Raw genomic sequence first — 56,654 nt, forward strand, 5'->3', positions numbered from 1 at the left:
CTATAAAAAGCCGGAACTGCAACCGCTGGTGATGGCCGATGTCATCCACCAGATCGTGCAAGGCAACAAGTCGCTGGTCGGCGTGATGATCGAATCGAATATCGTGGGCGGCAACCAGAAGATTCCGGCCGATCTGAGCCAGCTGGTGTACGGCTGCTCGGTGACCGATGGCTGCATCGACTGGGCAACCACGGAAACCATGTTGCGCGATGCGCACAAGCAGTTGTTGCAGCGTCCGTAAGCATTGAATTGCCGGCTTGCGCGGCCGGGCGCCGCTGCGCAACGACGGCTCATCGGCCTGCGGCGCGCCATGCGTCGCAGGCCGTTGGTTTTTCAGCCGAACGCCATCACGCGCGTGGCGACGCCAAAGGAGCCGGCCAGCGCCGCTTCCGCCTTGCTGGCTGGCGCGCTCAGTTCGGCCAGGTCGAGATAGACCTTGAAATCCTCGATCTTGACGGAATAGCGGCGGGCGTTGCTCTGGCGCGGCTCCACGTTGGCCGTTTCCAGCACCGCGAACACGCTTTCCTCATCGGTGCGGAACAACGCCACGCCCGGCAGCTCCTGCCACGCCAGGCCGCGCGGCACGATGCGTGCGCCGTCCAGCGGCACGTCCTTGAGTTTGCACACCTGTTTCCATTGTCCCGACATCTTCGCCTCCCGCAGTCAATCCGTGCTTTTACTAAGCAAAACCGGTGCCACAGGAAAATACTGCAAAACGCCGCGCAATCCTGACCAAATGGCAAAATTTCTCCCTGCGCCGGTGCGGTCGCGGGCCCGGGTGGTGCAGCCGGCGGTGCAACGGACCAAGGTCGGGCAACGCACTTTCCTTTACAATGGCGGACTTCCCCTTACCTTTGCAGCCCTTCCATGATTGTTCTCGGTGTTGAATCCTCCTGTGACGAAACCGGCCTGGCGCTCTACGATACCGAGCACGGCCTGCTGTCGCATGCCCTGTATTCGCAGGTGGCCATGCACGAGGAATACGGCGGCGTGGTGCCCGAACTGGCATCGCGCGACCATATCCGCCGCGCCATTCCGCTGCTGACGCAAACCCTGGAAGGCGCCGGCAAATCGCTGGCCGATATCGACGCCATCGCCTACACCCAGGGTCCTGGCCTGGCCGGTGCGCTGCTGGTGGGCTCGTCGGTGGCGTGCAGCCTGGGCCTGGCGCTGGATCGCCCGGTGCTGGGCGTGCACCACCTGGAAGGCCACCTGCTCTCGCCCTTGCTGGCGTCGCAGCCGCCGGAGTTTCCGTTCATTGCGCTGCTGGTATCGGGTGGCCATACGCAGCTGATGCGCGTCGATGGCGTGGGCCAGTACACGCTGCTGGGCGAAACCCTCGACGATGCCGCCGGCGAAGCGTTCGACAAGTCGGCCAAGCTGCTGGGCCTCGGCTATCCGGGCGGCCCGGCCATTTCGCGGCTGGCGGAATTCGGCGACCCGGCCGCCTACAAGCTGCCACGTCCGATGCTGCACACCAAGGATTTCAATTTCAGCTTTTCCGGCCTGAAAACGGCGGTGCTGACGGTGGTGAAAAACCACGAAGAGAAGGTAGTCGCCAATATCTGCGAGCAGGACAAGGCGAATATCGCGCGCGGCTTTGTCGATGCAATCGTGGAAGTACTGACCGCCAAGTGCATCTCGGCACTCAAGCACACGGGCTTGAAACGGCTGGTGATTGCCGGCGGCGTGGGCGCCAACGCGCAGTTGCGCGCGTCGCTGAACGCGGCGGCCGCCAAGAAGAAGTTCAAGGTGTATTACCCGGAACTGGAGTTTTGCACCGACAACGGCGCCATGATCGCTTTTGCAGGCGCCATGCGGTTGATGATCAACCCTGACGCCGCCCAGCGCGACTACAGCTTCAACGTGCGTCCGCGCTGGCCGCTGGACGACATCAAAACTGTTTAAAAGCGTTCGACTGGGCCTTCAGAGCGAGAAGCTGCAACGAAGCAATGAAGGCTTGCTCGGACGCTCAAGCGGAGGCGAACGCCATCGAAGCGAGTACCGCCAGGCCGACCAGGGGGATCAGGTAACGGACCTTGCCCTTGCCGAGTTGCACGCCACGGGCGGCAATGCGCTCACTGCGCAGGCGATGGTCATCGGCTGCGGACTCGTGCACGGCGTGCGATTTTGGTTTGTCTTCGATTACATTCATAACGTCCTCCCTGTTAAGTTCGATAATCTTCCTTTCTGAAGGGCACTGCAATTGTTGTGCCAAGAAGAATCAGGGGTTACTGCCCCCACCGCACCATTCTATGCAGAATTGTGGTTCAGATACCACACGTTATGACACATTAAGGTCCAAAGTGGTGCGCTCCGACCTATTTGGCAGCACCGTGCAGCAGGTCGGCGCGTGGATAACCCCAGCCCGGCACACCGGTGGGACACGGTTCTGGCGACGCGAGCGGCATGGTGGTGAAGTTGCCGCGCGGCGTCATGGCAAAGCGGTAGTCGGACAAGGCGCCACCTTCGCTGTCAAACGCCGGTGCGCGGCCAAAGCGCAGCCAGGCATTGACGCGGCAGTTATCGACGCTGAGCGTGCGCAACCGTCCCAGGTCGACCTGCTCCATGCCGAACTGGGCAACGCCGGGCGCCAGCGCCATCGAGGGGCCATGCTCGACCAGACCGGCCGAGCACGACAATGGCGCCACCCACTGCGGCGCCAGGCTGGCGATGCCGCGCCGCAGGCGATACGTGCCCGCCGCTTCGTTGCTCTCCACGCTCACGTAAGCCCAGCACAGCGGCTGCGATGGAAACGCCGTCATCACCACGTCCAGCACCTTCGACGCCGGATCGACCTGCTGCAAGGCCGCAGTGATCTGCGCCCTGCCCAGGTGCGAAGCCACGCCCTGCACCGCGATAAAGCCGATGCCGATCGCCAGGCCCAGCGCCACGCCGGCGCGGCTGTCGCGGCCCGAGCGCGTCTGCACGGCACCGCACAGCACCGCCACCTTGAGCAGGATCGCCAGCGCGATCCAGCCCAGGTAGCCCTTGACGGCAAACGCCACCAGCGCCGCCAGCAGGCCGGCCAGCCCCAGCCAGCGGGCCGCACGCCAGCGCATGATCAGCGCCATCGGCACCCCGATCGCCACCCAGAACAACGGCTCGATGATAAACACCATGTCGCCATACACCCAGCGGCCATCGAACGGATACCACGGGTGCACGCCATACGAATTGGTGAAATCCATCGCCAGGTGCAGCGCGAAACCGAGCGCGATGCTGGCCGCCAGGCCCCAGCGCGCGGTGGTACTGGCCTTGAGCAACGTTCGCGCCGACGGCCACAACAGCCAGATCAGCGCCGCCAGCAACAGCGCCTGCGGAATCGCCAGCAACGCCGTGTGGGTATGCCCGCGGTGATGCAGCAGGTAGCCCAGCGGTGGCGGCAGCAGGTTGTTGAGCACCAGGTCGAGGTCGGGGAAATTGCTGGCCAGGGCGCACGCCACCAGCAGCAGGCGGTGGCGCACCTGCTGAGCGCGGTCCTCGACCTCACGTGGCAGGCTGCGGTGTATCAATTCACCGGCGCCGAAGCCGATGATGCTGTGGGTAAGGTTATCCATGAATCCTTGGTAAGACTGCGCGAACGGATGATGCGGGGCTTATTGTTGGACTTCCACGCCGCGCCAGAAGGCGATGCGGTCCTGGATCTCTTTTGCCGCCTCGAACGGCGCCGGGTAGTACCAGGCGGCGTTCTCGCTGGTTTCACCGTCGGCAGACACGGTGTAGTAGTTGGCCAGGCCCTTCCACGGGCAGCGCGAGGTGTGGTTGCTCGGTTGCAGGTAGTCGGGATTGACCGCGTGGCGCGGGAAATAGACGTTGTTTTCGACGATCACGACTTCGTCGTCGGCCGCTTGCGCGATGACGACGCCGTTCAGGGTTGCGGTGGGCATGGCGATTCCTTTAGATTCAGAGACGCTCGGTTAGAGACGCTCGGTGGAGGGACCTTCGACGCGGTTGCGCCCGCCCCGCTTGGCACGGTACAGCGCGGCGTCGGCCTGGCGCAGCAAGCTTTCGGCGTCGGCCACATCGAGATGATCGAACGTGCCCACGCCCAGGCTGGCCGTTACCGCCAGCATGCGCGGACCGATTTCGTGCGTCTGTGCGGCAATGCGCAATCGCAGCGACTCGGCAAAATGCAGCGCGCCGTCGAGCGGCGTGTTGGGCAGCACCACGCACAGCTCCTCGCCGCCATAGCGCCCGGCAATGTCGATCACGCGCACGTGATCGCGCACCAGTTGGCCGATGGCAGCCAGTACCTGGTCGCCGGCCGCATGGCCGAATTCATCGTTGATGCGCTTGAAGTAGTCGAGATCGATCATTACCGCCGACACCGGCGCCCGGAAACGGCGGGCGCGCGCGGTCTCGAAGCGCAGCCGGTGCAGCAGCGAGCGGCGGTTGTGCAGGCCGGTCAGCTCGTCGGTGGTGGCCAGTTGTTCCAGTTCGCGCACGGTGGCGGCCAGGGTCTTTTCGCTGGCGCGCAGTTCGATCAGCGCCATCACCTGGCGCGCCAGCTTGCCCAGCATGGCGCGCTGTTCGCGGTCCAGGCAACCGGGCTTGGTATCGAGCACGCACAGCGCGCCGATGGCAAAGCCATCGGACGACATCAGCGCCACGCTGCTGTAGCGGCGCATGAACGGCGCGGTGACGGTGAGCGGCAGATGGGCGGTGCGCGCATCGAGCAGCAGGTCGGGAATTTCAAGGTCGGGCGCGCCCAGCACAGCCAGCGAGCAATAACTGTCGGTGCGTGGCAACTGGCCCAGTTGCATGCCGGTGCAGGCTTTTACCCACACGCGGTCGGCATCGACCAGCGAGACGAAGGCATACGGCACGTTGCACAGGCGCGCTGCCAGTTCGGTGAGGAAACTGAAGTCCTCGCAGGCCGGGGTATCGAGGATGTGATAGCGATGCAGCGCAGCCAGACGAAAATTATCCACCACCGGGCGGGCGGTGGCGGGCGGCGTGACATGTTCTGCGGACTGCATGGGGATCCTCGGGAACGGCATAGACGTTAAGTTTAAAGCAAAAGCCGTGCCCCGGGGTCCCTACGTATGGGCTTCAAGCCTTGGCGATAATTTCGCGCAGCGCCCGCTCGAACACGGCGGCAGGCTGGCCGCCCGAAATCAGGTACTGCTCGTTGATGATCACGGCCGGTACCGAGTTGATGCCGTGGCGCTGGAAAAACTGTTCGCGCTCGCGCACTTCCTCGGTGAACTGGTCGGATTGCAGCACGGCCAGCGCCCCCTCGCGGTCGAGGCCCACGCTGGCGGCCACGCGGGCCAGCACATCGTGCGAGCTCGGGTCTTCGCCGTCGGTAAAGTAGGCGCCCAGCAGCGCCAGCTTGAGTTCGGTCTGCTTGCCTTCCAGGCCGGCCCAATGCAGCAGGCGGTGAGCGTCGAAGGTGTTGTAGATGCGGCTGCGCTTGTCCATGGCGAAATCGAAGCCCACCTCGGCGCCGCGCGAGCGGATCATGGCGCGCGCCTGTTCCTGCTGCTCGGGGGACGAACCGTATTTTTCGCTCAGGTGCTCGCCGATGTCCTGGCCTTCCGGTCCCATCTTGGGATTGAGTTCGAACGGCTGGAAATGCAGGTCGATCTGCGCGGCCTCGCCGATGTTATCGACTGCCTGTTGCAGGGATTTCAGGCCGATGGCGCACCATGGGCAGGAGACGTCGGAAACGAAATCGATCTTGATGGAACTGGACATGGCGCGACCTTTTCAAAACGTGATTTATGACAGATGGGGCTTTCATTGACGGAATCAACCGCCATCACGCATTTATTTTGACGCTTATTTTCCCGCTTTGGCTGCTGTCTTGCTCTTGCTGCCGATACGGCTTTCCTTGCCAGCCATCAGGTTGCCGATATTTTTGCTGTGACGGAAGATCAGCAAGCCGCTCATGACAAACACGGCCAGCAGTTGCGGCTCCACGCCGAACAGCAAGCCATAGTAGAACGGCGCGAACAGGGCGGCCACCAGCGCCGCCAGCGACGAGTAGCGGAACGCGAACGCAATCACCAGCCAGGTCGCCAGCGTGGCCAGGCCCAGCCAGGGATCAAGGCCCAGCAGCACGCCCAGCGCGGTCGCCACGCCCTTGCCACCGACGAAACGGAAGAACACCGGCCACAGGTGGCCAAGAAATACCGCGATCGCCACCAGGGCAATGGTGGCGTCGCCCACCTGCAATTGCTGCTGGTAGCGGATTGCCAGCCACACGGCCAGCCAGCCCTTCGCGCCGTCGCCGATCAGGGTGACGATGGCAGCTGATTTATTGCCACTACGCAGCACATTGGTGGCGCCGGGGTTTTTCGACCCATAGGTGCGCGGGTCGGCGATACCGAACAATTTACTGGTGATCACCGCAAATGAGATCGAGCCGAGCAGGTAGGCGGCCACGGTCATCCAAACTGTATTCATTGTTTCCTCTAGTTAAGCTTCCCTCGGGGGATGCGGAATATACACCAGCGTATTTTATTCAGCCAGTGCGCAGTGCACGGGCTTGGCTTGCAGCAGTTCGGTCAGCACCTGGGGGGCGATGCCGACCAGGTAACCCCTCCTGCCACCATTGATATAAATTGTTTCCAGCGCAAGGATGCTATCCTCGACATACACGGGCATGGCCTTGCGGGTGCCGAACGGCGAGGTGCCGCCGATCTGGTAGCCGCTGTGGCGCGTGGCCACTTCGGGTTTGCACGGTTCGACCGACTTGCAGCCGATGGCGCGTGCCAGGTTCTTGGTCGATACCTTGCAGTCGCCATGCATGAGCACGATCATTGGCTTGGCGGCCTCGTCCTGCATGACCAGGGTCTTGACCACGTGGTGCTCATCGACGCCGAGCGCGCGCGACGATACGCTGGTGCCGCCGTGGTCTTCGTAGTCGTACGGATGTTCGGAAAACACCACCTTGTGCTTGCGCAGCAGCTGGGTGGCCGGGGTCTCTGAGATGTGCTCTTTTTTAGCCATGCGTGATACGCTGTTTTTGCGTCAGTTTGTGAACGAGTTCGACTGGGAGTTTCTTATTATGCCGCAGGAAATCCGCTTTGCCACTTTCAACGTTTGCAATCTTTCCCAGCCCGGGGCGAAATTGTACGACAATCTGGCGCCCCTCACGCCGGAAGAATACGCGGCCAAAGTGCTGTGGACGGCGCAGCAGCTCGACCAGCTCAACGCTGACGTGATCGGCTTGCAGGAGATTTTTTCGATGGCCGCGCTGCGCGACGTGCTCGCCCACAGCAGCCGCTACCGCGACGCCACGCTGTGCGGCTTCGACCCCGCGCCCGATCCCGTTACCGGCGAACCACGCCTCACGCCCCAAGTGGCGCTGATCTCGCGTTTGCCGCTGGCCGGCCCCGCCACCGCCTACATGGTGTTTCCGGACGGCGCCACCCTGCCCGACGGCCATCCCGATCTCGACCGCTTCGCCCGCGCGCCGCTGCACGCCCAGGTGGTGCTGCCCGACGAGCGCATCGTCGATGTGCTGGTAATCCATTTAAAATCCAAGCGGCCCGACTACCGCCATGGCGACAGCAGCGAAGGAATGGACAACTCCGCGCTGCTGTACGCCCAGGCCAACCTGCGCTCGCTGATCCGGCGCGGCACCGAAGCGGTTGCCCTGCGCGCGCTGCTGTCGGCCATGGACCGCGACGGCCGCCGTCCGCGCATCATCCTCGGCGACTTCAACGACACCATCGAGGCGGTCACCACCACCATCGTGATGGGTTCCGGCTGCGCCGGCGTGGCGGGCGAGGAGCTGAGCGGCCGCCTGTTCGACAGCAACCAGATCCAGCTGGGCCGCGACCGCCTGCGCCATGTCGGCTACACCCACATCCACGAGGGTCACTACACCACCATCGACCACGTGCTGGTGTCGGAAGAATTCAATCCCGCGTCCCCGAACGCGGTGGGCGAAGTGCTCGATGTGACCTACCTGAACGACCACCTGTTGCAGGACAAGCCGGAAGCGTCCGATCATGGGCAAGTGCTGGTGCGGATGCGCTTGTTCGACCGGAACGAGCGCCATTTAATCTGACCCATCGAGCAAACCATCGAGGCCGTCGATCTGCCCGTTCGCGCGTGCATACCGCCCCTGGTACTGGTCGCACCCATGGCGGCGCAAAAATTCGAATTGCGCAGCGCTCTCCACGCCCTCGGCCAGCACCGTCAGCCCCAGGCTGTGGGCGATGGCAATGATGGCCGTGACCACGGCCGCCTGCGCGACGTCGCCATCGGCGCCGCCGCTGACAAACGATAAATCGATCTTCAGCTTGCTCAGCGCATAGTCGCGCAACTGCCCTACCCGGCTGTACCCGGTACCAAAGTCGTCCAGCGCCAGCCGCACCCCGAGCGCGGCCAGGGCCGCCAGCGAGGCGCGGGCGTTGCCGTCGTGGTGCATGAGCACCGCTTCTGTCAGTTCCAGCTCCAGCAAGTGCGGCGGCAATTGCGCGGCCGACAACGTGGCAGCCACCTTGTGGGCCAGATTCTTTTGCATGAACTGCGTGCGCGACAGGTTGACTGCCACCACCAGCGGCTGGCCGGCATCGCGCCAGCGCGCCGCGTCCTGGCTGGCCCGCGCCAGCACCCAGTCGCCGATCGGCACCATCAGCCCGGCGCCCTCGGCCACATCGAGGAAATCCTTGGGCAGCAGCAGGCCGCGCGCCGGGTGGCGCCAGCGCAGCAGCGCCTCGGCCGCCAGCGGTTCGCCGCTGGCGAAATCGATTTGCGCCTCGTACGCCAGCATGAACTGGTCCTGCGCCAGAGCCTCACGCAGTTCGTCTTCGAGCGCGGCGCGCTGGTGGATCTGGCGGTTCATGTCTGGGCTGAAAAACTCGAAGCCGTCGCGGCCATTGGTTTTGGCGTGGTACATGGCCAGGTCGGCGTGTTGCAGCAGGGTGTCGATGTCGTCGCCGTCGGCGGGAAAAATGGCGATGCCGATCGAAGCACTGACGTGCAGCCGGTGCGCCTCGATGCGGAACTCGCGGGCCATGGCCTGGCGTATGGTGGCGGCCACGTGCGCGGCCTGGTCGATGGCGCCGATATCGGCCAGCACCACCACGAACTCGTCGCCGCCCTGGCGGCTCACGGTATCGACGCTGCGCACGCAGCGCACCAGGCGCGCCGCCGCCTCGCGCAGCAGCAGGTCGCCGACCTGGTGGCCCAGCGCGTCGTTGATGCCCTTGAAGCGGTCGAGGTCGATGAACAGCAGCGCCACCAGGCGGCCATTGCGGCGCGCTGCCGCCAGCGCCTGGCGCAGGCGGTCGCGCAGCAGCACGCGGCTGGGCAGGCCGGTCAGAAAATCGTGCTCGGCCAGGTGGCGGGCACGGGCGTCGAAGCGGCTGCGCGCGGCCACCCCGGCCATCAGCGCCAGGTAGATCGCCGCCTGCTCGTGATAGCGCGCGGTGGTCTCGCGCATGACTGCGCACAGCAGTTGCCGGCCATCATGGGCCACGCTGGTGAGCATGATATCGACCCAGAACTCGCGGCCGTCGCGGCCCACGCAGCGCCAGTCGAAGCGCAGGTTGCCCGCCTGGCGCGCGCGCCAGCCCAGCGCGGTAAGAATCGGCGCCGACGGCACCCCGCTTACCTGCTGCAGCGGTGAAAAATCGGCCAGCCGGTAGCCGAGCATGAGCGCGGGTGCGGCGCAGCCGAACATGCGCAGCGCGCCGGGATTGACATCGACAAAGCGTTCGCCATCGATCACGGCCAGCGCGTCGCTGGTGTGCTGGTACACCGCCAGGTGGGGCCACATGGGTAACCTTTCAAAAGGCGCCCTGCCGGGCCTACGCCATTCTTGCGCTACATCAAACGGCCGCGTTTGACCTCCCTCAATCGCGCTCGTATGCTTTTTATCGCGTTCGATGGCGTTCAGGCGCGGTTTTGTGCAGTTCAGCCATGGTTTTGCGCCACCTGTCGCATGGCGGTCGTTTGCGCCCTTGCAAATGACTACAGTGCCAGCATGCGAAACCCTCGCACCGGAAAAAAACAGAAGAACGCCATGACCATGACCGCCCCGCACCCGATTCCCCTCCACCCTGCCCGCGCCCCGGCCTATCTATGGCGCAAGCCGGTACTGGCAGCCGCCGTCGTGGCCGTGCTGGCCGGCGGCGCCTGGTTTGCCCTGCAGCGTGCGCCGGCGCCTGCCACGCCGGTCCCGGCCACCAAGGTGGCGGAAAAGCCGCCGGTACTGGAACTCGGCAGCGCCGACGTGGCCGCCATTTCCGCCAGATCACTGGCGCTCAGCTTGCCCTTGTCCGGCTCGCTGGCGCCCCTTTCATCGGCCACCATCAAGTCCAAGGTCTCCGGCGTGGTACAAACGACCACGGTGCAGGAAGGCATGGCGGTGGCTGCCGGCCAGGTGCTGGCGCGCATCGACCAGGCCGACCTGCGTGCGCGGCTGCAACAGCAGCAGGCGCAACTCGACGAAGCCCAGGCCCGGCTGTCCATGGCCACCAAGAACGAAGGCAACAGCGGCGCGCTGCTGGCGCAAAAATACATCTCGCAAAACGCCTACGACTCCACCCAGAACAGCGTGGAACTGGCGCGCGCTGCCGTCAAGTCGGCGCAGGCGATGGTCGATATCGCTCGCATCGCGCTCGAGGACGGCGTGATCAGGGCGCCGATTGCAGGCGTGGTCAGCAAGCGCCACGTGCAGGCCGGCGAAAAGCTGGCGCCCGACATGCCGGTGTTCAGCATCGTCAACCTGTCCGAACTGACGCTCGAGGCGCAGGTGCCGGCCTCGGAAATTCCGCGCGTGCGCGTGGGCCAGGACGTGCGCTTCCGCGTCGATGGCTACCAGCAGCGCGAATTCACCGGCAAGGTGGCGCGCATCAATCCGTCCACCGAGGCCGGCTCGCGCGCGCTGCTCGTGTATATCGCCGTGCGCAATGACGATGCGGCCTTGCGGGCCGGCATGTTCGCCAAGGGCGCCATTGTCACCGACCGCGCCGACGTGGCGCCCGTGGTGCCGCTGGCCGCGCTGCGCGACGATAACGGCCGCCAGGTCGTGTACCGCATCGATGACGGCAAGGTGGTGGCGCAGCCGGTCACGCTGGGCCTGCGCAACGACGACGAAGGCACGGCGCAGGTGGTGGCAGGGCTGCAAGATGGCGCGCGGGTCATCGTTTCAAAACTGCCTGCCCTGAAACCGGGTGCGCAGGTCAGCTTGCCTGCTGAAGCTGCCCCCACTGCTGCTGCGGCAACGGCAGCAGCGTCCCAGCCGAAGAAAGGCTGAGCCATGTGGATCACCAAAATCAGCATCGGCCACCCGGTGTTTGCCACCATGGTCATGGTGGCGTTGATGGTACTGGGCCTGTTCTCGTACCGCGAACTGGGCATGGAAGCGATGCCCAACGTCGAAATCCCCGGCGCCATGATCGAAGTGAACTACCCGGGCGCCTCGCCCGAGGCGGTCGAGAACGACATCACTCGCCCCATCGAAGAGTCGGTCAACACCGTCAGCGGCATCAAGACCTTGCGCGCCAACTCGTGGGAAGGCCGCGGCGCCGTGTACGTGGAATTCGAACTGTCCACCAATATGGACAAGGCCATGCAGGACATCCGCGACAAGGTGGCCATGGTGCGTCCGCGCTTCCCGCGCGAGGCGAAAGATCCGTTCATCGTCCGCTTCGAGGGTGAAAACAGCCGGCCGGTGGCGCAGATCGGCCTCACCGCCAGCGCCCACAGCCTGCGCGATCTGTCGACCATGGCCGACCAGATCATCGGCAAGCGCTTCCAGGGCGTGGCCGGCGTGGGCCAGGTGCGGCTCAACGGCATGGCCGCGCGCCAGATCCTGGTCAACCTGCGCCCGGCCGACATGACCGCGCAGGCGATCGGCGTCGATGAAGTGATCAATGCAATCACCGCCACCAACGCCAACCTGCCGGCCGGCTCGATCAGCCTGGGCGCCGACGAGCGCCTGGTGCGGGTGGAAGGCAAGATGAAGCAGGCGCGCGACTTCAACAAGATCATCGTGGCGCGCCGCGCCAACGGCCCCGTGTACCTGGAGCAGGTGGCCACCGTGGTCGATGGCGCCCAGGAAGAAATGTCGATCTCGCGCCTGAACGGCCAGCGCGCCGTGATCCTCGACATCACCAAGGTGCAGGACGCCAACGTGGTGGAAGTGGGCCAGCGCATTCAAAAAGTGGCGTTTGAGTTGCGCCAGACGCTCCCAAGCGACATCACCCTCACCATCCTCAACGACGAATCGGTGAAGGTGCAGGCCCAGCTCGACAACGTCAAGCGCACCATCGTCGAAGGCGCGGTGCTGACCATGGTGATCGTGTTCTTCTTCCTGCACTCGTGGCGCTCGACCATCATCACCGGGCTGACCTTGCCTATTTCCGTGCTGGCCAGCTTCATCGCCATGAAGTTCTTCGGCTTCACGCTCAATATGCTCACGCTGATGGCGCTGTCGCTGTGCATCGGCCTCTTGATCGACGACGCCATCGTGGTGCGCGAGAACATCGTGCGCCACCTCGGCATGGGCAAGAACCATCACAAGGCAGCGGCGGACGGCACCAACGAGATCGGCCTGGCCGTCATGGCCACCACGTTTGCCATCGTGGCCGTGTTCATCCCGGTGGCATTCATGCAGGGCATTATCGGCCGCTTCTTCCTGCAGTTCGGCATCACGGTGGCAGTGGCCGTGCTGGTGTCGCTGTTCGTCAGCTTTACGCTGGACCCGATGCTCTCGTCGGTGTGGTCCGACCCGGTCAAGGACCGCTTCAAATATGCGCCGTGGCTCGGCCGCCTGATGCACTGGCTCGAGGGCGGCGTCGATAAGCTGCACGTGGTGTATGGCAAGGTGCTGGCGGCCGCGCTGCGCTGGCGCAAGCTCACGCTGGTGTCCGCCGTAGCGCTGTTTGCCGGCAGCCTGCTGCTGGTGCCAATGATCGGCGGCGAGATGATGCCGGAGCAGGACAACGGCTGGGTCAACCTGCAGATGAAAACGCCGGTCGGCTCCAGCCTGCAATACACGGACAACAAGGTGCAGCAGGTGGAAGCGGCCCTGAAGGCGTTTCCGGAAATTGCCAGCGTGACCGCCGTGGTGGGCACGCAGGACGGCCGCAACACGGCGCAGATCGACATGAAGCTGCTCGACCGTGCGCACCACCAGCGGCCGTCGCAAAAGGAGATGGAACGCCGCATCCGCGAGCGGTTAAGTAAAATCGCCGGCATTACCATGTCGGTGGGCTGGAAGCCGATCTTCATCGCCATCCTCGGCACCGACGAGGCCAAGCTCGACAAGGTGGCCCACCAGTTGATGGACAAGATGCGCGCCATCCGTGGCGTGGTGGACCTCGAGTACAGCCAGGAAGGCGCCAACCCGTCCACCAACATCAAGATCAACAACGAGCTGGCCAGCGACCTCGGTTTGACCGTGCAGCAGATCGGCATGGCGCTGCGCCCGTTCGTCGCCGGCGACACCACCAGCCACTTCCTCGCTGCCGACGGCCAGAACTACGAAGTCAACGTGCAGTTGCCCAAATCGGGCCGGCAGACCGTGGCCGACCTGGCCGACCTGTCGCTGGCGTCGAGCAAATTAGGGCCCGACGGCGCACCGCTGATGGTGCCGCTGCGCCAGGTGGTGGACTTTGTGCCGGCGTTCAGCCCGCAGGTACTCAAGCGCCAGGCGCTGCAACGCCGCGTGGCGATTTACGCCAACACCCAGGGCCGACCCGGCGGCGACATCGACAGCGATATCAAGCAGGCCATCGACAGCATCGTATTGCCCGACGGCGTGCGCTTCGACGTCGGCGGCAATGCCCAGGAAATGCAGGAGAGCATGACCTCGGCCATGGTGGCGCTGGGGATCGCCGTGATCTTCATCTACCTGGTGCTGGCGTCGCAGTTCGGCAGTTTCCTGCAACCGGTGGCCATCATGATGTCGCTGCCGCTCTCGCTGATCGGCGTGCTGGTGGCGCTGCTGGTCACGGGCAGCACGCTCAACATCTTCTCGGTGATCGGCTTCATCATGCTGATGGGCCTGGTGACCAAGAACGCGATCTTGCTGGTGGACTTTACCAACCAGGCGCAACAGGAAGGCATGGGGCAGTTCGAGGCCATCATGCGCGCCGGCCAGGTAAGGCTGCGGCCGATCGTGATGACGACGCTGGCGATGGTGTTTGGCATGTTACCGATGGCAATCGGCATGGGGGAAGGCGGCGAAACGCAGGCGCCGATGGGACGCGCCGTGATCGGCGGGGTGATCACGTCCACCATCCTGACCCTGGTGGTGGTACCGGTGGCATACACCTACCTCGATAACCTGGGCAAGCGCTGCGTGCGGTACTTCAAGCGGCGCCAGCACGCGGATGCGCCGGCGCCCGCATTGCAGGCGGTGGAGTGAATTAAAACTATTCTTTGGGCGCCGGGTCGGCAGGCTCGGCGCCCGCTTCGTCTGCATCGCCGCCTTCGGCGCCTTCGCTACCCTCTTCCTGGCCCGAACTTTTCAGCTCGGCCTTGCGGCGCGCCTTCTCGTCAGCCTTCTTCTTCTTTTCCAGTTCTCGCTGACGTTTTTCGTACGAATAGTTTGTCTTTGCCATTTGCTACCTCTTCTAGTGAGTCATCTGACCACATTATGACGCACTTGAGCCAAACGCAAGTAATTCAGCCGCGAGGATGATGCGCCGCATGCAGCAACTTCAGTCGCTCACGGGCTACATGGGTGTAAATCTGTGTGGTGGAAATGTCTGAATGGCCGAGCAACAGCTGCACCACGCGCAGGTCGGCGCCGTGGTTGAGCAAGTGGGTGGCAAACGCATGGCGCAAGGTATGCGGCGACAGCGGCACGGTAATCCCGGCCTTGAGCGCGTGTTTTTTAATTAACACCCAGAACATCTGGCGCGTCATGGCGCCGCCGCGCCCGGTGACAAACAGCGCGTCATCGACCTGGCCGTTGAGGATGATGCCACGCGCGTCCTTCACATATCGCTCGATCCACACCCGCGCCTGCTGGCCGAACGGCACCAGCCGGGTCTTGGCGCCTTTGCCGGTAATGCGCAGCGCGCCGTCGTTCATGCTCAGTTCGAGCATTTTCAGCTCGACCAGCTCGGACACCCGCAAGCCGCTCGCATACATCAATTCCAGCATGGTGCGGTCGCGCAGGCCCAGCGGCGTGTTCAGGTCGGGGGCGCCCAGCAGCGCCTCCACTTGAATTTCGCTCAAGGTGTGGACGAAGCGCTGCGGCTGTTTGGCGGACGCGAGCTTGAGGCTGGGATCGTCCGTCAGGCGGCGCCGCTGCACCAGCATCTGGTAAAACCGCTTGATCACCGACAGCCGGCGGTTGGACGAGGTCGCCTTGCCGCTGTCGGCATGGCGCGCCGCCAGGTAGGCTTCGATATCGTGCCCGGCCACGGCCAGCAGGCTGGCCTCGCCCAGGTGGGGCCGCTGCGATTGCAGCCAGGTGGCAAACAGGCGCATGTCGCGCCGGTAGGCGTCGAGCGTGTTCTTCGACAGGCCATCCTCGAGCCACAGGCTGTCGCAGAACTCGTCGATCAGATCAGGGTTGTTTGTTGCCATGCGTATTCGCTCGATCCTTCGTGCGCCAGCAGCCAGCGCTTGATGCCCAGCAGGTAGCCGTTGGGGTCGTCGCTATTGGAAAAGCCGCCCAGGCCGCCGGCAGCGGTCACCCGGTGGCACGGAATTACCACCGGAAACCAGTTGGCGCCGCACGCCTGGCCCACCGCGCGCGGCGCGGAGCCGACGTGCCTGGCCAGCTCGCCATAGGTGCGCATGCTGCCGGCAGGAATCGAGCTGATGGCGTCCCACACCTTGCGCTGGAAGTCGGTGCCGGCCGGGCGCAGCGGCAGGTCGAAGACAAAAGACGGGTCGGCGCAGTACCGCTGCAATTGCTCGGCAGCCAGGCGGGCGGGCGCGTCGGTGGGCGCCTTTGCCTCGACATGGGGCGGCAAATAGCACAGCTCGGTAATCTGCCCCGCCACGGTGCGAATGCCCAGTTTGCCAAATGGCAGGGCCAGCACAGCCGAAAAATTTTCATACACTTGTGGTATTTTCGTCACAATTTTTCTATCCAAATGCACCAAAAAGGGTCGCGTTCTGTTGTGCCGATGCACCAATATGTTGCGCATTTACTACACGAAAGGGAGCGGCGGCTACCTCCCCGTGCGCGGTTTTTGTCGGCGCCACCCGGCATTGTACGGGGCCTGGGCAAAAAAAACGGACAAAAAAAAGCGCACCCTTAGGTGCGCTTTCAAATCCTGCTTCACGTTCCCGGCCATTTACCCGCCTTGTTTATCTGCCCGGGTAACTACCCTAACGCACGCTTGTGGCGGCTTGCAGAGGCTAAGCAACGGCATTCTGTAAAACGTGTGTCTCCTCAATCTATCGCCGGTTTTTGATCACCGATTCTATCTTCACTCCCCACTGACTATTCGGGGCTCTGGTTCAAGGTTCGCATTTACTTATGCGTTATCCCTGAGAGCGAAGCAATCATAACGTATCTTTATCTCCGCAATACAGTTTTTTTATGACAACCTTGAACCGATACTTTAAGAGTAAATTAAATTTTCTGAAGAGTGACTAATTTTATGGTATGCGTTTGATACAGCGCAAAAGTCCAAGTTTTTTGACTTGCGCGCAATAATCTGGCGCTCGGAGTTGCGATCACTTCGCCGCCTGCTTGTTCATCGACGCAATCAGGTCCTTGCCGATCCGGCTTTCCATGGCCCGCTGCACCGGCACCATGGCCGCGCGCCACTCGGCCTGTTCCTGGGGCGTGAGCGTGATCACCTGGGTCTTGCCGGTCTTGCGGATCGCTTCCAGGGCGGCGTCGTTGTCGCGCTGGGCGATGGCTTTCTCGTAGGCGGTCGCTTCCTGCATGGCATTGTCGAGCGCGCGGCGGATCTCGGTGGGCAGGCCGTCCCAGAACTTCTTGTTGACGATCACCGCGTAGCCCAGGTAACCGTGGTTGGACACGGTCACGTACTTCTGCATCTCGTGCATCTTCTGGGTATACATATTGGACGGCGTATTCTCGGTACCCTCCACCACGCCGCTCTGCAGCGCCTGGTACACGTCCGAAAATGCCAGCACCTGCGGGTTGGCGCCCAGCGCGCGCATCTGGGCGTCGAGCACTTTCGACGACTGTATGCGCATGCGCAAATCCTTGAAGTCCGCCGGTTTGCGCAGCGGCTTGTTGGCCGACATGACCTTGAAGCCGTTGTCCCAGAACGCCAGCCCGGTGATGCCCTTCGATTCGAGCTTTTTCAGCAGGCTGCGGCCGATCGGCCCTTCGGTCACGCTGTTGAGCATGGCCTTGGACGGGAAGATGTACGGCAAATCGAAGGCCTCGAACTCCTTCACGCCCAGCGGGCCGAACTTGGCCAGCGACGGCGCCAGCATTTGCACGGCGCCCAGCTGCAAGGCTTCCAGCTCTTCTTTATCCTTGTAGAGCTGGCTGTTCGGATACACTTCGACCTTGACCCGGCCCTTGGTAGCTTGCTCGGCCAGCAATTTGAAGCGTTCCGCCGCCTGCCCCTTGGGCGTGTCGCGCGCGACGACGTGGCTGAACTTGATGACGATCGGTGCCTGGGCGTAGGCATGTCCGCTCAACGCTGCGCTGAAAGCAACAGCGACAACGGCGGCGGCCAGGGCGAGGCGCAGTTTCATGGAGTCTCCGGAATTTAAAGATACACTTGTGCCGGTAGTTTGACCGATTCTCCCGGACAAAGCCAATATTTGCCATTTTATACAGACCGTCCACCACCGCATGAACCAGCCGCTTTCTTCCCCTTTTGCCGTGCCCCGTCCGCAACGGAGTACTGCGCTGCGCTGGTTGCTGCCGATCCTGCTGGTGCTGTTCTTCCTGGCGATCCTGATCTGGCTGCCATGGCAGGCGCGCCAGATGGAGAGCAACGAGCGCCAGGAGCAGCTGATCGCCGACACCCTGTGGGTAGAGCAGACCATCCGCTTCCAGATGGCGCGCGACGAGGAAAGCCTGCGCCAGCTGGCGCAGGAGATCAATAGCGGCCGCCTGCAGCACGACCAGCTGCACGACCGCATGGCGCGCATCCTCAAGAACGGCAACGAACTGCTGCGCGTGTTCTGGCTGCGGCCCGACGGCCACCTGGTGGCCACCAGCGATACGCAACCGACGGCCGTGCCGCTCTCGCCAGCCTCGCAGGCGACCATGGACGTGACGCGCAAGACCCGCAGCGCCATGTACACCCAGCCCGAGGCCCGGCCTGGCGACCCCACCGCCGACCCCACCGAAGTGCTGATGGACTACCACGTGCCGCTCTATCGCGGCGGCGAATACCTGGGCGACCTGGTGGCCACGTACCGCACCAGCGCCTTGCTCGACGAAATGGTGCCGTGGTGGTTCGCGCAGGACAACCAGGTCACGCTGGTGGACCGCGACGACAAGGTACTGGCGCGCCGCGCCGCCGCTGGCCCCGGCCACGGCGTATACACCCACAAGCGCGCGCTCGACCTGCCCGGCGCCTCGGTGCGGCTCGTAACCGACAGCGTCAAGAGCGCGCCCAAGCTGTTGCCCAATTTGCTGGTCGGCTCGGTGATCGTGCTCTCGCTCGGACTGTTATGGAGCCTGGTGGCGCTGTGGGGCCATATCTCGAAACGGCTGGCGGCCGAGGGCGCGCTGCGCCAGCAGGTGTCGTTCCGCACCGCGATGGAAAACTCCCTGGTCACGGGACTGCGCGCGCGCGACCTCGAAGGACGCATCACGTATGTCAATCCGGCGTTTTGCGAAATCGTCGGCTACCCGCCCGAAGACATCGTGGGCAAGCTGCCGCCGATGCCCTACTGGGCGCCGGAGGCGATGGAGGAATACCAGAGCCGCTTCGCGTCGGTCCTGGCGGGCAAGGCCACTCCGCAGTTCGAGACCATCTTCCAGCGCCCCGACGGTTCGCGCGTGCCGGTGCTGGTATTCGAGGCGCCGCTGGTGGACAACCTCGGCAAGCAGACCGGCTGGATGGGTTCCATCCTCGATATCTCGGACCGCAAGCGGGTGGAGGAACTCAACCGCCAGCAGGAAGAAAAGCTGCAATCGAGCGCGCGCCTGGCCACCATGGGCGAACTGGCCTCGATGCTTGCGCACGAACTCAATCAGCCGCTGGCCGCCATTTCCAGCTACACCACCGGCGCCCTGAATGTGCTGGGGCGCGCCGCCGACCAGGGCACGCCGGTCGATGGCGCCTTATTGAAACCTGCGCTGGAACAGGCCAGCGCCCAGGCCCAGCGCGCCGGCCAGATCATCCGCAGCGTGCACGGGTTCGTCAAAAAACGCGAACCGCAGCGCCAGGCCGTGGCCCTGCCCGCGCTGCTCGACGGCATCCGCACCCTGATCGAACTGCAGGCGCGCCAGCGCTACGTGACGTTCCAGACCGAACTGCCACCAGGCCTGCCGCCGGTACTGGCCGACCACGTGATGATCGAGCAGGTGCTGCTCAACCTTACCCGCAACGCCATCGACGCCATGCAGAACGTGGCGCCACACCAGCGCCTGCTCAACGTGGTGGCGTCTTACGACGCGCCAGCGAACCAGGTGAGCGTGGCCGTGATCGACCGCGGGCACGGCATTTCCGACGAAGTGGCGCAGCGTTTGTTCTCGCCCTTCTTCTCCACCAAGTCCGAAGGCATGGGCATGGGGCTCAACATCTGCCGCACTGCGATAGAATTCCATGGCGGCTCGCTCACTTACAGCGCCAATCCGCAGGGCGGAACCATATTTACATTCGTATTGCCGGCAGCACCGGCGGTGGCGACAGAGGAGACTTGAACAAATGCTGCATATCGTCGATGACGAAGCGGTCGTACGCGACGCGCTGACCTGGCTGGCCACTTCGCGCGGGATCGCCGCACGCGCCTACGAGGGCGCCCTGCAATTCCTGCAACAGGTCGACAGCGGCGATTTCGACCCGGGCGGCGACTGCGTGCTGCTCGACGTGCGCATGCCCGACATGAACGGCGTGGCCGTGTTCGACCACCTGGCCGCGCGCCACCTCACCGCACGCATGCCGGTGATCTTCCTCACCGGTCACGGCGACGTGCCGATGGCGGTGGACACCCTGAAACGCGGCGCCTTCGACTTTTTCGAAAAGCCGTTCAACGACAACCAGTTGATGGACCGCGTGCAGGAAGGCCTGGCCGGCTCGCGCCAGGCGGGAGAAATGGCGGCGATCCACGCGCGCCTGGCCACCTTGTCGGTGCGCGAACGCGAGGTGCTGGACCTGATTTTGGCCGGCAAGATGAACAAGGTGGTGGCCGATGAACTGGGCATCAGCATGCGCACGGTGGAAGTGCACCGCGCGCATATCTTCGACAAGATGCAGGTCAAGACCGCCGTGGAGCTGGCGGGCCTGCTGAAATAGCGTGCTGTATCAGGCAGCCTTCTGCCTGGCCACCCATTCATCCACTGCCTGCTCCAGTACCGACAACGGCACGTTGCCCAGGTCGAGCACCGTGTTGTGGAAGCCCTTGATCGAGAATTTGTCGCCCAGCGCCGCCTGCGCCTTGGCGCGCAGGTCGAGGATGCGCAGCATGCCGATCTTGTATGCGCATGCCTGGCCCGGCATTACCACGTAGCGCTCCACTTCCGCTGCCGGAATACCGTAGTCGATGCCTTGCTGGCGCGTCCACTTCATCGCGTGCAGGCCGGTATCGACCACCAGCCGGCGCGCGCGGAACAGTTCCGCGTCGAGCTGGCCTAGGCGGCCGACCGTATCGCCCTCGTACCAGTTGTTTTCCGCTGCCAGCTGCTCGGCATACAGCGCCCAGCCTTCCGTGAAGGCCGATCCCGTATTGAACACGCGGTCCTGGCGGTAGCGCGGCAGGCTGGTATTTTCCTGCTGTAGCGCGATCTGGAAGTGGTGGCCCGGCACCGCCTCGTGATAGACCAGGGTGCGCATGCCGACGATGCGGAAGTCGGGCCCCGGCAGCGGCGCCCAGAAGATGCCCGGCAAGGTGCCGTCGCGCGCCGGACCGCTGTAGTGGGCGGCCGCAGTCTTCTCGGTAAACGGCGGCTCGCGGCGCACTTCCACCGGCGCCTTCGGTACGTGGTCGAACAGCGTTTTGGCGCGCACTTCGGCGTCGCGCATGTAGGCCGTGTAGCGTTCCAATAACGCAGGACGCGGGTCGGCTTGAGGATCGACCTTGGGCTGCGAATCCTTTTCCAGCTTGGCCATGCGCTCCTTGATCGAGCCCTCCTTGTAACCGATCGATACCAGGAGGCCGTCCATTTCCTTCTCGATGCGCGCCACTTCGCGCAGGCCGATGTCGTGCACCTGCTGCGGCGTGTAGTCCGAGGACGTCATCTGGCGCAGCGCCACCGCGTAGGCCTTGTCGCCGTCGGGCAGGCGCCAGAGACCGGCATCGTCGGTGGTGCGCGGCAGCTGCTCGCGCAGCAGCGCGCGCGTGCGCTCGAATGCCGGCAACACCGATTTGGCCACAATGGCCTGCGCCTCGGCCGCGAATTTGGCCTGCTGCGCGGGCGTGACATCCTTGACCTTTTCCATGCGCTGCGCAAAGGTGGTGACAAACACGTTCTTGTCGGCGCCGCCGTCGAGAAAGCGATCGAGCTGGCCGATGGCGGAATGGGTGATAAAAGTGGGCATCAGGAAGCCGCGGCCGGCGGCGTCGCGCGCGCGGGCGATGCCGGTATCGACCTTGCCAGGCACCGCCTTCAAGCGCGCCAGGTAGTTCTCGATATCGCGCCGGTTGCGGATCGGATGCGCTTGCGTGAGGAAGTTCACCAGCTGCACGTGCAGACCGGTGAACTGGTTGAACACGAAACGGTGGTCCTCGAATTGGGCGCCGTCGATGGTACCTTGCAGATTCCAGGCGATGGTGGCCATGCCGGCGCGTTCCTGCGGCGTCAGGGCCTTCTGGTCCATCGCGTTCAATTTCGCCAGCGTGGCCTTGGCACTGGCCACTTCAGCCGCGCGGTAGGCGACAGTGTTCGGTGTGAGCAGGCCGTCGAGCTTGTCCTGCTCGGCGCCCTTGAAGTACTGGATGCGCGTGGCTTGCTCGGGGTCCTTGCGCACCTTGTCGCTGGCGACCTGGTTGGCCCATTCGTCGAATTTGGCGGCGGAGGCTGCGGGAGCGGCGAGGGTAAACGCTGCGGCAACGTACAGCGCTAACAGTGGAGGGGAAGTTTGCATCGGCACGGCCCTTATGTGGAGGAAAACCGTCCGAGTGTAGCCGAGTCAGGCGTGACAGGCCAGCGCCCATTGCACGTGTTCGCGCACCAGCGGCGACGGGTCGTCGCAGCGCGCCTGCAGCGCCGCGACAATCGCTGGTTCGCCTTTGGCGCCTGCCGCCGCCGCGTTACCGAGGCCCACGGCCAGGTTGCGCAGCCAGCGCTCGTGACCGATGCGGCGGATCGGACTGCCTTCCATCTTGCGGTTGAATTCCTCGGCGCTCCAGCCGAACAATTCGATCATCGACGCATCACCGAGGCCGTGGCGCTGGTCGAAGTCGGGCAACACCGCGCGCTCGGCAAACTTGTTCCATGGGCAGGCGGTCTGGCAGTCGTCGCAGCCGTACACGCGGTTGCCGATCAGCGGGCGCAGCTCGAGCGGTATGGCGTTTTTCAGTTCGATGGTCAGGTACGAAATGCAGCGCCGCGCATCGAGCCGGCCCGGTCCCAGGATCGCCTGGGTGGGACAGGTGGTGATGCAAGCGCTGCACTGGCCGCAGTGGCCGCTGGTGGGGGCGTCCACCGGCAATGGCAGATCGACCAGGAATTCGCCCATGAAGAACATCGAGCCGGCCGTGCGGCTCAGTAGCAGCGTGTGCTTGCCGCGCCAGCCCAGGCCGGCCTTTTCCGCCAGCGGCAATTCCATCAACGGCGCCGAATCGGTAAACACCCGGTAGCCGAAATCGCCAATCTCTGCTTTCACTTTATCGGCCAGTTGCTGCAGCCGGGCGCGCAGCACCTTGTGATAGTCGCGGCCGCGCGCATACACGGAGATCACGGCCGCGCCGGGGTCGGCCAGGCGGCGCGCCTCGCGCTCGCGCCAGTCGCTTTCCGTGTCCCTCGGCAGGTAGTTCATGCGGGCGCTGATCACCCGCACCGTGCCCGGCACCAGTTCGGCCGGGCGCGCGCGCAGCATGCCGTGCGTGGCCATGTAGTCCATTTCGCCATGCATGCCGGCGTCGAGCCAGGCTTGCAGGCCGGCCTCCGCATGGGACAGGTCGATGTCGGTGATGCGGATCTCGGCAAAGCCCAGCTCCACACCCCAGCGCTTGATGCTCAGGGCCAGTTGCGCTAAATTGGATTCGGACAGGGACATCGGCGTGGAAGATAGAAGCGCTGGCGGTTACAATGGCTGGCGATTTTGCCTGCCATAACATCACATTTTATTCGATGCCGGAGATTGAAGCCCATATGAACGCCCAACACGCCCATTTCAAAGCCCATCTCGCCGAGGAAGCAGCCACGCTGGCCCTCGGCGCGTCGCTGGCGCGGGCGTTGGCGCCTGGCCTGACGATCTACCTGCACGGCGACCTGGGCGCCGGCAAAACCGCGCTCACCCGTGCGCTGCTGCACGCGGCCGGCCACGTGGGCACGGTCAAGAGCCCCACGTACACCTTGTCGGAACCGTACCAGGTGCAGCTGGACGGGCGCGCAGTGGGCGTGATTCATTTCGACCTGTACCGCATGGGCAGCGCCGAGGAATTCCTCGACGCCGGCTTCCGCGAAGATTTTAATGGTGACAACATCTGCATCGTCGAATGGCCGGAAAAGGCCGACGGCGTGCTGCCGCCTGCCGATATCGACCTGTATCTGACCGTGGCAGGCGTGGGCCGTGATGTAGAATTGCAGGCGTCTACCGCCCTGGGTACCTCATGCCTTCAACGCCTCAAATTCGCCGCCCAGCTGTGAGCGATCCACTCGCCCCCGTGGTCCGCAACCGCCGCACGGTCCTCAAGGCCGGCGCCACCCTGCTGTTGTCGGTGTTTGCGCCGCTGCCCGCGTTTGCCGCGCAAATCCTCGCCGTGCGCGTGTGGCCGGCCGACGACTACACGCGCGTCACGCTGGAAAACGACGCCGAACTCAAGACCACCCACTTCATGGTCAAGGATCCCGAGCGCATGGTGGTCGATATCGAGGGGCTGGAGCTGAACCCCACTCTGAAGGGCCTGGTGGCCAAGATCCAGTCCAACGACCCGTACATCAAGCAGGTGCGCGTGGGCCAGAACCGGCCCAACGTAGTGCGCCTGGTGTTCGACCTCAAGGAAGAAATCAAGCCGCAGGTGTTTACGCTGGCGCCGGCCGGCGCGTACAAGCACCGCCTGATTTTCGATTTGTACCCGGTCAAGGAAGCGGACCCGATTGCCGCCATGATCGAGGAAGGCAACTGGACCACCGGCGAGAAGGCCGCCCCGCCCGCCGGCGCAGCGCAACCGGCGCAGCCACCGATCGCGGTCCAGCCCACGCCGCAGGACCAGTTGCAGGCGCTCAAACCCGACATCAAGGCCGAGCCGCGCGCCGAACTGCGCGAGCAGGTCAAGACCGCCGAAGCACAAACCCGCCCGCCCGCCAAGGGTGGCAAGGCCGACAAGCTGGAGCGCATCATCACCATCGCGCTCGATCCGGGCCATGGCGGCGAAGACCCCGGCGCGTCCGGGCGCAACGGCAGCCGCGAGAAGGACATCGTGCTGGCGATCGCCAAGCGCCTCAAGGGCAAGCTCGAAGCCATCCCCAATATCCGCGTGATGCTCACCCGCGACGGCGATTATTTTGTCCCGCTGGGCAAGCGCGTGGAAAAGGCGCGCAAGGTGCAGGCCGACCTGTTCGTCTCGATCCACGCCGACGCCTTCGTGCAGCCTACCGCGCGCGGCTCGTCGGTGTTCGCGCTGTCGGAAAAAGGCGCCAGCTCGTCGGCGGCGCGCTGGCTGGCGGACAAGGAAAACGAGGCCGACACCATCGGCGGCGTCAACGTGCGCTCGCACGACAAGCAACTGGCCAGCGTGCTGCTCGACCTGTCCACCACCGCGCAGATCAACGACAGCCTCAAGCTGGGCAAGTCGGTGCTGGCCGAAATCGGCGGCATCAACCGCCTGCACAAGGGCTCGGTCGAGCAGGCCGGCTTCGCGGTATTGAAGGCGCCCGACATTCCATCGATCCTGATCGAGACCGCCTTCATCTCCAACCCGGAAGAAGAAGCCAAGCTGCGCGACGAGAATTACCAGAACCAGATGGCCGACGCCATCGTCAAGGGCATCCGTACCTACTTTGCCCGCAACCCGCCGCTCGCCCGCAACAGATTAACCTGAACTCTCACACGGAAACCACATGGCTGTCACGATGACGCAATTTGGCGCACTGCCCGCAGTGCAATTCACCGCGCCGGACGGCGCCCAGGCCACGGTCGCGCTGTTCGGCGCCCACCTGCTGTCGTGGAGAACCGGCGACGGCGTGGAACGCCTGTTCGTCAGCAGCCAGACCCCGCTCGACGGCAGCAAGGCCATCCGCGGCGGCGTGCCGGTCATCTTCCCGCAGTTTAATGTGCGCGGTCCCGGCCTGCGCCACGGCTTTGCCCGCGTATCCACCTGGCGCCTGGCCGACAGCGGCGGCGACAACGGCAGCTCGTTCGTGGAACTGGTACTGGACCAAAGCGACCTGGCGCCGGAACATGCGCAGGCGTGGCCGCATGCGTTCGCGCTGACCCTGCGTTTCACCCTGCACGGCAACGCGCTCGAAGCCGATTTCAAAGTGCGCAACACGGGCGCGGCGCCATTCCCGTTCGGCGTGGCGCTGCACACCTATTACGACGTGGGCCAGTTGAACGCCACGACCATTAGCGGCCTGCAGCACCAACGATACACCGACCACGAACTCAATACCCGCACCCAGGACTACCCGGCGCTGCATTTCAACGAAAAGCACGACCGCCTGTACCAATCGACGCCCACGCTGATGCTCAACACGGCCAGCACCACGTTCAACCTGTCGCAGCAGGGCTTTACGGAATGGGTGGTATGGAACCCGGGCCAGGCTGACGCCGCCGCGCTGGTCGATCTGGCCGACGACGAATATTTGCGCTTCGTGTGCATCGAACCGGCACGCGTGGACCAGCAGCCGCTGGCCGCCGGCGCCGAGTGGATTGGCCGCCACCGCATCGGCGTATAGATATTCAAAGCGCCTGACAAAGCCTCCAGGGCAAGGCGCAGCGACGAAGACAGTACGAACGTACGGCGAGGCGCTGCAACGCCGCCATGGAGGCTTTGTCAGGCGCTCTTAGTTGGATTCTTTGATAATGCGGCCGGAGCTTGGCTGCACGGGGCGCGCATTATAAGGATACAGGCGGCTGAAGAACGCCATCTGCGCCGGTGAGGCCTGGATCGGCTCCTTCATCACCAGCCACAGCACGCCCTCCTCGCACGGCGGCGTGCTCATCGAGCCCATGAAGGTGTAGTACTCGCGCCGCGCCGGCAGCAGGTCCATCGGGTCGAGCGTCTCGGCCGGGGCCATGGTTTCCATTTTTTCCAGCGGCAGGTTGTTCCACACCTGCTGGATCGCCGGCTGCGGCCGGCCGCGTTCGAGCAGCAGCGCCAGCATGGCGATGCGGCCCTCGCCATCCTTGTGCACCAGGTGCACGACCATCTCGTAACCCTTGCCGTTGATGCGCTCCTCGGACGGACGATGGAAATGGAACTGCACCAGCTCGTACATCCGGTTGCCCACGCTGAGGAAATTGCCACGTCCGACCATCACCTGCACGGTCTTGCCGTTGTCGGTAACGTTGAACGACGACGGGTGGTAATCGAAATTGATCTGCTCCAGGTCCACCCGCATGCCGTCGCGGATATCGATCGGCGACTGGCGGTTGCCGGTGCCGCACTTGGCCCAGGCGGGATTGATCCTGGCCCAGTTGGCGGGACCGGCTTCGCCCTCGTAGGACCAGACATTGCTGTACACCTTGGGCGGCGGCGGGATCGCTGCCGCTGCGGCCTTGGCAGCCGCCGCTTTTTTGGCATTGGCAGCCGCCGCGGCCGCGCGCGCCTGCTGGGTGGCGCGCATGGCCGCCAGCCGCGCGGCGATCTTGGCCGACAGTTCCGCTTCCGGGTCGCTGGCCGCCTCGGCACCCTTGCGCGCGCCCGCTGCCGGCGCATCCTTGCCATCCTTGGCCGGCGCCTCTTTGGCGGCAGCTTCCTTGACGGGCGCCTTGCCCGGCGGCGTGGTCGTGGTCAGGCCCACCGCGCCACCGTACACGCGCGCGCCCGCCAGCGCCGACAAGGGCGTCTTGGTCGAGGGCGAAATCAGCGGATCGACCTGTTTGTCATTGGCCGACACAACGGCGCAACAACAGCAGGCGATCAGGGCGAGGAGCAGGCGCATACGTTTCCAGAAGTAACAGTTACCCTCTGGTTTACGGATGCATTTGGGGAAAACTTGAGGTCCGGCAAGGGGATATATTTCTGCGGGGACACGCTGCCGCTAATTGCAGCGTGTCGATAATGCAAGTATGTGAAACCTGGTTCAGCGTCCGATGACGCGTCTTCCGAGGCGCCAGGCGCCGCCCAGCAGGATCGGGATCATCACCACGCCGATCGCCACCATCACGATTTCCGACAGGTGGTCGCGCACGACCGGGATGTTGCCGAAGAAGTAGCCGGCCATGGTCAGCGACACCACCCACAGCAGCGCGCCGCTGATGTTGTACAACTGAAAACGTCCATGCGGCATCTCGGACACGCCAGCCACCAGCGGCGCGAACGTGCGCACTACCGGGACGAAGCGCGCCAGCACAATGGTCTTGCCACCATGCTTTTCAAAGAAGTCGTGGGTACGTCGCATGGCGTCCTTGTTCAGCCAGCGATAGTCGTGCGTGTATACGCGTTGCCCGATGGCGCCGCCGATCTTGTAATTGAGGGTATTGCCGGTGACGGCGGCCGTGACGAGTAGCACGTTGAGCAACAACAAATTCATGTCGCCCGTGGCGCAGAAGGCGCCGGCGATGAACAGCAAGCTGTCGCCCGGGAAGAAGAACAACACCACCAGGCCCGTTTCGCAGAAAATAATTGCGAACAAGACCACGTAAACCAGCGTGCCGTACTGTTGGATCACCACTTCCAATGACTTATCGACATGGAGCAGCATGTCGAAGAATTGCATAAAATCCATATTCTTCCTGTAAAGTGTGCGCCGGAATCATACACCACCGCTGCTGCCGCCGGTCTAAGTTTCCTCGGCCACCCACGGCAGTTTACAATCGTCGGCATACCCGCCGCAAGCGGGTTTGTCTCAATCCAGGAGATCGGAATGCTGTTTAACCCGTTGTTAAGGAACGCTGTGATATTTTCCGCCACGGCGTGCGTGCTGACCTCGGCCATGGCGGCCGAATTGCCGGTCAAGCCCACGGTGGCGGACCTGGTCAAACAGTCGAAGGCGGACGACTGGCGCCCGCTCGATCCAGCCAATACCCTGTACCTGGATCTGCCGGTCGGCCGCGTGGTGATCGAACTGGCAACGGACTTCGCGCCGCAGAACGCCGCCAACATCAAGACGCTGGTGCGCGAAAAGTACTTCGACGGCCTGTCCATGATGCGCTCGCAGGACAACTACGTGGCCCAGTGGGGCGACGCCAACGAAAACAATCCCAAGCCGCTCGGTTCGGCCAAGGCCAAGGTGCCGGGCGAGTTCACCGTGCCCACCAGCTTTGACAAGCACTTCGTGCGCCAGCAGGATGCCGATGGCTACGCGCCCGAGATCGGCCACTCCAAAGGCTTCCCGGTCGGGCGTGATCCCAAGACCAACACCACCTGGGTAGCGCACTGCTACGCCACCGTGGGCGTGGCGCGCGACACCGATACCGACAGCGGCAATGGTTCACAGCTGTACGCCATCACCGGCCACGCGCCGCGCCACCTGGACCGCAACATCACGGCCGTGGGCCGCGTGGTGTCGGGCATGGAGCTGCTGTCGTCGCTGCCGCGCGGCAGCGAGGCGATGGGCTTCTACGGCGCCAGCGAAGCGAAAATGCCAATCACCCGCGTGCGGCTGGCGGCCGACGTGCCCGCTGCCGAACGCATCCAGCTGGAAGTGATGCGCAGCGAAGCGCCGATCTACCAGCAGGTGATCGAAGCGCAGCGCAACCGCGGCGGGCCGTGGAACAAGTACGCGGCCAACTATGTAGAGCTGTGCAATGCGCCGATCCCGGTGCGGGTGCGTCCGGCGTTATAATCCGGGGATGAACGCCCCCGATACCGCTCCCCATGCCGCCCGCCCGCCGCGCCCGATCCAGGCCTTGCCAGACCAGCTGATCTCCCAGATCGCCGCCGGCGAGGTGGTCGAGCGGCCGTCCGCCGTGGTCAAGGAACTGCTGGAAAACGCGCTCGACGCCGGCGCCACGCAGATCAGCGTGCGGCTCGAGGAAGGCGGCGTCAAACGCATCGCCATCACCGACAACGGCCGTGGCATTCCGCCCGAGCAGATGCCGCTGGCCCTGGCGCGCCATGCCACGTCCAAGATCGCGTCGCTGCACGACCTGGAAAACGTCGGCACGCTGGGCTTTCGCGGCGAGGCGCTGGCATCGATCGCCTCGGTGGCGGCCGTCACTGTCACCTCGCGCACGGCCGACGCGCCGCATGCCTGGGAGCTGGTCGGTTCGCACGAGGGCACGGTAGCGCCATCGTCGGGCGCGCTGGGCACCACCATCGATGTCCAGGACCTGTATTTCAATACGCCTGCGCGCCGCAAATTTTTAAAATCCGAGCAGACCGAGTTCGGTCACTGCGCCGAGGTTGTGCGCCGCATTGCGCTGGCGCGGCCCGACGTTTCGCTCAGCCTCACCCACAACGGCCGCACCATCGACCACTGGAATGTGTGCGACATGGCGCGCCGCAGCGCGCAAATCCTCGGCGAAGGCTTTGCCGAAGCACGCCTGCCGATTGACGAGACGGCAGGCCCGCTGCGCATCCACGGCTATACGGGCCTGCCCACCGCGTCCAAGGCGCGCGCCGACGGCCAGTTCTTTTATGTGAACGGCCGCTTCGTGCGCGACAAGGTGCTGGTGCACGCGGTCAAGGCGGCGTACCAGGACGTGCTGCACGGCGACCGCTTCCCGTCGTATGCGCTGGCGCTCGAACTCGACCCGGCGCTGGTGGACGTCAACGTCCACCCGTCGAAAATCGAAGTACGCTTCCGCGACAGCCGCGCGGTGCACCAGTTTGTGTTCCACGCGGTGCAGCGCGCGCTGGCACAAACATCGGCCACGGCGCACGGCAGCGTGCCGTCGCCGCTGCCGGCCGCCGACACGCTCACCAGCGCCACCTGGCGCGGCGAGCAGACGTCGTTCGGATCGTTGCTGGCGCCCGACTACACGCCGACGTTTTCGCCATCACCGTACGGGGCTGGCAGTCGTGGCGATGGCAGCGGCAGCCTTGGTGATGTCGCCGGTGGCTTTGGCGCTAACAGCGCTGCCGGCGCCTTCGGCGGGCAACGCTACGGCCAGCCCGAAGGTGGCGTGGCACAAAGCATGGACAAGTACGGCGCGCTGTTCGCCGGTAATGGCAGCGGCAGCGGCCGCGTGGACAGCTACCGCGCGCAAACCGACATGGCCCTGCCGCAAGGCAGCCCGTTCACCGTGTCGGCCGCCGCCATGGCGCAGGAAGAATTCCCGCTCGGCTTCGCGCTGGCGCAGCTGCACGGCATCTACATCCTGGCGCAAAACGCCAAGGGCCTGGTGCTGGTGGACATGCACGCCGCCCACGAACGCATCCTGTACGAACAGCTGAAAACCGCGCTCGAGAGCCGCGTGGCCGGCGAGGAAATGCAGGTGCAGCCGCTGCTCATTCCCGTCACCTTCTATGCCGATGCGGTGGAAGTGGGCACCGCCCACGAACACCAGGAGACGTTACAGGCACTGGGCTTCGACATTGCCGCGCTGTCGCCCACCACGCTGGCCGTGCGCTCGGTGCCGGTGCTGCTCAAGAACGCCGATGCGCAAACGCTGGCGCGCGACGTGCTGCGCGACGTGCGCGAATTCGGCGGCTCGCGCGTATTGATCGAGCGCCAGAACGAGCTGCTGGGCACCCTCGCCTGCCACACGGCCGTGCGCGCCAACCGCATCCTGGCGGTGCAGGAAATGAACGCGCTGCTGCGCCAGATGGAAAAGACCGAACGCGCCGACCAGTGCAATCACGGCCGTCCTACCTGGGTGCAGGTGGAAATCGGCGCGCTCGACAAGCTGTTTTTACGTGGCCAATAATGAGTGATATTGCAAGCAAGCCGCTGGCGGTAGCCATCATGGGGCCGACCGCGTCGGGCAAGACCGCGTCCGCGCTGGCGATTGCCGCGCGCATCCCGTCCGAAATCATCTCGGTCGATTCGGCCCTGGTGTATCGCGGCATGGACATCGGCACCGCCAAGCCCACCCGCGCCGAACTGGCCGCCGTGCCGCACCACCTGATCGACATCATCGACCCGCTCGATTCCTACTCGGTGGCGCAGTTCCGCAAGGCGACCTTGCAGCTGGTGGACGACATCGTCGCGCGCGGCAAGCTGCCGCTGCTGGTGGGCGGCACCATGTTGTACTTCAAGGGCCTGGCCGACGGCCTCGACGACCTGCCCGGCGCCGACCCGGCGCTGCGCGCCCAGCTCGAAGACGACGCCGCCCGCATCGGCTGGCCCGCCATGCACGCCAGGCTGGCCACGCTCGACCCCGAAACGGCTGCGCGCCTGGCGCCGGCCGACGCCCAGCGCATCCAGCGTGCGCTGGAAATTTGCGCCCTGGCCGGCAAGCCGATGTCGGAACTGCTGGCCCTGCGCGACAAGACCGAGCTGCCGTTCGAGCTGCTGCCGCTGGCGCTCGAACCGTCCGACCGCGCAGTGCTGCACAAGCGCATCGAGCGCCGTTTCGACATCATGCTCGACGAAGCAGCCGACGATAACCTGATCACGGAAACGGAACGACTGCGCCGGCGCGGCGACCTGCATCCGGGCCTGCCGTCGATGCGCTGCGTGGGCTACCGCCAGGCGTGGGAATACCTCGATGGCACGATCGACTACAAAACCATGCGCGAGACCGGCATCATCGCCACGCGCCAGCTGGCCAAGCGCCAGTTGACGTGGTTACGCTCCATGCCGGACCGGGTGGTGGTCGATTGCCTGGGTACAGACCCGGCGGCCGAGATCCTGGCGCACGTGGCCGACCGGCTCGGCTAACGCCATCTGTCAGGTGGTGGGCGGCGCCGATTCCATATAAATGATTTCCCATAAATGGCCGTCCAGGTCCTGGAAGCCGTGGCCGTACATGAAGCCGTGGTCTTGCGGCTCCTTGTAGGTGCTGCCGCCGCCTTCGACGGCCTTGTTCACCAGCGCGGTGACGGCATCGCGCGAAGCGACCTGCAAACACACCAGCACCTCGGTGGACGTACGCGCATCGGCAATGGCCTTGGGCGTGAAGGTCTTGAAGCGCGGCTCGGTGAGCAGCATGACAAAGATATTCTCGGCCACGATCATGCAGGTGGCGCCGTCGTCGGTGTAGTGCTGGTTGAACGAGTAGCCGAGGTGGGTAAAGAATTTGATCGATGCCGGCAAGTCGCGCACCGGCAGGTTGATAAAGATGTTGGTCGCCATACAGCCCCCGTTAGAAATACATCACGTCATGTCCCCGCACCCAGAATACCAATATGCCAACGTTTTGACGACTGGTGTACGATGGAAGTTCCGCATTCACCGCCAAAATCACTTTTTTGAAGAAAATCGTAGCGATGGCGTTGACAGAAAAAGCCCCAACCCTCATAATGCTTCGCGTTGCAGGTGATATAGCTCAGTTGGTTAGAGCACAGCATTCATAATGCTGGGGTCGGTGGTTCAAGTCCACCTATCACCACCAAGAATTTTAAAAGCCGCCGATTCGCAAGAATCGGCGGCTTTTTCGTTTGGGCGTGTCTTTAAGTGGCTCGATGCTGCATCCTTGGAAATGATCAGCAAGACGATCATCATGCCTTTTCTCGTGTTTTATACTCAACTCCCACTTGTGATTGCGGGAGAGCGCTTTGCGTAGAAAAGCATACAGGTATGGTGCCGTGGCCCTGCTCTGGCTGGCGGCTGGCCTGCCGGGCTGCGCATTGGCCCAGTCTCCCGCATCGGGACAGGAGCCGCAGCTATCGAGCACCGTGGTGGTCACTGCGCCGCGCCCGGTCAAGCAGCCGATGGCGGATGCCGAGGCGCGATTAAGGAAAACCGTCAAACGCCAGGCCACCGGGTTTGCGAGAATGTTGAGCTATTGCCTGAGTGGTCCCATCACGCATCCCGATGCAAAAATTATGTGCGCAAGAAGCCATATTCGGGCCGAGGACAAGAGCGTGAGCGAAGCGCTGGCAGCCTTTGAGCAGCATGACTATGCGTCAGCGCTGAAGCAATTCGAGAGCGCTTATGTGAAACTGGGCTATCCCGATGCTGCCTTGATGCTGGCTCATATGCATCTCCAGGGGCTAGGCACGACCAGGGACGCGGTCCAAGGCATCCGCTGGCTGCGTGCCGTGGCCGAGGAACGGTTCAATCCGTTCCGGGACACGATGCGTTTCAACCCGGGCAAGCCGGAAGAAACAACTCCCCGCATCGACGCTGCCATGACGCTGGCAAGCCTTTACCAGCTCGGGGGCGAGGTGGAGCGGGACTGGGACGAGGCCGAACGATGGTATGCCAAGGCTGCCGAGTTCGGATTCATCCCGGCATGGAACGCCTTGGGCGTCGCATATTTGTCTGGCGAGGGCGCGAACAGGAATGCCAGCCAGGCGATCAACTACTTTATCAAAGCCGCCGAAGCCGGCTACGGCCCGTCCGCTTACAACCTGGGCAATTTATACGCTGAGGGAAGCGAAGGCGTGAAGCGCGATCCGGACCAGGCCGCGCGCTATTTCCGCATGGCCGCAGAGACGGCCCACCCCGACGCCCTGCTGGCGGTTGAGCGGTGTACGCAAGCGAAGTGCGATAGCAAGCTAGTCACCGTCGTCGCCGCTGGTGCGGACACGAGGCCGGAGAATCTCGACATCGCTGCAGCTGCACCGCAACTTACAACACCGGCAGCGGCAGGCCTGGCTGGCGCAATGGCCAGCGCAGCGGTGGACGATACTGCCAGCGACACTGCCGACGATACTGTGGACATGACCAACGACACCCTCAACCTGGCCTTATCCGAGCTCGCCAGGAACCCTGAGGACACCGAGGCATTGCGCAATCTGCGCCGCGCGGCAGACGAACTGAATCTTGCCGCCACTGCGTCCACAGAAAGCGCCGACCAGGCCGACGACATCATGTTCGTCGTCCGCGTAACCGGCTTGCGGGCGGTGCCCTGGAAGAGCTATGGCGCCATGCGTGCGGCAGTCTCGGCCTACGAAAAACACAAATCGCTGGCGCCCGACGCGGTATTCCGTTTCGCGGTGATGCCGCCGGCGGGCATGAAACTGCCGCCCAATTTCGCGCTGCGTGTGCGCACGGAGCAAGGGCAGGAATTCCCGATCAGTCTCGAGCACGGCGAGTTGTTCACGCTGCCGCCGTTGCCGGAGTTTGACGGAGATGCCGACCTGGTCAGCAACTTCAAGGGCGGCGCCCTGCGCATCGGCCTGCTCGTGCATACCCGTACCGTGCCGCCCGAAAAACTGCGCCTGGGCGACCTGCGCCTGCGCTATGAAATCACCGCCGCCATCGAGATGTTCGACAACCCGGGGGAATACGACACCAAGTGCCGGGCGCCGGGACGCTGGAACCGCTGCAAGCGGCCCACCAAGGCCATCTGGCATCGGCCCTGGACCGCCACCAGCGGCGCGTGGATTGTCGAGGGGAGCCGGCGCGTGCCTTTGCAAGCGAGCGAGAATCCCGGGGACCACATGTACCGCATGCCCATCGCCAGCAAAGATTGGGGCAACAACGCAATCATCGAATTCGATTACAAGGCTGCGCAGCTTCGGCCACGAAAACTGTTTGAAACGGCGATTTATGACGGCAACGACTAGCGCCCGAACCGCTGTTCCAGAAAATCCACGAACGTCCGTATCCGCGCCGACAGCTGGTGCCGCGGCGCATACACCGCGTAGATATCGGCATCGGGCGTCTTGTAGCCGGGCAGTACCTCCACCAGCCGTCCGCTGTCCAAGTAGCGCTCGATGTCCCAGCCCGCGCGCAGCAGGATGCCGTGGCCGTCGAGAGCCCAGTTGACGGCGATTTCGCCGTCGTTGGTGGTCAGGTTGCCGCGCACCTTGACCGCCTGCGCATCGCGCTCGGCTTCGCGGCCCGCGTACAGCCGCCATAGGCCGTAAGCCTCGTCGCCCTGGCGGATCGAGATGCAGTTGTGCTTGCGCAGGTCGCCAGGGGTCTTCGGTTCGCCGTGCTGGGCCAGGTACTTCGGCGACGCGCACAGCAGGCGCCGGTTCGAGGCGAGGCGCCGTGCAATCACGCGCGTGTCGCTCGGGGCGCCAAAGCGGATGCACACGTCGAACTGGTCGTCGGTCAGTGCCGGCGGATCGACCGACAGCTGCAACTGCACATCGACCTCCGGGTAGCGCAGCACGTACTGCGAGATGGCCGGCGCAACGTGCAGGCGCCCGAAGCCCAGCGTGGCATTGACCCGCAACTGCCCTTTCGGCACGCCTTTCGAGGATGTGAGCAGCTGGTCGAGATCGGCGATCTCGCCGAGGATGCGGCGCGCATGCTCGAGCAGCACCTCCCCTTCCGGCGTCATGCTCATGCGGCGCGTGGTGCGATTGACCAGCGGTACGCCCACGCGCGCCTCGATCAGCGCCAGGCGCTTGCTGACCGCCGACGTGGTGATGCCGAGCTCGCGCGCGGCGCCGCTCAAGCTGCCGGCGCTGGCCAGCGCCACGATAAAACCCAGTTCCGCCGGTTGAAATCCACCACTCATCATCCACCACCCATTGTTGAGCTCCAGGTTAACAATGGCTTGAGTTTAGCCCTGCCAGGCGCCGACGTCCAGCCTGTAGAGTGCCTCCACCAACCTACCAGGAGACACCACCATGAAGACCTACCACATCGCAACCATTCCAGGCGACGGCATCGGCAAGGAAGTCGTTCCGGCCGGCCAGCAAGTGCTGGCCGCGCTGGCCGCCGCCAGCCACACCTTCCGCTTCGAGTTCGAGGACTTCGACTGGGGCGGCGACTACTACCGCCAGCACGGCGTGATGATGCCCGCCGACGGCCTCGATGCGCTGCGCAACAAGGACGCCATCCTGTTCGGCTCCGCCGGCGACCCGGACATCGCCGACCACATCACCCTGTGGGGCCTGCGCCTGAAAATCTGCCAGGGCTTCGACCAGTACGCCAACGTGCGCCCCACCCGCATCCTGCCCGGCATCGACGGCCCGCTCAAGCGCTGCAAGCAGGAAGACCTGAACTGGGTGATCGTGCGCGAAAACTCGGAAGGCGAGTATTCGGGCGTCGGTGGCCGCGTGCACCAGGGCCACCCGATCGAGGCGGCCACCGATGTCTCGATGATGACCCGCGTGGGCGTGGAGCGCATCCTGCGCTACGCCTTCAAGCTGGCGCAATCGCGTCCGCGCAAGCTGCTCACCGTGATTACCAAATCGAACGCCCAGCGCCATGCGATGGTGATGTGGGACGAGATCGCGCTGGAAGTGTCGCGTGAATTCCCGGACGTGAAATGGGACAAGGAACTGGTCGATGCCGCCACGGCGCGCATGGTCAACCGCCCTGCCACGCTCGACACCATCGTCGCCACCAACCTGCACGCCGATATCCTGAGCGACCTGGCCGCAGCGCTGGCGGGCAGTCTCGGCATCGCCCCCACCGGCAATATCGATCCCGAGCGCCGCTATCCGTCGATGTTCGAGCCGATCCACGGCTCCGCCTTCGACATCATGGGCAAGGGCCTGGCCAACCCGGTCGGCACCTTCTGGTCGGTGGTGATGCTGCTCGAGCACCTGGGCGAACACGCCGCCGCCAAACAGGTGATGGAAGCCGTGGAAGCGGTCACCGCCAACACCGCGCTGCACACGCGCGACCTGGGCGGCAACGCCACCACGGCGCAGGTCACCGACGCCGTGTGCGCATTGCTGGGCGCCGAACAGCGCCAGGCCGCGTAAGGCCGCGTAAGCCAGCGTCGGCATCGGCCGCAGGTCGCGCCCCTACCCGCCGCAGAGCGTGGCGGGGCGCGACCGCAATGCATAGAGCAGTTCATATAACGGAGACAAACCATGTATAAGCGTTTCTTTGGAAAGCTGTATATCCAGGTCCTGATCGGCGTCGTCGCCGGCGGGCTGCTCGGCTATTTCCATCCCCAGCTGGGCGCCGACCTCAAGCCGCTCGGCGACGCCTTCATCCGCCTGATCAAGATGGTGTTCGCGCCCGTCATTTTCGCCATGGTGGTGCTGGGCATCGCCAAGATGGAAAGCATGAAGGAACTGGGCCGCGTGGGCGTGCGCGCGCTGATCTATTTCGAGGTGATGTCCACGTTTGCGCTGCTGCTCGGCCTCGTGGTCGTCAATGTGGCCAAGCCCGGCGTGGGCATGAACATCGATGTCAAGACGCTCGACACGGCCAGCATTGCCAGCTACACGGCCGCCGCCAGCAAGGGCGACGGCTTCATGGGCTTCGTGCTGCACATGATTCCGACCAGCATCGTCGACGCGCTGGGCAAGAACGACATCCTGCAAATCCTGGTGTTCGCCACCATGTTCGGCATCGCCCTCTCGCACATGGGACGCCGCGCCAAGCCGGTGGTCGATTTCCTCGACGCCTTCTGCAACAGCATGTTCCTGATGGTGTCCATGATCATGCGCGTGGCGCCGCTGGCTGCCTTTGGCGCCATCGCCTTCACGGTCGGTAAATACGGTCTCGGTTCGCTGGTCTCGCTGGGCCAGCTGATGGGCGCCATGTACATCACCTGCTTCGTGTTCGTGACCGTGGTGCTGGGATTCGTGGCGCGGGTGTCGGGCTTCAGCCTGTGGAAGTTCCTGCGCTATATCAAGGAAGAACTGTTCACGGTGCTCGGTACCAGCTCGTCGGAATCGGTGGTGCCGCAACTGATGCGCAAGCTCGAACACGTGGGCGTCTCGAAACCCGTGGTGGGCCTGGTGATCCCGTCGGGCGTCACCTTCAACCCGGACGGCCAGTGCATCTACTACACCATGGCGGCGATCTTCATCGCGCAAGCGACCAACACCCCGCTCACGCTCACCGACCAGCTGGTGGTGCTCGGCGTACTGATGCTGACCTCGAAAGGCTCGGCCGGCGTGACCGGTTCCGGCTTCATCACGCTGGCGGCCACGCTGGCGTCGCTCGGCAATATCCCGGTGGCCGGCATGGTGCTGTTGCTGGGCGTGGACCGCTTCATGTCCGAAGCGCGGGCCATCACCAACACCATCGGCAACGCGGTGGGTACGATGGCGATCGCCGGCTGGGTGGGCGCGCTGGACCGCGAGCGCATGCACCGCGTGCTCGATGGCGCATCGACTGTCGAGGAACTGCAGGCGCTGCATGATCACGACGACGAGCCGGCGCCGGTCCACAACGACCTGGCGGTCGTGCACAAGGCGACGGCATGATGACGCGCGCCCTATCGCCCGAAACCTTTCTACTGCGTCGCATGTTCGACGCCGCCATCGCGGCCGCGCAACCGGCGCTGTGCGTGCCGCCGGCCCTGCCCGAAAAGCCGGAGGGACGCCTGATCGTGATCGGCGCCGGCAAGGCCTCGGCCGAAATGGCGCGCGCAGTGGAAGCCCACTGGGACGGTCCGCTCACCGGCCTGGTGGTCACGCGCTACGGCTACGCCGTGCCGTGCGAGCGGATCGAGATCGTCGAAGCGGCGCACCCGGTGCCCGATGCCGCCGGCCTGCAAGCGGCGCGCCGGATGCTCGACCGGGTGCAGGGCCTGAGCGCCGACGACACGGTGCTGTGCCTGATCTCGGGCGGCGGCTCGTCGCTGCTGCCGCTGCCGCTGGACGGCATCACGCTGGCGGACAAGCAGCTGATCAACCAGCAGTTGCTGCGCTCGGGCGCCAGCATCGGCGAGATGAACTGCGTGCGGCGCCACCTGTCCGCCATCAAGGGCGGCCGGCTAGCCGCCGCCTGCCACCCGGCGCGGGTGGTCACGCTGCTCATTTCTGACGTGCCCGGCGACGACCCGCGCGACATCGCCTCCGGCCCCACCGTAGCCGACGCCAGCACCTGCGCCGATGCACTCGACATCATCCGCCGCTACGGCCTGGAGCTGCCTGATCACGTGCTCGAGGTGCTCAGGAGCGGGCGCGGTGAATCGGTCAAACCGGGCGACCCGCGCCTGGCCCGCGCCGAGGTGCGCCTGGTCGCCACGCCGCAGATGGCGTTGCAGGCCGCTGCGCAGGTAGCGCGGCAGGCGGGTGTGACGCCGTACATCCTCGGCGACAGCATCGAGGGCGAGGCGCGCGAGGTGGGCAAGGTGATGGCTGCCATGGCGCTGCAAGCGGTCAATCACGACCAGCCGTTCGACCAGCCGTGCGTGCTGCTGTCGGGCGGCGAGACCACCGTCACCGTGCGCGGCCAGGGGCGCGGCGGGCGCAACGTTGAATTCCTGCTGGCGTGCGCGCTCGCCCTGCGCGGCAAGGGAGGCATCTACGGCCTGGCCGGCGACACCGACGGCGTCGATGGTCAGGAGGAGATCGCCGGCGCCACCATTGCCCCCGATACGCTGGCGCGCGCCTGGGAACAAGGCCTGCGCCCGGGCGACGCGCTGGACGACAACGACGGCCACGGCTTCTTCCAGGCGCTGGGCGACAGCGTGGTGACCGGTCCCACGCTCACCAACGTCAACGATTTCCGGGCGCTGCTGGTCACGGCGCCGGCGGGGCACTGAGATGGACGGCGCCACATCCCCGCTGCACGCAGCGCAGGCGGCCGCGCGCCTGGGCCGCTTTGCCGACGGCTGCGCAACGCTGGCGCCGGGTGCCGCGTTCCGCCTCGACATGGACCATGAACTGCTGGGCGACGAACGCCGCGCGCCGCTGTTCTGCCAGCAGGTGTACGACACCGTGGGCCCCGGCGCGCAGGTCCTGATCGACGGCGGCCGCGTCCTGCTGCGGGTGGAGACCTGCGGGCCTGAACACGCGGAAACGCGCGTGGTCGTCGGCGGCCTGGTTGCCGACGACCAGGAAGTACGCCTCACGCCGTAAGCGGCGACATCACAGTTTGAGCTCCAGGTTCACCGCCCACTCGCGCGAATTGTCGCTGCGGCCCCAGTTCTGACTCACGCCATTGCGGTCGGCGTAGCGCGAGTAAGTCTCGCTATCGCGCGCCAGCAGGTTCTTGCCGGTAAAGCGCAGCTGCACCGCAGGGCTGACCTTGTACAGCAGGTAGGCATCGAGGTCGCTGCGCGCCTGCAGGCGCGTGCTTTGTTCGGCCGAGATGCGTACCGGCCCGCCCGAGCGGAATGCCAGGCTGGCGCCCGTGGTGTAAGCCCCCTGCTTGTAATCGATGCCGAGATTGGCGGTGAGAGGCACCTGCTGGTCGAGCCGGTTGTCCGGCCCCGGCACCGAATCCACCTGCGACCAGTTACGGTTGACGCCGGCGCGCAGGTCGAGTGCCGGCCAGGTCGGCCACACCAGCTTCGACGGGAATTTCAGTTCCAGGCCCAGGCCCCGCACATCGGCCTTGCCATCGTTGACCGGTTGATACAGCCAGCGGCCGCCGCTGTCCTGCGACAGGGTGGTACGGATGTAATCGGTGATATGGCGGGTGGACGCGGTAGCCGAAAACGTGGCGCCCGGCGCCCAGAAATGCTCGTAGGTCGCATCCACGCCGGTCGCCAGTTCCGGCTTCAGATCGGGGTTGCCGCTGCTGTCGGCGGTAAAGCGCGTGTTCAGGTCGGCCTCGTTGCGGCGCGCGGTCAACTGGCCCACCGTCGGCGCCTTGAAAGTACGCGTGAGGGCGAGGCGCAGCTGCCGGCCGCTCTTGTCGGGGAACTTGTAGAGCGTCTGGGCGATGGGGCTGAGCACATGGTTGCGCGAACTGGTGTCCGGCCGGCCGCTGACGGCGCTGTCGGTGCGGATGGTTTCCCAGCGCGCCCCCAGGTACATCGACCACTGTTTGGTCACGTTCCATTCGTCCTGGGCGAAGGCAGCCGCCTGCACCACCTGCGGCGCAAAGCGCTCGTCGAAGATCGCCGGGGCACTTCCGACAATGCCTTCCACGCGATGGCGGTCTTCGCGCTGGCGCTGGCGGCTCACTTCCCAGCCGGTGGCCAGCGCATGTTCGCCCAGCACGGAGCGCGTGTATTTGCCGTTGCTGCGCACGGAATTGCTGCGCGAGTCACTGTCGGTATCGCGTTGCAGCGTGCGCTGGCGGCTGGCCGTGCTCGACGCCCAGTCGCTATCCGCACTGCCGCTGCTGTGGGTGACGGTGAGCGTCGTATCGAGCTTGCCGCCGGCCAGTTGCGTGACCCAGTTGACGTTGGTGGAGAGGTACACCGACCGGTTCTCGCTGGTGTTATCGCGGAACAGGAAATTCGGTGCCGGGAAGCTGCCGACCTGGTTATCGTATCGGTAAGTCTGATCGCTGTCGAAGCGGTTGGCCCCCACCGACGCGCTCCAGTTCAACTGCCCGTTGTTGTCGAGCTTCCAGTTCAGGCGCGGCTCCAGTCCCAGCAAGGACAGCTTGCTGTTGTTGGCGATGCTGCTGTCACGCTGTTGCAGCACCATGCCATCGGCGGACGCCAGTTGCTCGGTGTACGTGCCCGGATTGCGGTTGTCATGGCGCAGCAAGAACACGGAAAGGTAATACGACAGGTTGCCGCTGCGGTCGGCCAGTGTGCCCAGTGCCGAGGCGCGCTTGACCAGGCCCGAATGACCGATGCCCACGCGCACATCGCGCTGCGGCTTGCTCACCACTTTTTTCAGCACAATATTGATGGTGCCGGCAATCGCCTGCGTGGAAAACTCGGCGGTGGCGGCGCGCACCACTTCGATTTTTTCGATCTGCTCGGGCGCCACCGTTTGCAGGTTGAAGCCCGGCGGCGGCCGCTCGCCGTTGACCAGCACCTGGGTGTAGCCGTTACCGAGGCCGCGCATGCGGATGCTTTCGCCGACCACGGTCACGCCGGGCGCGCGTTTCAAGACATCGAAGACATTTGTGTCGCCGTATTTCAGGATCTCTTCCTGGCCGATGATGGTCTTGCTGGCGGTGTCATCGCGGCGCGGATCGTAGTCGACGGCGCCGTTGATTTCCACCTGGACGATTTCCCTGGACGCGGGCTTGCCGGCGGCCGTGGGTGGAACCGGCTCGGCCTTCACGGCGGCGGCAGGTGCTTGCTGTGCCAGCGCGCCGGTATGCAGGCCGAGGGCGGCGACTGCAACGATTTCGGCCGCCAGCATCGGGATGGCTGTTCTCATGAAGGTTTGTGAGTTGCAAAATCCGTAATTATCGATTATTCATCTCAAGTTAGAAAGTTTCTTGAAGAAAATTATTAAAAAATCATACGATTGACTAGTTGCAATATCGCGAAATTTGCATAATACGCAACACCACGACGAACGTGCGGGCCTTCCGGAGACATTGATGAAACGATTCAAACCGCTGTACCTGGCAGCACTGTTATTACCCGGCCTGGCGCTGGCCGCCGACTGGCCGGCCTACCCGTTCGTGCATGCGAACGCCACCGCCAGCATTTTTGTTGTCCCTGATACGGTATCGATCTCGCTTGACGTGGTCTCGGTCCAGGCCGACGCGGATCTGGCAACCCAGGAAGTCGAAGCCGGCATCGCCAGGATCCGCGCGCTGGTCGATACCCTGGGCGACAAGGACGCCACTACCGTGATCCAGGACCTGCGCAAGGAACCACGCCCGCACAAGGCCGCCGCCGCACCAGCCGACGACCCGGCGCAAGCCCCTGCGCCGCTGGTGGAAGCCAAGGCCACCGTCACCATCACGCTGCGCGACATGGAGGCATGGCGCCCGCTGGTCACCGGCCTGATGGCCATGCGCGAACTCGATACGCCCATGAGCACCTTTTCCAACACCGAACAGGTGCGCATCGAAAACGACCTGATGGCACAGGCCATGCGCAAGGCGCGCGTCAAGGCCGACAGCATGGCCGCCGGCGTGGGCCGGAAAATCGACAGCGTGGGCGCCGTCTCGGCCGGCAGCCTCGCCAACCTCAGCACCGCCATGGGCTTCGGACCGCCGGACCAGCGACGCGCCGACATCCCGGGCCGGGTGACGGGACCGCTGCGCGTCCACATGAACGCGCCCGCGCTGCGGTTCAGCCAGTCGGTCGACGTGGTGTACAAACTGAAGTAGCCTGCCGGCCTATTTGCTCAGGAGCAAAACACCACCGCTTCGAATGTCTACATTTGAGCTTTCCGCCAATCAACGGACTGCTCATGAAACGCTATCACATCACCCTGGGTGCCAGCACCTCCGCAGGCGGCAAGGTAATTTCCGCCAGCAGCGCCTGCTTGATCAACGGTGTCAGGATCGCACTCGAGGGAGACCAGATTTTCTGCCCTGCCTGCAAATCCCCAGGCAAGATCGCGCTATGCGGCACCCGCATTCCAGAGAGCTGGAACGGCAAGCAGGTCGCATTGCAGGACGACCTGTGTCTATGTCGCTGTCCATCGCCACCCAGGCTGATTGCCATCCAGAGCCTGAAATGCCAAATACTCGACGGTGATTCCGCCACCTCGCCGGAAGCAGCCGCTTCGCTGGCCCGGCAGCAGATACAAAGCGATGCGCTGCAAGATCCCAAAGACCAGATCGTATTGCGGCTACTCGACGACTACTCGCAGCAGCCCCTCGCAGCAAGGCGCTATCGGCTCGAGTTCTCCGACAAGGTAGTCGAGGGCCAAACTGACAGCGACGGCTACACCGCGCCATTCGACGCCGCCGACCGCAAGCAACTGGTCGCGTGGCAGGTGATCGAGTAACCGGGAGCCGGCCATGTCCGAAAAAGTCATCACCAAACACCAGCAGGATGCCGTGGCACTGGGCCGCAATACCGTGCCGGTACCCGAATGCGGCATTCATGCCACGACCATCAAGGGCCAGTCCTGCAAGGCCCTGGACGTACCAATCCTCGGCTGCACCGGCGTGTGGCTGCGGGTGCAAAAAGAGGCGGAGGCCTGGATTGCACCGGGCGGAAAACTGATCGAAGACAACCTGGCGCGCAACCGCAGGATCAACCAGGCTTATACCCAGCTATGGAAAGAAGACAAGCGGTTCCAGTGGGCCGGCTTGGCGGCATTTGCATCGAAGCAGGTGGGGTGCGGGTTGTTGCATGCGGCAGATAACATCAAGAAATCACGTGCAGAAGTACAGGAAGCGATGCAACGCGTCGGCAGTATGAGCAATGCCGACGCTGCTGCCGTCAGTATGACTCCGAGCACGATCGGCTCTGGATCAGCGTACATGTATCGTCAACTTGCGCTGGGTAACACCCTGCTTTTCCTCGACATTTACCCGCTCCATCGGTTTTACATGTTGCGTGGAATAAAACAGCTGGAGACATGTTTGGAAAGCAGGCAAGCGATCAAGGACCAAATTATCTGGCCTGTTGACAGTAAAAAAATTTCCTTCGGAGTGGCCCACGCAGAAATACTCGAATCATTCAGATTTATTGATGTCGGACGTATTGCGGACAGCGTTAAAAAAATGGCGCTCCATGAACAAGTAAACATACTTCAGACGGCGATTTATAACGATCTTTCCATGCAGGCCGCATTGCGTGCCAACCAATTTTCCTGGGCAACCGGTTTCCCCACCGGCGTGGCGGCCGAAATCCAGCTGACGCTTTCCTCAGAATGCCGCACGCTTTCCTCTTCTCAGGGGATATGGTTTCCGAAAGACAAACGAGCAAAACTTTACGACAAGGACCAGCGCATGAAATTCGTCAACCAAGCGGCAGATCAGTTTAATATCTTATTGAATTCTTCTGGAAAAACTGTCATCGAAGCCTCCATCGACGATATAGCAAGCAGCGGCGCAGCACGATGAATTTCAAATTCGCCAAAGCACTATCGATAGCGTTGATATGTGGCATAGGTTGGGTATATTGGCCGGATCCAGCCCCAACCTTGCTCTCACTGCGAATCGGCAGCAAATTTGAAGAAGTGACCAAGACATCCTCTTACCCGGTAGAGAAAAATTCAAATCCGCCACACAACGACGAGGGTGGTTTTGGCTATACTTTTATAACCGAACCATCAGTCGTTATAAAATTCGACGCCCCACGATATGGGTTCATACTTCCTCCAACCACATTTGCCGCCATCGCCTACTCGGAAGGTAAAGTATCGACTATCAGAACCTCTCCATCTCTTAGAACTCTATCTTTTTCGGAAGCTGTCTCGGTTTTTTCGTCGGTGCAAACTCAACTGCAGAAGGGCGGGTGGCAACTCAAAAATTCAAGTAGCTGGATTGATCTATCCCCTGGGGGTGTAAAGCAACTTCATTACCAGTTGAACAATGACAGCTCCAGTCACATGCGTATCGTGTCATTGAGGGCTCCGGGTAAATACGCGATGTACTTTAGCGTGCGACGTGCCGGAGAAAATCTGCTGGGTTTTGATCGCTATCTGGTTGAATTAAGCATCGGCCCAGACCATCCGTGACATTTCCCCCACACCCGCTATAGAAAATTTGCGATCCCCTATACGAAGTCGTCATACCTCACCCATCGATCAATCACCTTGTTGATTGTTTAACGATCATTCGCTCAATCACCATGCGCGGATGCAAGGCACTTTTCCCATAGTAGCCGCATTTTCCCGGCTAGCCGCGCGCTCAACAGATCAATCATCGCAATGTCCCGTTGTCGCCAGTACATCCTCTCCCCTGTTGCCCTATGTTCGGCAAGTGACTTAGTCTAGCTATAGCCGTGCATTGCCCCGGCGACCCAGCTGTCTAACACTGAGGATAAAAAAATGAAAAAGAAAATACTGGAGACCGTGATCCCGCTTGCCCTGGCGGCCATGTATGCGCCGGCGGCGCTGGCGCAGGAAGCTGTGCCGGCGCCGGCCAGCACCGCCAACGAGGCAGCCCCGCCGCCGGCCGACGGCAAAGTGGAAACCGTGGTTGTCACCGGTTTCCGCTCCAGCCTGCAAAAGGCGCTCAACCTGAAGGCCCAGGCCATCGGCGTGCGCGACTCGATCGTGGCCGAGGACATCGGCAAATTCCCCGAGGCGAACGTTGCCGAATCGCTGCAGCGCGTACCGGGCGTGATCCTCAACCGCGACGAGTCGTCGGGCGAAGGCCAGCGCATCTCGATCCGCGGCCTGCCCACCGACTATTCCGTCACCACGCTGAACGGCGCGCCGGTCAACACCACGTCCACGTCCACCATCGGCAGCGCGGCGCGCGGCTTCAACTACGACGTGTTTGCGTCCGAGCTGTTCGGCCGCGTGGACTTCTACAAGTCGCCGCTGGCCGAACTGACCGAGGGTGGCCTGGGCGGCGTGGTGGACCTGCAAACCCCGCGCCCGTTCGACAACCCCAAGCGCACCATCCGCTACGGCCTGACCGACACCTACAACACCAACTCCAAGAACCACGATCCGAACGGCTTCGCGCTGTACTCGAACACCTGGGACCAGGTGGGCTTTCTGGTCGGCGTGTCGCACTCGGGCAGCGTCAACACCCGCTCCGGGTTTGAAGCGACCGGCGGCTATAACAGCTCGTTCAACGGCAGTCAGAGTCCCGTCAAGGGCAACTTCGCGTTAAAACTCGATTACGACGATCCGCGCGCCAACCTGTCGGGCTACACCCGCGAGCAGATCGACAAGGCCCTGCTGCCGCGCATCTACCGCTTCTACGGTTCGGAAAACGAGCGTACGCGTGACGGCCTGGTGTCGTCGCTGCAGTACAAGACGCCGATCGTGAACCTCAGCTTCGACACCATGTATTCAAAGCTGAAGAACACCCGCGAAGAAACCATCTTCGGCATCCTGGTGCGCAGCACCGCCACCACCAACCGCGCCCTGCCCGCCGGCGCCAACGGCAACAACGGCCTGATCCCGGTGAACGTCAAGATCGATCCGGCCACCAACCTGCTGACCGGCACCTTCGCCAACACCACCTACAACGCCGGCGCCATCTACACCAAGGATGAAACGGAATTCGGCTACGGCGCCTTGAACGGCAGCTGGAAGGTCAGCGACAAGCTGACCTTGACCAGCCAGGCCAGCCTCAATCACAGCTCCGCCACCAGCGCCACCGGCCAGCTGGCCGGCTATATCTACGGCGCCCAATCGACCATCGACTACGGCGACGACCACGTGTATCCGTCGATCTCGTCGCCGACCAGTTACACCGATCCGAACAACTGGAGCGGCTTCACCATCGGCACCGGCTGGACCAAGGAAACCGACAAGGGCAAGCAGGCGCGCGTGGTCGCCGACTGGGACTACGACCTGCCCGGCGACTGGACCGGTCACCTGAAGGCGGGCCTGGTGTACGTCTCCACCGGCAAGGAAGTCAACAAGCGTAACGGCACCGCGCTGGCCACTGCGCAGTTGAACCGCATCGGTGCGGCCGGCCTGCGCAGCGGCATGACCAGCAATCTCCCGATCAGCAATCTCGACATGGGCAGCGGCTGGCCGAAATCCTGGAGCACCTGGGACAGCAACTACTTCTACAACAACTTCGATCCGAACACCTACAACCCGGCGTCCGCCTTCACGCCGTCGCAAAGCTTCGCGGCGGAAGAAAACGTCAAGACCGGCTTCGTCCAGTCCGACTTCAAGGGCAAGATCGGCGAACGCGAATTGCGCTTCAATGCCGGCGTGCGTTACTCGCAGACCGACACCAAGATCGACAACTTCAAGCAGCAAGGCACCAGCCTGGTCTATGGCCCCAACCACGAGCAGGGTTCGTACAGCAATGTGCTGCCGTCGCTCAGCGCCGCCTTCGACCTGACCGATACCCTGATGTGGCGCGCCTCGTGGGGCAAGACCATCACCCGCGCTTCGCTGTCGATCATCGCCGCGCAAACCGTGATCCCGAACCAGTTCGACAACTCGGCCACGTCGGGCAACCCCAACCTGCGCCCGCAACAGTCGAAGAACCTCGACACGGGCCTGGAATGGTATTTCAAGCCGGGCAGCCTGCTGTCGGCCGCGATCTTCCAGAAGGACCTGACCGACGCCACCGTCGCCAACACGCAGGTGGTCACCTTCGGTTCCCTCGGCCTGCCCGATACCGCGCTGGGACCACTGTTCCAGGATGCGAGCGGCCGCGTGGACCCGAACCTGGCAATGACGCTGCGCAGCTACACCAACGCCGGCAAGCAAAAGCTCAAGGGCTACGAGCTGGCGTACCAGCAGGCCTTCAGCTTCCTGCCCAAGCCGTTCGACGGCATGGGCGCGCTGGCCAGCTACACCCATATCGATCCGTTCAACAGCGCCAAGTGGATCACCAACGGCGGCCGCGAGATCGAGGTCAACTCGGTGCCCAAGTACGCGTACAGCACCACGCTATACTTCGAACAGGGGCCGCTGGCCGCGCGCATGTCCTATAACTACAAGGGCAAGTCACTGCACGGCGATAACCCACGCAACAACGGCGACGACCTGATACGCTGGCGCGCCGGCCGTGGCTACCTCGATGCCAACATCAGCTACAAGATCAGCGAGAGCCTGGAGTTCCGCATCGATGCGCTCAACCTGTCCAACACGCTGGCCTACGATTACTTCGAGGACGCCAGCGGCCAGTACGGCAGCGGCAAGAAAACGCGGATGGACTATGCCAAGTATGATGGCCGCACCATCAAGTTCGGCATCCGGGGGAAACTGTGATCAGACGTTCGTTTATGACCGGCGCATTGGCCCTGCCAGTAGCGCTGGCACTGGCCGGCTGCGCCACCGGCAATGCCAATGCGCCGGCGATGGGCACCTCCGAACAGGAGGTGGTCGCCATCATCACCAAGGTCAACGACTACTGGCAGGCGCGCGAGAAGCCGCAGCAGTGGGCGTTCTGGGATATCGCCGCCTACCACACGGGCAATATGGAGGCGTACCAGATCACCGGCAACCCGCGCTACCGCCAGTACTCGGAAGACTGGGCCGTCCACAACGCCTGGCTGGGCGCCAAGTCCACCGACAGGAGCAAGTGGAAGTACCAGTACGGCGAGACCGACGAACACGTGCTGTTCGGCGACTGGCAGATCGCCTTCCAGACCTACGCCGACCTCTATCAGCTCGACGCGCAAAAAGATCCGCGCAAGATCGCCCGTGCGCGCGAGGTGATGGAGTACCAGATGAGCACTGCGCAGAACGACTACTGGTGGTGGTCGGACGGCCTGTACATGGTGATGCCGGTGATGACCAAGCTCTATAACATCACCGGCAATCGCCTGTACCTGGACAAGCTGCACACGTACTTCGAGTATGCCAACACCATCATGTACGACAGCGACGAAAAGCTGTACTACCGCGATGCGCGCTACGTGTACCCGAAACACAAGAGCGCCAACGGCAAGAAGGACTTCTGGTCGCGCGGCGACGGCTGGGTATTTGCCGGCCTGGCCAAGGTGCTGCAAGACCTGCCCAGGGACGATCCGCACCGCGCCGAATACGTCGCCAAGTACCGGGGCATGGCCGAAGCGTTGAAAAAGGCGCAGACGCCGGATGGTTACTGGACCCGCAGCCTGCTCGACGCCGCGCACGCCCCGGGCCCGGAAACCAGCGGCACCGCGTTCTTCGTCTATGGCTACCTGTGGGGCATCAACCACGGCGTGCTCGATCGCGATGAATACCTGCCGGTCGTCCGTAAAGGCTGGCATTACCTGTCCAAGGTTGCGCTGCAACCCGATGGCAAGATAGGCTATGTGCAGCCGATCGGCGAGCGGGCGATTCCGGGCCAGGTGGTGGACCAGAATTCGACCACGCCATTCGGCGTGGGGGCCTATCTGCTGGCGTCGTCGGAGATGGTCCGCCTGCTCAGAAAATAACACGGAGACACGATGGAACGACGTAATTTCATACAGTCGCTGGCTGCCGGTTCGGCCGGCGCCATGCTCGGGGTGGCGCAAATGGCCGGCGCCGCCACCAAGCCGGTACCAGCGGCAGCGGCGGCGGCCAAGCCGGTGACGGACAAATCACGCGCCGAGTTGGCCGCACTGGCGCAGAAAATGAGCGAGCCGGTGCTGTCGAATATGGCCGCCGGCACCCTGAAAAAAAACTTCGCACTCGAAGTGAGCCCCACCTGGGATGGCCGCGACAAAGGCGTGGCTTACCTCGAATGCTTCGGCCGGCTGATCGCCGGCATCGCGCCGTGGCTGGCCCTGCCCGACGACGGCACGCCCGAAGGCCGCACCCGCAAGCGCCTGCAGCAAATGGCGCTGCAAAGCTATACCAACTCGGTCCACCCGGGCAACCCCGACTACCTGCTGTGGAAAGGCCCGGGCCAGACCCTGGTCGATTCGGCCTACTTCACCAATGCGCTGATGCGCGCGCCGAAAGCGCTGTGGGAGCCGCTCGACGCCACCACCAAGGCCCGCATCATCGCCGAGATCAAGGCGCTGCGCCGCATTGAGCCGCCGTACATCAACTGGATGCTGTTCGCCGCCATGAACGAAGCCTGGCTGATGTCGATCGGCGAAGAATTCGATCCGCTGCGCATGAACGTGGCGATCCGCAAGATCAACGAGTGGTACGTGGGCGACGGCTGGATCAAGGACGGCGACGCCTTCCACTTCGACTACTACAACGCTTTTGTCATGCACCCGATGCTGGTCGAGATCCTCGATGTGCTCGACGATAAAAAGGGCGCGTTCTGGAACGGCAAACCGGATGAGCTGCGCGCACAGGCGGTCAAGCGCATGCAGCGCTTCAGCGAACACCTCGAACGCTTCATCGGTACTGACGGCAGCTTCCCGCCGATCGGCCGCTCGCTCACCTACCGCACGGCGGCGTTCCAGCCCCTCGCCCTGCTGGCGCTGCGCAAGCAGCTGCCGGTCAGCCTGCCCGAGGGCCAGGTGCGCGCCGCGCTGCAGGCGGTGCACAAGGCGGTATGGACCGCGCCCGGCAATTTTACAAAAGACGGCTACCTGACCATCGGCTTCGTCGGCCACCAGCCCGAACTGGGCGACTGGTACTCCAACAACGGCAGCATGTACATCGCCTCGGCCAGCCTGCTGCCACTGGGCCTGGCGCCCACCGACACCTACTGGACCGCCCCGGCGCAGGACTGGACGCAGAAAAAGGCGTTCGCGGGCGCCCGCTTCCCCAAGGATTACCCGGTAAACTATTGAGATGACCACCTACACCAAGATCCCCTCCTCCCTTTCTTCTCCAGCCCGGCGCCGCGTGCTGCGCCGGGCAGCAGAACTCGGCGCCGTCGCCGGCGGCCTGCTGCTGCCGATGGCCGCCACCGTGCATGCGGCCGGTTCGCCGCGCTTTGCCATCACCGACACCGACTTCGTGCTCGACGGCCAGCGCCTGCAAATCCGCTGCGGCGAGATGCACTTCGCGCGCGTACCGCGCGAATACTGGGGCCACCGCCTGAAAGCCATCAAGGCCATGGGCCTGAACACCGTGTGCGCTTACCTGTTCTGGAATTACCACGAATGGCGCGAAGGCAAATACGACTGGGAAGGCCAGCGCGACGCCGCCGAATTCTGCCGCCTGGCGCAGCAGGAAGGCCTGTGGGTGATTTTGCGCCCCGGCCCGTACGCGTGCGCCGAGTGGGAAATGGGCGGACTGCCATGGTGGCTGCTCAAGCACCCGGGCGACGCCTTCCTGCGCACCCGCGACGAAGGCTTCATGGCGCCGGCGCGGCGCTGGATGAAGGAAGTGGGCCGCGTGCTGGGCCAGCAGCAGATCACCCACGGCGGGCCGATCCTGATGGTGCAGGTCGAAAACGAATACGGCTTCTTCGGCGAGGACCTCGATTACATGCGCGCCATGCGCGAGGTGCTGCTCGACGGCGGCTTCGATGTGCCGCTGTTCCAGTGCAATCCCACCAATGCCGTGGTCAAAACCCACATCCCCGAACTGTTCTCGGTGGCGAACTTCGGCAGCGATCCGGCTGCCGGCTTCAAGGCGCTGGACCAGGTACAAAAAGGGCCGCGCATGTGCGGCGAATACTATTCCGGCTGGTTCGACACCTGGGGCTCGCCGCACAAGCGTGGTCCCGCCGACCGCGCCGTGGCCGATATCCAGGCCATGCTCAAGGCGAACGGCTCGTTCAGCCTGTACATGGCGCACGGCGGCACGTCGTTCGGCCTGTGGGGCGGGTGCGACCGCCCGTTCCGGCCCGACACCAGCAGCTACGACTACGACGCACCGATCAGCGAGGCAGGCTGGATGGGCGAAAAGTTCGAGGCCTACCGCGCGGGCATGAAGCCATACCTGCTGCCCGGCGAGACGCTGCCGCCGGCACCCAAGCACAACCCGGTCATCGCCGTCGCGCCGTTCTCGTTCAAGCAGTCGGCATCGGTCTTCACATCGCTGCCGGCAAAGGTGATCAAGGCCGTGTCGCCGCAGCCGCTCGAAACGTATGACATCAGCCGAGGCATCGTCTCGTACCGCATCACGCTGCCCGCCGGACCGGCTGGCACGCTGGAAGCGGCCAAGGTGCGCGACCTGGCCTGGGTGTACCTGGACGGCAAGCTGGCCGGCACCATGGATACGCGCTACCGCCGCTTCAAGGTCGATCTGCCCGCGCGCAGCACGCCGGTCACGCTCGAGATCCTGCTCTACACCATCGCCCGCGTCAACTTTGGCGTGGAAATCCACGACCGCAAGGGCATGCATGGCCCGGTCACGCTGGCCGGCCAGCCGCTGGAAAACTGGGATATCCGCGCCATCGATTTCGATGCCGACGCCGCGCTGCCACCGCTGGCCTGGAAAACCGGCCGCACTGCCGGCCCGGCCTTCTGGCGCGCCAGCTTCGACGTGGCCAGCACCGGCGACACCTTCCTCGACATGTCCACCTGGGGCCAGGGCATCGTGTGGGTCAACGGCCGCTGCCTGGGGCGCTACTGGAGCATCGGCCCCACGCAAACCATGTACCTGCCCGGCCCGTGGCTCAAGCGCGGCGCCAACGAAGTCGTGGTGCTGGATTTGACCGGCCCGCAGGTGGCGCGCAGCGCCGGCCTGAAAACCCCGGTGCTCGACCAGCTGAAACCGGACCGCGACCTGCCACGGCCACCAAGCACCGCGCGCGCCCAGCTCGATGGCGTGAAACCGGTGCACGAGGGCGAATTCCAGCGCGGCGCCGCGACGCAAGACGTCAAGTTCGCGCAACCGGCCACCGGCCGCCAGTTCTGCCTCGAGTCGCTCGACGCCTTCGACGGCAAGCAGTTCGCCGCGATTGCCGAACTGGCGCTGCTGGGCCCCGACGGCAAAACTCTCAACCAGTCCAACTGGACCATCGCCTTTGTCGATAGCGAAGAAGTAAGCAAGGAAGACGGCGGTGCGCTGAACGCCATCAATGGCCAGAACACCGACCACTGGCACACGTCGTACAGCGGCAACGGGCTTGCCAACACCAGCACCACCGGCCACCCGCATCGCATCATCATCGACCTGGGCAAAACCGATACCGTGGCCGGCATGCGCTACACGCCGCGCCAGGGTCCGGAGGGAGTCACGGGCCGCATCCGCCACTACCGCGCCTACGTGGGCGACAGGTTGGTAGTGGATCGCTAGCCACAGGGCGGCGCCCGGAATTTGACACCGGTGCGCCGGTCGGGTAATCATCGCGCATGATGATTACCCGTTCCTTCCGCCGGGGGCAGCCGGGGTGGCTGGTTTGCCTGCTGCTGCCCCTGTTCCACTTCGCCACCGTCAAGCTGACGTTCTTTTGCGCCGTCACGCCGGAAAACGCGGTAGTGGTGTGGCTGCCCAACGCCGTGCTGCTGGCGGCGCTGCTGCGCTTTCGCGGCCGCCGCGCGCCGCTGCTGTGCACCCTCACGTATATCTCCGACGTACTGGCCAACCTGAATGCCTTCAGCTGGCAGATGGCGATGCTGCTCAGCGCCGTCAACCAGCTCGAGATCCTCACCACGTATGGCCTCATGCGGCGCTACAACGCCTCGCCGCGCCTGCAGCGATTACAGGATTTCATCAAATTCTTCGTGGCCGGCCCGGTGTTTGCCGCCATGCTGGCGGGGCTGACCGCCGCGCTGGTGCTGCAGCAGTATGGCTCGGCCACGCCCTACTTTACGCTGGCGCGCCTGTGGTGGTTCGGCGACGGCCTGGGCTTGCTGATCTACACGCCGCTGTTGCTGGCCTTCTCCGGCCGCCAGCACCAGCGGCTGCGTTTGACGCGCTTTGACGACGCCATCCTGGCCGGCACCCTGCTGCTGGCGGCGGCCGTGCTGTCGGCCCACGGTGGCGAAATCGACGGGGTATCGGTCACGCCCACGCTGCTGCTGCCGGCGGCCGCCGTGATTGCCTTCCGCTTCGGAGTGCGCCTGACCACGCTGTTCGTGGCGCTGGTGTCGCTGTCTGCCGCGATGATGATGACCACCGGCTTGCGGCCGTTTGGCGACGTGCCGGTGCACCTGGAAGTGGTACGTGCGCAGGAATTCATTCTCACCCTGTCGATGATCGGCATCGGCTTCGCAGTGCTGATCAGCGAACTGCAAGCGCGCGAGCGCGAGCTGGAACGCCGGGTGCGCGAACGCACGCGCGAGCTGGAACGGTCGAACCGCCGCCTCACCGCCATGAACGCCACCGACGGCCTGACCGGCATCGCCAACCGCCGCCACTTCGACGAGACCCTGGCCGCCGAGTGGAGCCGCGCGCGGCGCAACGGCCAACAACTCACGCTGGCGATGCTGGACGTGGACCATTTCAAGCAGTACAACGACCATTACGGCCACCAGGCCGGCGACAATGTGCTGCGCCAGGTGGCGGCCGAACTGACCAGGCGCATGCGCCGCGCCGGCGACCTGGTGGCGCGCTACGGCGGCGAGGAATTCGCCATCATTGCCCAGGCCGGCGGCGAGGAGCACGCGCTGGCGATGGCGGACCAGATCTGCCAGGCGATCGCCGGCCTGAAACTGACGCACCCGCACTCCCCGTTCGGGGTGCTGACGGTAAGCCTGGGCGTGGCGGTGACCACCCCGGGCGACCAGGATTCCATCGTCGATTTCCTCAAGACCGCCGACACGGCGCTGTACCGCGCCAAGCAACTGGGGCGCAACCGGGTGGAGCTGGCAGACATGACCACTACGGCAAATTAAGCTGGCGGAATTGCGTCGGCGTAAACCCGGTCGTGGCTTTGAACTGGCGCGTAAACGCCGAATGATCGCCATACCCGCACGCCTGCGCGATCTCCGCCACGCTGGCCTCCCCCGCCAGCAGCCGCGAGGCAGCTTCCACCCGGGTCTTGATGATCATCTGGCGCGGCGTGATGTGGAAGATGCGTAAGAAATATCGCTCGATCTGCGCCACCGACATGTGGGCCGTGCGCGCCAGTGCCGCCAGCGGCAGCGGTTCGCCATACGCTTCCTGGATCAGGTTCACCGCCGCCGCCACCTTGCGGTAGGCGGGATTTTTTTTGTCCGCCATCGCCAGGTCTCGCGAGATGCCGGTCAGCCCCACGATGCGGCCCGCCGCATCGCGCAGGGCAGTCTTGCGGGTGAGGCACCAGCCGGGGTCGCGGCTCGGGTACAGGTGCAGTTCCAGCTGGTCTTCGATGTCGTTGCCGCCGGCCAGCACCGCCTGGTCCTGCGCCAGAAAGGTCTGGCCGAAGGGCGCCCTGAACAGCTCATCGGCCGAGCGCCCCAGCAGCGCCGACTTGTGCCGCTGGCCGCAACGCTGGACCAGCGTCTGGTTGACTACCACGTAGCGTCCGCGTTCATCCTTGACGAAAAATACCACGTCGGGCAGCGCGTCGAACAGCGCCTCGGCAAAGAACGGATCGGCGATTGCACCAGCGACCATGCGGCGTGCGGCGTCATGGGACCGGTTTTCGATGTCGTGATTGTGCATGGTGCCGATTGTGCCAGCAACGCATTGCGCCGTCGCGACAATTTTATCGGTTGTGCAGATTTCGTCATCCATCATGCTTAGCCGGTGCAAGACAGCGGGCTCCCGCAAGCCTACCATCGCGGCATGAAACTCATCTCCATCATCGATTCCCACACCGGCGGCGAGCCGACCCGCCTGATCACCGCCGGCGGTCCGCCGCTGGGTGCCGGCCCCCTCGACGAACGCCTGGCGCGCTTCCGGCAGGACCACGACAAGTTCCGTACGGCGGTGGTGTGCGAGCCGCGCGGCTCCGACGTGCTGGTGGGTGCGCTGCTGTGCGAACCGCATGCGCCCGACTGCGTGGCCGGTGTGATCTTCTTTAACAACGTCGGCTACCTGGGCATGTGCGGCCACGGCGCCATCGGCCTGGTGGCCTCGCTTGCCTTCATGGGCCGCATCGGCGCCGGCCGCCACCGCATCGACACGCCGGCCGGCGTAGTGGAAGCGGTCCTGCACGACGACGGCAGCGTCACCATCGAGAACGTGCCAGCGCGCCGAACCCGTCATGCAGTCACGGTCGAGGTGCCGGGCCACGGCGCCGTCACTGGCGATGTCGCCTACGGCGGCAACTGGTTCTTCCTGGTCGATGGTCATGGCCAGGACATCAGCCTCGCCAACGTCGAAAATTTGACCAGCTACAGCGTGGCCGTGGGCGCCGCCCTGGCCCAGGCCGGCATCACCGGCGACCACGGCGCGGTGATCGATCATATCGAACTGTTCGGCCCCTCGCGCACCGGCGCCGACAGCCAGAG

50 protein-coding genes and 1 tRNA gene (2 of these 51 only partly in view) are annotated in these 56,654 nt (G+C 64.1%); 29 read left to right on the forward strand and 22 right to left on the reverse strand.

Translation table 11 applies throughout. The features are described from left to right. On the forward strand, window positions 1–241 hold the 3' end of the coding sequence (locus F8197_RS11415; protein ID WP_056141438.1) for a 3-deoxy-7-phosphoheptulonate synthase. The gene continues 818 nt to the left of window position 1, outside the view; the window shows 241 of its 1,059 coding nt (coding positions 819–1,059); its start codon lies off the left edge, out of view; the stop codon is at window positions 239–241. Window positions 242–333: 92 nt separating this feature from the next. Here the strand turns inward: F8197_RS11415 and F8197_RS11420 are convergent, their stop codons facing one another. After that, window positions 334–648: a hypothetical protein gene (locus tag F8197_RS11420; RefSeq protein WP_051120403.1), complete on the reverse strand. Its 315-nt coding sequence runs from the start codon at window positions 646–648 to the stop codon at window positions 334–336. Between the two features lie 219 nt (window positions 649–867). Here F8197_RS11420 and tsaD point away from each other — a divergent pair, with 219 nt between their 5' ends. Beyond that, window positions 868–1,908, forward strand: a complete 1,041-nt coding sequence (gene tsaD / locus F8197_RS11425) for a tRNA (adenosine(37)-N6)-threonylcarbamoyltransferase complex transferase subunit TsaD (protein ID WP_152881898.1) — start codon at window positions 868–870, stop codon at window positions 1,906–1,908. Between the two features lie 64 nt (window positions 1,909–1,972). Here the strand turns inward: tsaD and F8197_RS11430 are convergent, their stop codons facing one another. From F8197_RS11430 to ybaK, 7 genes are all read right to left on the reverse strand, one after another. Continuing rightward, the gene (locus tag F8197_RS11430) at window positions 1,973–2,155 is read right to left on the reverse strand and encodes a hypothetical protein (RefSeq protein WP_152881899.1); all 183 of its coding nucleotides are present in this window, start codon (window positions 2,153–2,155) and stop codon (window positions 1,973–1,975) included. A gap of 166 nt (window positions 2,156–2,321) precedes the next feature. Further along, on the reverse strand, window positions 2,322–3,560 hold the full coding sequence (locus F8197_RS11435; protein ID WP_152881900.1) for a metal-dependent hydrolase: 1,239 nt from the start codon (window positions 3,558–3,560) through the stop codon (window positions 2,322–2,324). A gap of 39 nt (window positions 3,561–3,599) precedes the next feature. Further along, window positions 3,600–3,890 (reverse strand): DUF427 domain-containing protein, encoded by a 291-nt coding sequence (locus F8197_RS11440; RefSeq protein ID WP_056141455.1) that lies wholly within the window; start codon window positions 3,888–3,890, stop codon window positions 3,600–3,602. 30 nt (window positions 3,891–3,920) lie between these two features. Then, entirely contained in the window at window positions 3,921–4,982 is a 1,062-nt protein-coding gene (locus F8197_RS11445) for a sensor domain-containing diguanylate cyclase (RefSeq protein WP_056141459.1), read from the reverse strand. 73 nt (window positions 4,983–5,055) lie between these two features. Next, window positions 5,056–5,703, reverse strand: coding sequence for a DsbA family oxidoreductase (locus F8197_RS11450; protein WP_152881901.1), 648 nt, complete (start codon window positions 5,701–5,703; stop codon window positions 5,056–5,058). A gap of 84 nt (window positions 5,704–5,787) precedes the next feature. Next, the gene (gene plsY, locus F8197_RS11455) at window positions 5,788–6,414 is read right to left on the reverse strand and encodes a glycerol-3-phosphate 1-O-acyltransferase PlsY (RefSeq protein WP_152881902.1); all 627 of its coding nucleotides are present in this window, start codon (window positions 6,412–6,414) and stop codon (window positions 5,788–5,790) included. Between the two features lie 54 nt (window positions 6,415–6,468). After that, a complete protein-coding gene (gene ybaK, locus F8197_RS11460) occupies window positions 6,469–6,960 on the reverse strand; it encodes a Cys-tRNA(Pro) deacylase (RefSeq protein ID WP_152881903.1) in 492 nt (163 codons plus the stop codon). 58 nt (window positions 6,961–7,018) lie between these two features. On the opposite strand from ybaK, the gene F8197_RS11465 reads away from it, so the two are divergent. Further along, window positions 7,019–8,026 (forward strand): endonuclease/exonuclease/phosphatase family protein, encoded by a 1,008-nt coding sequence (locus F8197_RS11465; protein ID WP_193333403.1) that lies wholly within the window; start codon window positions 7,019–7,021, stop codon window positions 8,024–8,026. On the opposite strand, the gene F8197_RS11470 is transcribed toward F8197_RS11465, so the two are convergent. Then, complete coding sequence (locus tag F8197_RS11470) at window positions 8,018–9,742, reverse strand: bifunctional diguanylate cyclase/phosphodiesterase (protein WP_152881905.1); 1,725 nt, start codon at window positions 9,740–9,742, stop codon at window positions 8,018–8,020. The genes F8197_RS11465 and F8197_RS11470 overlap by 9 nt on opposite strands. 246 nt (window positions 9,743–9,988) lie before the next feature. On the opposite strand from F8197_RS11470, the gene F8197_RS11475 reads away from it, so the two are divergent. Beyond that, a complete protein-coding gene (locus tag F8197_RS11475; RefSeq protein WP_152881906.1) occupies window positions 9,989–11,224 on the forward strand; it encodes an efflux RND transporter periplasmic adaptor subunit in 1,236 nt (411 codons plus the stop codon). Window positions 11,225–11,227: 3 nt separating this feature from the next. Next, window positions 11,228–14,341, forward strand: a complete 3,114-nt coding sequence (locus F8197_RS11480) for an efflux RND transporter permease subunit (protein ID WP_152881907.1) — start codon at window positions 11,228–11,230, stop codon at window positions 14,339–14,341. Window positions 14,342–14,348: 7 nt separating this feature from the next. Here the strand turns inward: F8197_RS11480 and F8197_RS11485 are convergent, their stop codons facing one another. The 4 genes from F8197_RS11485 to F8197_RS11500 form a co-directional block, all read right to left on the reverse strand. After that, a complete protein-coding gene (locus tag F8197_RS11485; RefSeq protein WP_152881908.1) occupies window positions 14,349–14,537 on the reverse strand; it encodes a hypothetical protein in 189 nt (62 codons plus the stop codon). Between the two features lie 64 nt (window positions 14,538–14,601). Beyond that, entirely contained in the window at window positions 14,602–15,513 is a 912-nt protein-coding gene (xerD, locus tag F8197_RS11490) for a site-specific tyrosine recombinase XerD (RefSeq protein ID WP_056141479.1), read from the reverse strand. Further along, window positions 15,489–15,995: a methylated-DNA--[protein]-cysteine S-methyltransferase gene (locus F8197_RS11495; RefSeq protein ID WP_056141480.1), complete on the reverse strand. Its 507-nt coding sequence runs from the start codon at window positions 15,993–15,995 to the stop codon at window positions 15,489–15,491. The genes xerD and F8197_RS11495 overlap by 25 nt, the downstream gene beginning before the upstream one ends. A gap of 622 nt (window positions 15,996–16,617) precedes the next feature. Beyond that, on the reverse strand, window positions 16,618–17,622 hold the full coding sequence (locus F8197_RS11500) for a TRAP transporter substrate-binding protein (protein ID WP_152881910.1): 1,005 nt from the start codon (window positions 17,620–17,622) through the stop codon (window positions 16,618–16,620). 100 nt (window positions 17,623–17,722) lie between these two features. Between F8197_RS11500 and F8197_RS11505 the strand changes: the two genes are divergently transcribed. Together F8197_RS11505 and F8197_RS11510 are read left to right on the forward strand one after the other, a co-directional pair. Next, window positions 17,723–19,750, forward strand: a complete 2,028-nt coding sequence (locus F8197_RS11505; protein ID WP_152881911.1) for a PAS domain-containing sensor histidine kinase — start codon at window positions 17,723–17,725, stop codon at window positions 19,748–19,750. Window positions 19,751–19,754: 4 nt separating this feature from the next. Further along, window positions 19,755–20,342, forward strand: a complete 588-nt coding sequence (locus F8197_RS11510; protein ID WP_056141486.1) for a response regulator transcription factor — start codon at window positions 19,755–19,757, stop codon at window positions 20,340–20,342. 9 nt (window positions 20,343–20,351) lie between these two features. Here F8197_RS11510 and F8197_RS11515 read toward each other — a convergent pair whose 3' ends face one another. Then, window positions 20,352–22,130: a DUF885 family protein gene (locus F8197_RS11515; RefSeq protein WP_152881912.1), complete on the reverse strand. Its 1,779-nt coding sequence runs from the start codon at window positions 22,128–22,130 to the stop codon at window positions 20,352–20,354. Between the two features lie 45 nt (window positions 22,131–22,175). Continuing rightward, window positions 22,176–23,264 carry a tRNA epoxyqueuosine(34) reductase QueG gene (gene queG / locus F8197_RS11520; RefSeq protein ID WP_152881913.1) on the reverse strand — a complete coding sequence of 363 codons (1,089 nt, stop codon included), beginning with the start codon at window positions 23,262–23,264 and terminating at the stop codon, window positions 22,176–22,178. 95 nt (window positions 23,265–23,359) lie between these two features. Here queG and tsaE point away from each other — a divergent pair, with 95 nt between their 5' ends. From tsaE to F8197_RS11535, 3 genes are read left to right on the forward strand one after another with little or no spacing between them, the layout of a single operon-like run. Continuing rightward, complete coding sequence (gene tsaE / locus F8197_RS11525; RefSeq protein ID WP_152881914.1) at window positions 23,360–23,857, forward strand: tRNA (adenosine(37)-N6)-threonylcarbamoyltransferase complex ATPase subunit type 1 TsaE; 498 nt, start codon at window positions 23,360–23,362, stop codon at window positions 23,855–23,857. Then, the gene (locus F8197_RS11530; protein WP_152881915.1) at window positions 23,821–25,251 is read left to right on the forward strand and encodes an N-acetylmuramoyl-L-alanine amidase; all 1,431 of its coding nucleotides are present in this window, start codon (window positions 23,821–23,823) and stop codon (window positions 25,249–25,251) included. The genes tsaE and F8197_RS11530 overlap by 37 nt, the downstream gene beginning before the upstream one ends. A gap of 19 nt (window positions 25,252–25,270) precedes the next feature. After that, a complete protein-coding gene (locus F8197_RS11535) occupies window positions 25,271–26,107 on the forward strand; it encodes a D-hexose-6-phosphate mutarotase (RefSeq protein ID WP_152881916.1) in 837 nt (278 codons plus the stop codon). A 108-nt stretch (window positions 26,108–26,215) separates the two neighbouring features. Here F8197_RS11535 and F8197_RS11540 read toward each other — a convergent pair whose 3' ends face one another. Next, entirely contained in the window at window positions 26,216–27,316 is a 1,101-nt protein-coding gene (locus F8197_RS11540) for a carbonic anhydrase (RefSeq protein WP_152881917.1), read from the reverse strand. Between the two features lie 141 nt (window positions 27,317–27,457). Then, window positions 27,458–28,102 (reverse strand): VTT domain-containing protein, encoded by a 645-nt coding sequence (locus F8197_RS11545; RefSeq protein ID WP_019924610.1) that lies wholly within the window; start codon window positions 28,100–28,102, stop codon window positions 27,458–27,460. A gap of 138 nt (window positions 28,103–28,240) precedes the next feature. On the opposite strand from F8197_RS11545, the gene F8197_RS11550 reads away from it, so the two are divergent. From F8197_RS11550 to miaA, 3 genes are read left to right on the forward strand one after another with little or no spacing between them, the layout of a single operon-like run. Next, entirely contained in the window at window positions 28,241–29,161 is a 921-nt protein-coding gene (locus F8197_RS11550; protein ID WP_152881918.1) for a peptidylprolyl isomerase, read from the forward strand. A gap of 7 nt (window positions 29,162–29,168) precedes the next feature. Next, window positions 29,169–31,187, forward strand: a complete 2,019-nt coding sequence (mutL, locus tag F8197_RS11555) for a DNA mismatch repair endonuclease MutL (protein WP_193333404.1) — start codon at window positions 29,169–29,171, stop codon at window positions 31,185–31,187. Then, a complete protein-coding gene (gene miaA / locus F8197_RS11560; protein WP_152881920.1) occupies window positions 31,187–32,143 on the forward strand; it encodes a tRNA (adenosine(37)-N6)-dimethylallyltransferase MiaA in 957 nt (318 codons plus the stop codon). Before mutL ends, miaA begins: the two co-directional genes overlap by 1 nt. Before the next feature lie 9 nt (window positions 32,144–32,152). Here miaA and F8197_RS11565 read toward each other — a convergent pair whose 3' ends face one another. Next, window positions 32,153–32,557, reverse strand: coding sequence for a VOC family protein (locus F8197_RS11565; protein ID WP_056141511.1), 405 nt, complete (start codon window positions 32,555–32,557; stop codon window positions 32,153–32,155). A 182-nt stretch (window positions 32,558–32,739) separates the two neighbouring features. Here F8197_RS11565 and F8197_RS11570 point away from each other — a divergent pair. Then, window positions 32,740–32,816 (forward strand) — tRNA-Met (locus F8197_RS11570). Here F8197_RS11570 and F8197_RS29160 read toward each other — a convergent pair. Then, on the reverse strand, window positions 32,795–32,926 hold the full coding sequence (locus F8197_RS29160) for a hypothetical protein (protein ID WP_255360912.1): 132 nt from the start codon (window positions 32,924–32,926) through the stop codon (window positions 32,795–32,797). The genes F8197_RS11570 and F8197_RS29160 overlap by 22 nt on opposite strands. 83 nt (window positions 32,927–33,009) lie before the next feature. Between F8197_RS29160 and F8197_RS11575 the strand changes: the two genes are divergently transcribed. Next, entirely contained in the window at window positions 33,010–34,938 is a 1,929-nt protein-coding gene (locus F8197_RS11575) for a tetratricopeptide repeat protein (RefSeq protein WP_152881921.1), read from the forward strand. Here F8197_RS11575 and F8197_RS11580 read toward each other — a convergent pair. After that, a complete protein-coding gene (locus tag F8197_RS11580; RefSeq protein WP_152881922.1) occupies window positions 34,935–35,846 on the reverse strand; it encodes a LysR family transcriptional regulator in 912 nt (303 codons plus the stop codon). The genes F8197_RS11575 and F8197_RS11580 overlap by 4 nt on opposite strands. Before the next feature lie 109 nt (window positions 35,847–35,955). Between F8197_RS11580 and F8197_RS11585 the strand changes: the two genes are divergently transcribed. The 4 genes from F8197_RS11585 (at window position 35,956) to F8197_RS11600 (ending at window position 40,104) form a co-directional block, all read left to right on the forward strand. Further along, window positions 35,956–37,041, forward strand: a complete 1,086-nt coding sequence (locus F8197_RS11585; protein WP_152881923.1) for a tartrate dehydrogenase — start codon at window positions 35,956–35,958, stop codon at window positions 37,039–37,041. Window positions 37,042–37,152: 111 nt separating this feature from the next. After that, window positions 37,153–38,502, forward strand: coding sequence for a dicarboxylate/amino acid:cation symporter (locus F8197_RS11590; RefSeq protein WP_152881924.1), 1,350 nt, complete (start codon window positions 37,153–37,155; stop codon window positions 38,500–38,502). Further along, the gene (locus F8197_RS11595; RefSeq protein WP_373996847.1) at window positions 38,499–39,788 is read left to right on the forward strand and encodes a glycerate kinase; all 1,290 of its coding nucleotides are present in this window, start codon (window positions 38,499–38,501) and stop codon (window positions 39,786–39,788) included. The genes F8197_RS11590 and F8197_RS11595 overlap by 4 nt, the downstream gene beginning before the upstream one ends. A gap of 1 nt (window position 39,789) precedes the next feature. Further along, window positions 39,790–40,104, forward strand: coding sequence for a pyruvate kinase (locus F8197_RS11600; protein ID WP_152881925.1), 315 nt, complete (start codon window positions 39,790–39,792; stop codon window positions 40,102–40,104). 9 nt (window positions 40,105–40,113) lie between these two features. On the opposite strand, the gene F8197_RS11605 is transcribed toward F8197_RS11600, so the two are convergent. Next, window positions 40,114–42,318: a TonB-dependent siderophore receptor gene (locus tag F8197_RS11605; protein WP_152881926.1), complete on the reverse strand. Its 2,205-nt coding sequence runs from the start codon at window positions 42,316–42,318 to the stop codon at window positions 40,114–40,116. A 166-nt stretch (window positions 42,319–42,484) separates the two neighbouring features. On the opposite strand from F8197_RS11605, the gene F8197_RS11610 reads away from it, so the two are divergent. The 9 genes from F8197_RS11610 to F8197_RS11650 all read left to right on the forward strand — a co-directional run bounded on the left by F8197_RS11610 (window position 42,485) and on the right by F8197_RS11650 (window position 55,112). Next, window positions 42,485–43,225 carry an SIMPL domain-containing protein gene (locus F8197_RS11610; RefSeq protein ID WP_152881927.1) on the forward strand — a complete coding sequence of 247 codons (741 nt, stop codon included), beginning with the start codon at window positions 42,485–42,487 and terminating at the stop codon, window positions 43,223–43,225. A gap of 83 nt (window positions 43,226–43,308) precedes the next feature. After that, window positions 43,309–43,851 carry a PAAR domain-containing protein gene (locus tag F8197_RS11615; RefSeq protein ID WP_152881928.1) on the forward strand — a complete coding sequence of 181 codons (543 nt, stop codon included), beginning with the start codon at window positions 43,309–43,311 and terminating at the stop codon, window positions 43,849–43,851. 13 nt (window positions 43,852–43,864) lie between these two features. Beyond that, entirely contained in the window at window positions 43,865–44,917 is a 1,053-nt protein-coding gene (locus F8197_RS11620) for a DUF2515 family protein (RefSeq protein ID WP_152881929.1), read from the forward strand. Next, window positions 44,914–45,534 (forward strand): hypothetical protein, encoded by a 621-nt coding sequence (locus F8197_RS11625; protein WP_152881930.1) that lies wholly within the window; start codon window positions 44,914–44,916, stop codon window positions 45,532–45,534. The genes F8197_RS11620 and F8197_RS11625 overlap by 4 nt, the downstream gene beginning before the upstream one ends. 312 nt (window positions 45,535–45,846) lie before the next feature. After that, window positions 45,847–48,714 (forward strand): TonB-dependent receptor, encoded by a 2,868-nt coding sequence (locus tag F8197_RS11630; protein WP_152881931.1) that lies wholly within the window; start codon window positions 45,847–45,849, stop codon window positions 48,712–48,714. 14 nt (window positions 48,715–48,728) lie between these two features. Beyond that, window positions 48,729–49,868, forward strand: a complete 1,140-nt coding sequence (locus F8197_RS11635; protein WP_152881932.1) for a glycoside hydrolase family 88 protein — start codon at window positions 48,729–48,731, stop codon at window positions 49,866–49,868. Between the two features lie 12 nt (window positions 49,869–49,880). Continuing rightward, window positions 49,881–51,170 (forward strand): DUF2264 domain-containing protein, encoded by a 1,290-nt coding sequence (locus tag F8197_RS11640; protein ID WP_152881933.1) that lies wholly within the window; start codon window positions 49,881–49,883, stop codon window positions 51,168–51,170. A gap of 1 nt (window position 51,171) precedes the next feature. Then, window positions 51,172–53,571, forward strand: coding sequence for a beta-galactosidase (locus F8197_RS11645; protein ID WP_152881934.1), 2,400 nt, complete (start codon window positions 51,172–51,174; stop codon window positions 53,569–53,571). Window positions 53,572–53,627: 56 nt separating this feature from the next. Further along, the gene (locus F8197_RS11650) at window positions 53,628–55,112 is read left to right on the forward strand and encodes a diguanylate cyclase (protein ID WP_227012195.1); all 1,485 of its coding nucleotides are present in this window, start codon (window positions 53,628–53,630) and stop codon (window positions 55,110–55,112) included. Here the strand turns inward: F8197_RS11650 and F8197_RS11655 are convergent. Continuing rightward, the gene (locus tag F8197_RS11655) at window positions 55,099–55,938 is read right to left on the reverse strand and encodes an AraC family transcriptional regulator (protein WP_152881935.1); all 840 of its coding nucleotides are present in this window, start codon (window positions 55,936–55,938) and stop codon (window positions 55,099–55,101) included. The two genes, F8197_RS11650 and F8197_RS11655, sit on opposite strands and share 14 nt — an antisense overlap. 48 nt (window positions 55,939–55,986) lie before the next feature. Here F8197_RS11655 and F8197_RS11660 point away from each other — a divergent pair, with 48 nt between their 5' ends. After that, window positions 55,987–56,654, forward strand: the 5' portion of a protein-coding gene (locus F8197_RS11660) for a 4-hydroxyproline epimerase (protein ID WP_152881936.1). It continues 265 nt past the right edge of the window; the window shows 668 of its 933 coding nt (coding positions 1–668); its start codon is at window positions 55,987–55,989; its stop codon lies beyond the right edge, outside the window.

This window comes from Duganella sp. FT27W (assembly GCF_009295655.1).
In the GTDB taxonomy this organism is placed as follows: Bacteria; Pseudomonadota; Gammaproteobacteria; order Burkholderiales; family Burkholderiaceae_D; genus Rugamonas; species Rugamonas zoogloeoides.

What these genes read in the sequence shown, in the direction of transcription:
- F8197_RS11420 (WP_051120403.1), bottom strand. Translation starts at nt 648, where the DNA reads ATGTCGGGACAATGGAAACAGGTGTGCAAACTCAAGGACGTGCCGCTG.
- tsaD (WP_152881898.1), top strand. Translation starts at nt 868, where the DNA reads ATGATTGTTCTCGGTGTTGAATCCTCCTGTGACGAAACCGGCCTGGCG.
- F8197_RS11430 (WP_152881899.1), bottom strand. Translation starts at nt 2,155, where the DNA reads ATGAATGTAATCGAAGACAAACCAAAATCGCACGCCGTGCACGAGTCC.
- F8197_RS11435 (WP_152881900.1), bottom strand. Translation starts at nt 3,560, where the DNA reads ATGGATAACCTTACCCACAGCATCATCGGCTTCGGCGCCGGTGAATTG.
- F8197_RS11440 (WP_056141455.1), bottom strand. Translation starts at nt 3,890, where the DNA reads ATGCCCACCGCAACCCTGAACGGCGTCGTCATCGCGCAAGCGGCCGAC.
- F8197_RS11445 (WP_056141459.1), bottom strand. Translation starts at nt 4,982, where the DNA reads ATGCAGTCCGCAGAACATGTCACGCCGCCCGCCACCGCCCGCCCGGTG.
- F8197_RS11450 (WP_152881901.1), bottom strand. Translation starts at nt 5,703, where the DNA reads ATGTCCAGTTCCATCAAGATCGATTTCGTTTCCGACGTCTCCTGCCCA.
- plsY (WP_152881902.1), bottom strand. Translation starts at nt 6,414, where the DNA reads ATGAATACAGTTTGGATGACCGTGGCCGCCTACCTGCTCGGCTCGATC.
- ybaK (WP_152881903.1), bottom strand. Translation starts at nt 6,960, where the DNA reads ATGGCTAAAAAAGAGCACATCTCAGAGACCCCGGCCACCCAGCTGCTG.
- F8197_RS11465 (WP_193333403.1), top strand. Translation starts at nt 7,019, where the DNA reads ATGCCGCAGGAAATCCGCTTTGCCACTTTCAACGTTTGCAATCTTTCC.
- F8197_RS11470 (WP_152881905.1), bottom strand. Translation starts at nt 9,742, where the DNA reads ATGTGGCCCCACCTGGCGGTGTACCAGCACACCAGCGACGCGCTGGCC.
- F8197_RS11475 (WP_152881906.1), top strand. Translation starts at nt 9,989, where the DNA reads ATGACCATGACCGCCCCGCACCCGATTCCCCTCCACCCTGCCCGCGCC.
- F8197_RS11480 (WP_152881907.1), top strand. Translation starts at nt 11,228, where the DNA reads ATGTGGATCACCAAAATCAGCATCGGCCACCCGGTGTTTGCCACCATG.
- F8197_RS11485 (WP_152881908.1), bottom strand. Translation starts at nt 14,537, where the DNA reads ATGGCAAAGACAAACTATTCGTACGAAAAACGTCAGCGAGAACTGGAA.
- xerD (WP_056141479.1), bottom strand. Translation starts at nt 15,513, where the DNA reads ATGGCAACAAACAACCCTGATCTGATCGACGAGTTCTGCGACAGCCTG.
- F8197_RS11500 (WP_152881910.1), bottom strand. Translation starts at nt 17,622, where the DNA reads ATGAAACTGCGCCTCGCCCTGGCCGCCGCCGTTGTCGCTGTTGCTTTC.
- F8197_RS11505 (WP_152881911.1), top strand. Translation starts at nt 17,723, where the DNA reads ATGAACCAGCCGCTTTCTTCCCCTTTTGCCGTGCCCCGTCCGCAACGG.
- F8197_RS11510 (WP_056141486.1), top strand. Translation starts at nt 19,755, where the DNA reads ATGCTGCATATCGTCGATGACGAAGCGGTCGTACGCGACGCGCTGACC.
- F8197_RS11515 (WP_152881912.1), bottom strand. Translation starts at nt 22,130, where the DNA reads ATGCAAACTTCCCCTCCACTGTTAGCGCTGTACGTTGCCGCAGCGTTT.
- queG (WP_152881913.1), bottom strand. Translation starts at nt 23,264, where the DNA reads ATGTCCCTGTCCGAATCCAATTTAGCGCAACTGGCCCTGAGCATCAAG.
- tsaE (WP_152881914.1), top strand. Translation starts at nt 23,360, where the DNA reads ATGAACGCCCAACACGCCCATTTCAAAGCCCATCTCGCCGAGGAAGCA.
- F8197_RS11530 (WP_152881915.1), top strand. Translation starts at nt 23,821, where the DNA reads ATGCCTTCAACGCCTCAAATTCGCCGCCCAGCTGTGAGCGATCCACTC.
- F8197_RS11535 (WP_152881916.1), top strand. Translation starts at nt 25,271, where the DNA reads ATGGCTGTCACGATGACGCAATTTGGCGCACTGCCCGCAGTGCAATTC.
- F8197_RS11540 (WP_152881917.1), bottom strand. Translation starts at nt 27,316, where the DNA reads ATGCGCCTGCTCCTCGCCCTGATCGCCTGCTGTTGTTGCGCCGTTGTG.
- F8197_RS11545 (WP_019924610.1), bottom strand. Translation starts at nt 28,102, where the DNA reads ATGGATTTTATGCAATTCTTCGACATGCTGCTCCATGTCGATAAGTCA.
- F8197_RS11550 (WP_152881918.1), top strand. Translation starts at nt 28,241, where the DNA reads ATGCTGTTTAACCCGTTGTTAAGGAACGCTGTGATATTTTCCGCCACG.
- mutL (WP_193333404.1), top strand. Translation starts at nt 29,169, where the DNA reads ATGAACGCCCCCGATACCGCTCCCCATGCCGCCCGCCCGCCGCGCCCG.
- miaA (WP_152881920.1), top strand. Translation starts at nt 31,187, where the DNA reads ATGAGTGATATTGCAAGCAAGCCGCTGGCGGTAGCCATCATGGGGCCG.
- F8197_RS11565 (WP_056141511.1), bottom strand. Translation starts at nt 32,557, where the DNA reads ATGGCGACCAACATCTTTATCAACCTGCCGGTGCGCGACTTGCCGGCA.
- F8197_RS29160 (WP_255360912.1), bottom strand. Translation starts at nt 32,926, where the DNA reads ATGATGATCGTCTTGCTGATCATTTCCAAGGATGCAGCATCGAGCCAC.
- F8197_RS11580 (WP_152881922.1), bottom strand. Translation starts at nt 35,846, where the DNA reads ATGATGAGTGGTGGATTTCAACCGGCGGAACTGGGTTTTATCGTGGCG.
- F8197_RS11585 (WP_152881923.1), top strand. Translation starts at nt 35,956, where the DNA reads ATGAAGACCTACCACATCGCAACCATTCCAGGCGACGGCATCGGCAAG.
- F8197_RS11590 (WP_152881924.1), top strand. Translation starts at nt 37,153, where the DNA reads ATGTATAAGCGTTTCTTTGGAAAGCTGTATATCCAGGTCCTGATCGGC.
- F8197_RS11595 (WP_373996847.1), top strand. Translation starts at nt 38,499, where the DNA reads ATGATGACGCGCGCCCTATCGCCCGAAACCTTTCTACTGCGTCGCATG.
- F8197_RS11600 (WP_152881925.1), top strand. Translation starts at nt 39,790, where the DNA reads ATGGACGGCGCCACATCCCCGCTGCACGCAGCGCAGGCGGCCGCGCGC.
- F8197_RS11605 (WP_152881926.1), bottom strand. Translation starts at nt 42,318, where the DNA reads ATGAGAACAGCCATCCCGATGCTGGCGGCCGAAATCGTTGCAGTCGCC.
- F8197_RS11610 (WP_152881927.1), top strand. Translation starts at nt 42,485, where the DNA reads ATGAAACGATTCAAACCGCTGTACCTGGCAGCACTGTTATTACCCGGC.
- F8197_RS11615 (WP_152881928.1), top strand. Translation starts at nt 43,309, where the DNA reads ATGAAACGCTATCACATCACCCTGGGTGCCAGCACCTCCGCAGGCGGC.
- F8197_RS11620 (WP_152881929.1), top strand. Translation starts at nt 43,865, where the DNA reads ATGTCCGAAAAAGTCATCACCAAACACCAGCAGGATGCCGTGGCACTG.
- F8197_RS11625 (WP_152881930.1), top strand. Translation starts at nt 44,914, where the DNA reads ATGAATTTCAAATTCGCCAAAGCACTATCGATAGCGTTGATATGTGGC.
- F8197_RS11630 (WP_152881931.1), top strand. Translation starts at nt 45,847, where the DNA reads ATGAAAAAGAAAATACTGGAGACCGTGATCCCGCTTGCCCTGGCGGCC.
- F8197_RS11635 (WP_152881932.1), top strand. Translation starts at nt 48,729, where the DNA reads ATGACCGGCGCATTGGCCCTGCCAGTAGCGCTGGCACTGGCCGGCTGC.
- F8197_RS11640 (WP_152881933.1), top strand. Translation starts at nt 49,881, where the DNA reads ATGGAACGACGTAATTTCATACAGTCGCTGGCTGCCGGTTCGGCCGGC.
- F8197_RS11645 (WP_152881934.1), top strand. Translation starts at nt 51,172, where the DNA reads ATGACCACCTACACCAAGATCCCCTCCTCCCTTTCTTCTCCAGCCCGG.
- F8197_RS11650 (WP_227012195.1), top strand. Translation starts at nt 53,628, where the DNA reads ATGATGATTACCCGTTCCTTCCGCCGGGGGCAGCCGGGGTGGCTGGTT.
- F8197_RS11655 (WP_152881935.1), bottom strand. Translation starts at nt 55,938, where the DNA reads ATGATGGATGACGAAATCTGCACAACCGATAAAATTGTCGCGACGGCG.